35 protein-coding genes (2 of these 35 cut by a window edge) are annotated in these 57,671 nt (G+C 53.5%); 21 read left to right on the top strand and 14 right to left on the bottom strand.

Going from position 1 to position 57,671, the window contains the following annotated elements:
- Window positions 1-540, top strand: partial view of a sensor domain-containing protein gene (locus tag RFN81_RS13215; protein WP_264496270.1) — the end only. Its footprint begins 981 nt before the window's first position; only the last 540 of its 1,521 coding nucleotides appear in the window; its start codon lies beyond the left edge, outside the window; it ends in the stop codon at window positions 538-540.
- A 31-nt stretch (window positions 541-571) separates the two neighbouring features.
- On the opposite strand, the gene RFN81_RS13210 is transcribed toward RFN81_RS13215, so the two are convergent.
- The 3 genes from RFN81_RS13210 to RFN81_RS13200 all read right to left on the bottom strand — a co-directional run bounded on the left by RFN81_RS13210 (window position 572) and on the right by RFN81_RS13200 (window position 5,618).
- Window positions 572-1,936: an HlyD family type I secretion periplasmic adaptor subunit gene (locus RFN81_RS13210; RefSeq protein ID WP_264496269.1), complete on the bottom strand. Its 1,365-nt coding sequence runs from the start codon at window positions 1,934-1,936 to the stop codon at window positions 572-574.
- Window positions 1,923-4,127, bottom strand: a complete 2,205-nt coding sequence (locus RFN81_RS13205; protein ID WP_264496268.1) for a type I secretion system permease/ATPase — start codon at window positions 4,125-4,127, stop codon at window positions 1,923-1,925. Before RFN81_RS13205 ends, RFN81_RS13210 begins: the two co-directional genes overlap by 14 nt.
- 132 nt (window positions 4,128-4,259) lie before the next feature.
- Window positions 4,260-5,618 (bottom strand): TolC family outer membrane protein, encoded by a 1,359-nt coding sequence (locus tag RFN81_RS13200; RefSeq protein ID WP_264496267.1) that lies wholly within the window; start codon window positions 5,616-5,618, stop codon window positions 4,260-4,262.
- A gap of 412 nt (window positions 5,619-6,030) precedes the next feature.
- Here RFN81_RS13200 and RFN81_RS13195 point away from each other — a divergent pair, with 412 nt between their 5' ends.
- Window positions 6,031-21,072 (top strand): immunoglobulin-like domain-containing protein, encoded by a 15,042-nt coding sequence (locus tag RFN81_RS13195; protein ID WP_264496266.1) that lies wholly within the window; start codon window positions 6,031-6,033, stop codon window positions 21,070-21,072.
- A 130-nt stretch (window positions 21,073-21,202) separates the two neighbouring features.
- On the top strand, window positions 21,203-21,526 hold the full coding sequence (locus RFN81_RS13190) for a tryptophan synthase subunit beta (protein ID WP_264496265.1): 324 nt from the start codon (window positions 21,203-21,205) through the stop codon (window positions 21,524-21,526).
- Between the two features lie 120 nt (window positions 21,527-21,646).
- On the opposite strand, the gene lapD is transcribed toward RFN81_RS13190, so the two are convergent.
- Together lapD and lapG are read right to left on the bottom strand one after the other, a co-directional pair.
- The gene (gene lapD / locus RFN81_RS13185) at window positions 21,647-23,599 is read right to left on the bottom strand and encodes a cyclic di-GMP receptor LapD (protein ID WP_264496264.1); all 1,953 of its coding nucleotides are present in this window, start codon (window positions 23,597-23,599) and stop codon (window positions 21,647-21,649) included.
- 10 nt (window positions 23,600-23,609) lie between these two features.
- A complete protein-coding gene (gene lapG, locus RFN81_RS13180) occupies window positions 23,610-24,299 on the bottom strand; it encodes a cysteine protease LapG (protein ID WP_264496263.1) in 690 nt (229 codons plus the stop codon).
- 180 nt (window positions 24,300-24,479) lie between these two features.
- On the opposite strand from lapG, the gene murQ reads away from it, so the two are divergent.
- Genes murQ through tadA form a run of 3 tightly spaced genes read left to right on the top strand, consistent with a single transcriptional unit; the run spans window position 24,480 to window position 26,612 of the window.
- Window positions 24,480-25,376 carry an N-acetylmuramic acid 6-phosphate etherase gene (gene murQ, locus RFN81_RS13175; RefSeq protein ID WP_264498975.1) on the top strand — a complete coding sequence of 299 codons (897 nt, stop codon included), beginning with the start codon at window positions 24,480-24,482 and terminating at the stop codon, window positions 25,374-25,376.
- A gap of 31 nt (window positions 25,377-25,407) precedes the next feature.
- Complete coding sequence (yfhb, locus tag RFN81_RS13170; protein ID WP_264496262.1) at window positions 25,408-26,046, top strand: phosphatidylglycerophosphatase C; 639 nt, start codon at window positions 25,408-25,410, stop codon at window positions 26,044-26,046.
- A gap of 44 nt (window positions 26,047-26,090) precedes the next feature.
- Window positions 26,091-26,612 carry a tRNA adenosine(34) deaminase TadA gene (gene tadA, locus RFN81_RS13165; protein ID WP_264496261.1) on the top strand — a complete coding sequence of 174 codons (522 nt, stop codon included), beginning with the start codon at window positions 26,091-26,093 and terminating at the stop codon, window positions 26,610-26,612.
- A gap of 44 nt (window positions 26,613-26,656) precedes the next feature.
- Here tadA and mltF read toward each other — a convergent pair whose 3' ends face one another.
- Window positions 26,657-28,102 (bottom strand): membrane-bound lytic murein transglycosylase MltF, encoded by a 1,446-nt coding sequence (gene mltF, locus RFN81_RS13160; protein WP_264496260.1) that lies wholly within the window; start codon window positions 28,100-28,102, stop codon window positions 26,657-26,659.
- A gap of 279 nt (window positions 28,103-28,381) precedes the next feature.
- Here mltF and purL point away from each other — a divergent pair, with 279 nt between their 5' ends.
- The 5 genes from purL to glnB all read left to right on the top strand — a co-directional run bounded on the left by purL (window position 28,382) and on the right by glnB (window position 37,099).
- Window positions 28,382-32,266: a phosphoribosylformylglycinamidine synthase gene (purL, locus tag RFN81_RS13155; protein WP_264496259.1), complete on the top strand. Its 3,885-nt coding sequence runs from the start codon at window positions 28,382-28,384 to the stop codon at window positions 32,264-32,266.
- Between the two features lie 735 nt (window positions 32,267-33,001).
- Window positions 33,002-34,459, top strand: a complete 1,458-nt coding sequence (locus RFN81_RS13150; RefSeq protein ID WP_264498974.1) for a sensor histidine kinase — start codon at window positions 33,002-33,004, stop codon at window positions 34,457-34,459.
- The gene (gene qseG / locus RFN81_RS13145; protein ID WP_264496258.1) at window positions 34,459-35,298 is read left to right on the top strand and encodes a two-component system QseEF-associated lipoprotein QseG; all 840 of its coding nucleotides are present in this window, start codon (window positions 34,459-34,461) and stop codon (window positions 35,296-35,298) included. Before RFN81_RS13150 ends, qseG begins: the two co-directional genes overlap by 1 nt.
- Window positions 35,295-36,632 carry a two-component system response regulator GlrR gene (gene glrR / locus RFN81_RS13140; protein WP_264496257.1) on the top strand — a complete coding sequence of 446 codons (1,338 nt, stop codon included), beginning with the start codon at window positions 35,295-35,297 and terminating at the stop codon, window positions 36,630-36,632. The genes qseG and glrR overlap by 4 nt, the downstream gene beginning before the upstream one ends.
- A gap of 128 nt (window positions 36,633-36,760) precedes the next feature.
- Window positions 36,761-37,099 carry a nitrogen regulatory protein P-II gene (gene glnB, locus RFN81_RS13135; protein ID WP_005970202.1) on the top strand — a complete coding sequence of 113 codons (339 nt, stop codon included), beginning with the start codon at window positions 36,761-36,763 and terminating at the stop codon, window positions 37,097-37,099.
- Window positions 37,100-37,335: 236 nt separating this feature from the next.
- Here glnB and RFN81_RS13130 read toward each other — a convergent pair whose 3' ends face one another.
- From RFN81_RS13130 to hmpA, 3 genes are all read right to left on the bottom strand, one after another.
- Window positions 37,336-38,439, bottom strand: coding sequence for a pectinesterase family protein (locus RFN81_RS13130; RefSeq protein ID WP_378928552.1), 1,104 nt, complete (start codon window positions 38,437-38,439; stop codon window positions 37,336-37,338).
- A gap of 94 nt (window positions 38,440-38,533) precedes the next feature.
- Window positions 38,534-40,192, bottom strand: a complete 1,659-nt coding sequence (gene paeY, locus RFN81_RS13125) for a pectin acetylesterase PaeY (RefSeq protein ID WP_264496256.1) — start codon at window positions 40,190-40,192, stop codon at window positions 38,534-38,536.
- Window positions 40,193-40,563: 371 nt separating this feature from the next.
- A complete protein-coding gene (gene hmpA, locus RFN81_RS13120; RefSeq protein WP_264496255.1) occupies window positions 40,564-41,754 on the bottom strand; it encodes an NO-inducible flavohemoprotein in 1,191 nt (396 codons plus the stop codon).
- Between the two features lie 361 nt (window positions 41,755-42,115).
- Here hmpA and glyA point away from each other — a divergent pair, with 361 nt between their 5' ends.
- From glyA to RFN81_RS13105, 3 genes are all read left to right on the top strand, one after another.
- Window positions 42,116-43,369, top strand: a complete 1,254-nt coding sequence (glyA, locus tag RFN81_RS13115) for a serine hydroxymethyltransferase (RefSeq protein ID WP_264496254.1) — start codon at window positions 42,116-42,118, stop codon at window positions 43,367-43,369.
- 149 nt (window positions 43,370-43,518) lie between these two features.
- Window positions 43,519-44,178: a DUF1007 family protein gene (locus RFN81_RS13110; RefSeq protein ID WP_378928549.1), complete on the top strand. Its 660-nt coding sequence runs from the start codon at window positions 43,519-43,521 to the stop codon at window positions 44,176-44,178.
- The gene (locus RFN81_RS13105) at window positions 44,169-45,254 is read left to right on the top strand and encodes a nickel/cobalt transporter (protein ID WP_264496253.1); all 1,086 of its coding nucleotides are present in this window, start codon (window positions 44,169-44,171) and stop codon (window positions 45,252-45,254) included. Before RFN81_RS13110 ends, RFN81_RS13105 begins: the two co-directional genes overlap by 10 nt.
- 75 nt (window positions 45,255-45,329) lie before the next feature.
- On the opposite strand, the gene RFN81_RS13100 is transcribed toward RFN81_RS13105, so the two are convergent.
- From RFN81_RS13100 to suhB, 4 genes are all read right to left on the bottom strand, one after another.
- Window positions 45,330-46,130 (bottom strand): ABC transporter ATP-binding protein, encoded by an 801-nt coding sequence (locus RFN81_RS13100; protein ID WP_264496252.1) that lies wholly within the window; start codon window positions 46,128-46,130, stop codon window positions 45,330-45,332.
- A complete protein-coding gene (locus RFN81_RS13095) occupies window positions 46,127-47,155 on the bottom strand; it encodes a FecCD family ABC transporter permease (RefSeq protein WP_264498971.1) in 1,029 nt (342 codons plus the stop codon). The genes RFN81_RS13100 and RFN81_RS13095 overlap by 4 nt, the downstream gene beginning before the upstream one ends.
- A 60-nt stretch (window positions 47,156-47,215) precedes the next feature.
- Window positions 47,216-48,334, bottom strand: coding sequence for an ABC transporter substrate-binding protein (locus RFN81_RS13090; protein ID WP_264496251.1), 1,119 nt, complete (start codon window positions 48,332-48,334; stop codon window positions 47,216-47,218).
- Between the two features lie 157 nt (window positions 48,335-48,491).
- Window positions 48,492-49,295, bottom strand: coding sequence for an inositol-1-monophosphatase (gene suhB / locus RFN81_RS13085; RefSeq protein ID WP_264496250.1), 804 nt, complete (start codon window positions 49,293-49,295; stop codon window positions 48,492-48,494).
- A gap of 142 nt (window positions 49,296-49,437) precedes the next feature.
- On the opposite strand from suhB, the gene trmJ reads away from it, so the two are divergent.
- From trmJ to sseB, 5 genes are all read left to right on the top strand, one after another.
- Window positions 49,438-50,163, top strand: coding sequence for a tRNA (cytosine(32)/uridine(32)-2'-O)-methyltransferase TrmJ (gene trmJ / locus RFN81_RS13080; protein ID WP_264496249.1), 726 nt, complete (start codon window positions 49,438-49,440; stop codon window positions 50,161-50,163).
- A gap of 119 nt (window positions 50,164-50,282) precedes the next feature.
- Window positions 50,283-50,777, top strand: a complete 495-nt coding sequence (gene iscR / locus RFN81_RS13075; protein ID WP_264496248.1) for a Fe-S cluster assembly transcriptional regulator IscR — start codon at window positions 50,283-50,285, stop codon at window positions 50,775-50,777.
- 264 nt (window positions 50,778-51,041) lie between these two features.
- Window positions 51,042-52,193, top strand: coding sequence for an IscS subfamily cysteine desulfurase (locus RFN81_RS13070; RefSeq protein ID WP_319800181.1), 1,152 nt, complete (start codon window positions 51,042-51,044; stop codon window positions 52,191-52,193).
- Window positions 52,194-52,420: 227 nt separating this feature from the next.
- Window positions 52,421-53,731, top strand: a complete 1,311-nt coding sequence (gene pepB, locus RFN81_RS13065) for an aminopeptidase PepB (protein ID WP_264496247.1) — start codon at window positions 52,421-52,423, stop codon at window positions 53,729-53,731.
- A gap of 141 nt (window positions 53,732-53,872) precedes the next feature.
- Complete coding sequence (gene sseB, locus RFN81_RS13060) at window positions 53,873-54,664, top strand: enhanced serine sensitivity protein SseB (protein ID WP_264496246.1); 792 nt, start codon at window positions 53,873-53,875, stop codon at window positions 54,662-54,664.
- 135 nt (window positions 54,665-54,799) lie between these two features.
- On the opposite strand, the gene sseA is transcribed toward sseB, so the two are convergent.
- Window positions 54,800-55,663, bottom strand: coding sequence for a 3-mercaptopyruvate sulfurtransferase (gene sseA, locus RFN81_RS13055; protein ID WP_264496245.1), 864 nt, complete (start codon window positions 55,661-55,663; stop codon window positions 54,800-54,802).
- Window positions 55,664-55,994: 331 nt separating this feature from the next.
- Here sseA and ndk point away from each other — a divergent pair, with 331 nt between their 5' ends.
- Both ndk and RFN81_RS13045 read left to right on the top strand, forming a co-directional pair.
- Entirely contained in the window at window positions 55,995-56,423 is a 429-nt protein-coding gene (gene ndk, locus RFN81_RS13050) for a nucleoside-diphosphate kinase (RefSeq protein ID WP_264496244.1), read from the top strand.
- 313 nt (window positions 56,424-56,736) lie between these two features.
- On the top strand, window positions 56,737-57,671 hold the 5' portion of the coding sequence (locus RFN81_RS13045; protein WP_264496243.1) for a bifunctional tRNA (adenosine(37)-C2)-methyltransferase TrmG/ribosomal RNA large subunit methyltransferase RlmN. It continues 247 nt past the right edge of the window; only the first 935 of its 1,182 coding nucleotides appear in the window; the start codon lies at window positions 56,737-56,739; its stop codon lies beyond the right edge, outside the window.

Below are 57,671 nucleotides of genomic sequence, written 5' to 3'. Positions count from 1 at the left end.
CGTAGCGAAGAGCACTACCGGCAGTTGGCGCACTATGATTCATTAACATCATTGGCAAATGGTTTGACGTTTGCTGAACAGATGGAACAGGCGATCCAATCATCCAAACAAACCGGTAGAAAGATTGCGCTAATGTTTCTTGATCTTGACAAGTTTAAACAGATAAATGATTCATTTGGCCATGCCGTTGGTGATTTACTTCTCAAAGAGGCGGCGGCGCGTATGCGCGGTGCCGTTCGGGATACCGATACCGTCTATCGCCGTAGTGGGGATGAATTTATTATATTGCTTCAGGGCATTAAAGAAGTTAGCAATACCCTCTATGTCGCGGAGAAGATCCACAAAGCTATGACCAAACCTTTTGAAATCGACGGCAAAACGTTGGACATCTCTTGCAGTATCGGCATTGCGCTGTATCCGGAACATGGCACCGATTCTCTGACATTGGCCATTAATGCCGATTTTGCCATGTACCAGGCTAAAGCTGCTGGTCGAAGTCAGACAAAAATTTATCACAACCTGGACATCGCTGATATGTGAAACGGTAGCACCCTAATGAGCGCCTGGTTGTCTACCGTTCCCGCAGCGCTTCTGCTTTTGCTCGAATAATTGGCTTTAACAAATAGCTGAGAATCGTTTTCTTCCCCGTGATGATATCAACGGAGGCCACCATTCCCGGAATAATAAGTAGCGGTTTTTCGGCAGTGCCTAAATAATTCTTATCAGTGCGTAAGCGAATAATATAAAAGCTGTTGCCTTCCTTATCGGTGACGGTATCCGGGCTAATTTGTACCAACTGGCCTTTAAGGCCACCGTAAATAGTGTAGTCATAGGCGGTTAATTTTATGATGGCATTCTGGCCTGGGTGTAAAAAGGCGATATCTTTAGGCCGAATCTTGGCTTCAACCAAAAGTTTGTCATCCAGCGGAACAATCTCGACCAGATCGCTACCCGGCTGGATCACGCCGCCGATGGTGTTCACCAGAACCTGCTGCACAATACCGCGAACCGGTGAAACCACTAACGTTCGGTTCACCCGGTCTTCCAATGCCTTACCCGTTGCTTCAATTTTATTCAGGTTAGTCTGTGCTTCACTCAGTTGGGCTAACGCCTCGCTTTTGTAACGGCTACGGGTTTCCTCAATCTTATTCTCGATCTCTTTAATGGCAGATTCTGCTCGGGGAATTGAGAGCTTAATAGAATCAAGTTGGCCGCGTGTTTCGACCTCAGCACGGCGCAAGCGTAAAACTTCTACTTTAGAAATGGCGCCTTCGGCAATCAACGGTTCAGACATTCTGATTTCTTGCTGGAGCAACCCCAGACTATTACGGAATTGAATTTCCTTCGCGTTGAAATCTCTTAATTCCTGACGGCGCTGAATCAACTGTTCTTCCAGGCCGGATATCTCATTATGAAGTTGCTGGCGACGGCTGTTAAAAAGTTCTTTCTCTCCTAAGGCGATTTTCGGCGCTTTTGAGGTAATTTCTTCCGAGAGCACCAGATCCCGATCGTTAATTTCAGCGTTCAGGCGTTCAATACGTGACAATAATGAAAGTCGATCGGCTTCCGTTTCCCCTACATTTGAGGCAAAGCGAGTATCATCAAGGCGCATTAAAGGATCGCCAGCATTGACGACTTGTCCCTCATGAATAAAGACTTCCGTGATAATCCCCCCCTCTAGGTTTTGAACTTTCTGCAACCGGGAAGAGGGGATAGCCTTACCCTCGCCGTGAGTGACTTCATCAATATTGGCAAACGCCGCCCACAGAAAGAAAAACAGAAAGAATGCGCCAATAGCCCACAGCGTGATACGAACAATTTTGGGGGAATCCTCGATCATCGCACGGCTGACTTCGGGCATCGTTTGCAGACTATCGCGCGAATCATCCCCGACAAAATAGCGTTGGATGCGTTTAACAATGTTAGCGAGACGCATTGATTTGCCCCTTCTTCAAGGCATCCATCACGATGGCTTTTGGCCCATCGGCAATAATCCGGCCTTTATCAAAAATAACCAAACGATCGACTAACGCCAGCATGGATACCCGATGGGTCACCAATAACAGGGTTTTATTGGCGATGACGGGCGCTAAGGTACGTTTGAGAAGGTCCTCACTGGTGTTATCCATGGAACTGGTGGGTTCATCAAATACGAGAATTGGAGGGTCGAGCAATAGTGCTCTGGCGAGTGCCACCGCCTGACGCTGACCGCCGGAAAGTTGCTGACCGCGTTCACCGACTTGGAGATTATAACCATCCGGGTGGAGGCGGGCGAATTCATTTACTCCGGCAATCTCTGCTGCCCGCAACATGGCTTCATCTTCGACGTAGCGTGCGCCGCTGATGAGATTATCGCGCAATGTCCCGCTGAACAATTGAATATCTTGTGGCACGTAGCCGATGCTGTGGCGTAAATCACTAACGTCCAACTGCCGCGCATCGACGCCATCAATCAACAGATTGCCGGTTGAAGGCTGGTATAGGTTAACGATCAACTTTTGCAGCGAACTTTTGCCCGAACCGCTGCGGCCGATAATGCCAATTTTCTCGCCGGGAGCGATCGTGAGATTGATACCTCGCAGCGAGCTGTTTTTCTGATCGGGATAGTTGAAGGTCACATCACGAAACTCAATGCTGCCACGGATACTTTCACGTTTAAGCGGGCGTTCATTATCGCTGCGCTCTTGCGGCAATTGCATCATGTGTTCGGTGGTATCCATCGTCAGACGCGCCTGCTGGTAACGGTTTACCAGCCCCGACAATTGACCTAATGGCATCAGCGCCCGGCCATTTAACATATAGCAGGCGATCAATCCGCCCATACTAAGCTCACCGTTAATCAACAGATAAACGCCGGCGACGATCATGGCGACTCCGGCAAATTGCTGAAGCCATAATGTCAGGTTGACGGCTAAAGAGGACAGCGCCTTGACGCGCAATTCTAAGCGGCTCAGGCTACCAATTGTCTGTTCCCACAGATGCTGGCGTTCGCTTTCCGCGTTGTTTACTTTTATTGCATCCAAACCGCTAAGCGTTTCAATCAATGTTGCCTGGCGTTCGCTGGCAAGGTGCATCGTTTTTTCAATGGTGGCAGAGAGCGGTTTCTGCAAGGCCCAACTGGCTAATAACGCGATAGGGTAGGCGAGTATGGAAATCCACACTAACGGGCCGCCGATGATCCCGATGACTAATAAAAGTAATAGCGTGAAAGGAATATCGATTAGCGTGGCCAGCGTTAAGGAAGAAAGGAAGTCTCTGAGCGATTGGAATTCATGAATATTTTGTGCAAAGCTGCCGACACGAGCGGGCCTGGCTTTCATCGACATGCCGGTAATCCGCTCAAATAAGGTCGCGGAAATAATCAGGTCCGTTTTTTTCCCCGCCATATCCAAACAGAGGCCACGCAGGGATTTCAGTATCAGATCAAAGATGAACGCTCCAGTGATACCAATGGCCAGCACCCATAATGTTGCCGTGGCCTGATTAGGCACGACACGGTCATATACGTTCATGACAAATAACGGTGTCGCCAGCGCAATGATATTAATCAGCAAACTGGCGAGCACGGCATCAAGATATAAAAAGCGTGAGAGCTTTAGTGTATCTTTAAACCAGGATTTAGTTCTGGGAATCAACGAGTTATGTTGAATGTCAAACTGATGACGGGGCTGGGCAAACATCACCAGCCCGAGATAATGCTGCTGTAATGTATTGTATTCGACGGTAATTTCCCCGCCTTCCGTCTCGCTAGGCATAATACGAGCACTGCCATCGTCATTCCAGCCTAGTAAAATAGCCGCTCTCCCTTCACGTAATAACAGCATTGCGGGCAGCGATAGCGTTGGAATTTTATTCAGTGGGCGCCTTAGCACGCGGCCTTGTAAACCGGCGCGAGCCGCTGCTCTGGGCAGCAACTTCACTGGAAGGCGTTGATTGGCGAGCGGGAGCCCAGCGGTTAACGTGGTGCGACTGGCGGGTTTACCCTGTAATGTACAAAGAATGAGGAGACTATCTAATAATGGATCGTCATGGCGACTGCGGGGATCGCTGTTTTCAGGGATAATAGGATCGCTTTCTACGGCTTCGCCAGGACGACGCGTCTCATCCTGCACAGAATGTAACTTCATTTAGCTAGACTTTCCCTTACGCCAGAGAATGAACGCCGCCATTCTCTGACGATATCAATGAACAACAGCGTACTTTAAGATAACGCTTATCAATGAAGAAACACGTTATTCGTCGTTCTTTATGTATCACCATCAATTTAATGACGGTAATTCTGCCTTCGTTGTAACATTATCAAGACTTTGTGCCGCAGCGGGGTTTTGAATCGCGAGGCTACGCAGCAAATCCCCAATTCGCGCCATGATTCTGTATTTGCTAAAGCGTTCAATAAATTGAATTTCAACCAGACGGCGTTGCGCCGTCAACAATTCATTCTCACTATCTAACACATCAAGTAGCGTTCTTTCACCGATGCTGAATTGCTTCTGGTATGCGGTGCGGACTTTCATACTGCGATCGGCATATTCAGCCGCAATAGGGATCTGTTTACGCGCATTATTCAGAGCCGACCAGGCCAGGCCCAGTTCTTCATTTAACTGCCGTAATGCATTATTACGCACTTCCTGTGCTTCTTTAATCTGATAGGCTTTCGCTTCGGCATTCGCCTTGTTGCTACCACCTTCATATAAGTTATAGCGCATTCTGACCATCGCCTGCCATTCATTATTATGACCGCGCGCGGCATCCAGATTATTGCCCATGCTACGTGCTAACTCTACATCTACTCTGGGGTAAAAAGTGGACTTCGCTGCCTGATACTGGTGTTCTGTCGCGTTGATATCCGCCTCAGCAGATTTCAACGCGGGGTTATTCGCCAGCATAATACGCCGCGCTTCTTTTTGTGATGCAGGCAGTGCCAATATAGAAGTATCTGGTAAGGACAGATTCTCAGGTTCGGTACCGGTGACACTAAAATAATTCGTTCTGGCATCATCAAGGTTGGTTTGCTCGGTGAGCAGATTATTGCGTGCCTGAGCCAGACGAGCTTCCGCCTGTTCTAAATCGGCGAGACGCCCAACGCCTTGCGCGCTACGGAGTTTGATCTGGTCATAAATACGTTCATGATTAGCGAGATTGCTCTCAGCCAGTTTGACGAATTCCTGCCGTTGCAACACATCCAAATAGACCTGAACCGTCTCCAAGGCGACGGCCTCAGCCGTGTTAAGTACTTTGAAGGCGCGTGAATTAACGGTCGCACGCTGCCGTCCTACTTCACTGGACGTCGCAAACCCATCAAACACCATTTGCTGTAAGTTAATACTGGATTCACTACGGTGTAGCCCCACTTTATGGTTACCACTGGCGCGCGTTGAAGGGCTATCCGTTTGTTCATGCCCCGTGCCTGCATTTAATGTCACGGAAGGCAAATAGCCGCCTTTGGCCGCGCGTAAATCGTAATCGGCGGATAAACGGCTATTTACTGCGGCATTCACTTCAGGGTGTGTCGTAATGGAATGCTTAATGGTGTCTTCTAATGTTGCCGCCGTGACAATAGCGTTAGGAGCGATGAAAAATCCCAAAGGGATAAGAATGGAACGATATACGGGGGTCATAATGTTAATTTCCTTTACGATACGCCAGTGGTTTCTGTGAATATTCTTAATCATAGATATATTTCTGTGATTATTCTTAATTTATTTTTTTATCAATTAACGCTGTGTTGCCTTCGAAAACAAAATAAAAGTTTTTATAAATCATATTATTACTTATTTTTGTTGTGATGATTTACTCAATGGCAATATTTGTTCTGGTTTTATAATATTCTTTATGGCAAGAATAGTCCGAATTCTTTATTATATTCCTCAGCGAGTCAAGCGATTGGCGTTTAGATACGGTGATTTTTGGCTGCATACCTATCCGTTTCCAACGGACACATAATTGAAACCTTATTCATCAGGATGATGAACGTTCCTCCCATAGCGCTTTTAATGAATAAAAAACAAACAGATATCAAGGGGCAGTTACATGAATAACGTGGTCGGTATCATCAAATTTGTTATCGGACAGGTCTTCGTTATATCTCTGGACGGTGTGCAGCGATTGTTAATGGTCGGCGATAAAATTTATCGCGGAGAAGAGATTGTCACCGGAGGAGATGGTGCGGTAACCATCACATTACCGGATGGTCGTTCGTTGGATGTGGGGAGAAACAGCCAATGGAGCGACAACGGAGACATCACGCCGCAGGAAACGCCTCAAGGCGCAGATGAAGTGGCTGCCTTGCAAGAAGCGATCTTACAAGGTGCTGACCCGACCCAAATACTGGAAGCCACGGCGGCGGGCAATACTGATGTCGGTGAAGCCGGCGACGGTGGCGGAAGCCATGCGGCGGTTGTACTGGATTTGACCGGGCAAATCGTGGATCCAACCGTTGGTTACCCCACGGCGGGGATTGGTTTCGCGACGGATAACCTGGTGGAAACGGACGGTTTTGATACACAGTCGTTGGCCTTCCCGCTGCCAGCAGAAAACAATGACACCATTACGTTAAGTTCGGATGATCGCGTCACTGAAGGCGGCAAAATTACCGTGACGGCAACGGTAAATAATCCGGTGACAGGCAGCGATCTGGTCATTGGGCTGACGGATGGTTCAATGATTACTATTCCGGTGGGCGAAACCACCGGACAAGTTGAGATTGGCACTCGTCCCGATGATGCCTATCGGCAGGATGACGAAGTCGTTCAAATTGGCATAGGCGGCACGCAGGGCGGCAGTTATACCAATCTGGACACATCGAGCAGCACCAGCACGACGGTAGTGGACGACAGTGATGCGACAAAGATCACGCTGACGGCGCCGGAGACGGTGACTGAAGGCGGCACCTATCAGGTAACGGCTACGGTCGACAATCCGGTCACGCAGTCAGATCTGGTGATCACACTGACCAACGGCGCGACCGTCACCATTCCGGTGGGCGCGACGAGCGGCACCAGCGAGCCGATCGCGACGCGGCCGGATGACGCCTACCAGCAGGGCGACGAGCCGCTGAACATCGGCATCGACACCACCACGGGGGGCAACTTCGAGGCGCTGAATAAAGACGCCACGACGACCGTCAAGGTGGTGGACGACAGTGACGCGGTCAATGTCACCATCGAGGCCAACGGCGACGTAACCGAAGCGGAAGACGCGGTGTTCACCATCAGGGTCGATACCCAACTGCCGGACGATCTGCTGGTGACGCTGAAGAATGGCGACCAGATCACCATCAAAGCGGGCGAGCAAAGCGCGGAATACCGCGTACCGGCACAGGGCGATGACGTCTATATCGACGCGGGCGACGTCACTGCAGGGATTAGCTCGGCGGTCGTTGAGGGCAAAACCTTTGAAAACCTGGTCATTGGTGGCGATGCCACGGCTCAGATCAGCGACACGATTGACAAGGTGACGGCAGAGTTGAGCGTGAACCCGAACCCGGTGGTTGAGGGTAACGAGGTCGAATACACCATCACGCTGAAAGGCCCGGAAGGTACGAACCTGGACCTGAGCAAGCACGATGGCCTGACGATCACGCTGGACAACGGCAAGACGATCACGATTGCGGCGGGCGAGACCAGCGGTTCGGTGAAGGAAACCATTGCGGACGACGTGTTCGTGGGCGGCAAGACGCAGACGGTTGGCATCGAGTCCATCACGGAAAAGGCCACGGAAGGCAGCGGCAAGCAGTTCGAGAGCCTGGTCAAGGGCGAGGATGTGACGCTGGCGATCACCGACGAACCGGGTACGCCGGGCAATCCGGGCGAGCCGGGCACGCCGAATGCCGGGGATGCGATCACGGTGAGCATCACGGCGGACAAGGCATCGTTTGCGGAAAACGAGGAACAGACCTTCACGGTGAGCCTGGACAAGGCGGTGGATCGCGACGTGGTGGTCACGCTGGATGGCGGCAAGACGGTCACGATAGCCAAAGGCACGACATCGGTAGCCTATCAGCGTCCAGAACAAGGCGAAGACGTCTACAAGGATAGCGAAACCATCAGTGTGGCGCTGGAAGACGCGAAGGCGGCGGATGGTGCTACGTTCGAAAACCTGACGCTGGGCGATGCGGCGACGATCCAGGTGGTCGATACCGAAAGCCCGGTGACGGCGACCCTGACGGCCAATGCGACGAGCGTGGCCGAAGGCGGGGAGATCACCTACACGGTGACGCTGACCGGGCCGGCGTTTGCGGACTTCACGAAGCACGATGGGGTGAAATTCGAGCTGGCCAATGGCGAGGTGGTCGAGATTGCGGCCGGCCAGACCAGCGGGTCGGTGACGATCACCGCGCCGGACGATGTATTTGTGGGCGGCCAGCCGGCGATCGAGAATCACATCAAGGGCGTGCTGGACAACAGCGACAGCGAATTCGAGCAGCTGAATACCACGGGGACGACGCGGGTCGCGGTGACGGACGAACCCGGCACGCCGGGCAATCCGGGCGAGCCGGGCACGCCGAATGCCGGGGATGCGATCACGGTAAGCATCACGGCGGACAAGGCATCGTTTGCGGAAAACGAGGAACAGACCTTTACGGTCAGCCTGGACAAGGCGGTGGATCGCGACGTGGTGGTCACACTGGATGGTGGCAAGACGGTCACGATCGCCAAAGGCACGACATCGGTAGCCTATCAGCGTCCAGAACAAGGCGAAGACGTCTACAAGGATAGCGAAACCATCAGTGTGGCGCTGGAAGGCGCGAAGGCGGCGGATGGTACTGCGTTCGAGAACCTGACGCTGGGCGATGCGGCGACGATCCAGGTGGTCGATACCGAAAGCCCGGTGACGGCGACCCTGACGGCCAATGCGACGAGCGTGGCCGAAGGCGGGGAGATCACCTACACGGTGACGCTGACCGGGCCGGCGTTTGCGGACTTCACGAAGCACGATGGGGTGAAATTCGAGCTGGCCAATGGCGAGGTGGTCGAGATTGCGGCCGGCCAGACCAGCGGGTCGGTGACGATCACCGCGCCGGACGATGTATTTGTGGGCGGCCAGCCGGCGATCGAGAACCACATCAAGGGCGTGCTGGACAACAGCGACAGCGAATTCGAGCAGCTGAATACCACGGGGACGACGCGGGTCGCGGTGACGGACGAGCCGGGCACGCCGGGCAATCCGGGCGAGCCGGGCACGCCGAATGCCGGGGATGCGATCACGGTGAGCATCACGGCGGACAAGGCATCGTTTGCGGAGAACGAAGCACAGACGTTTACGGTGAGTCTGGACAAGGCGGTGGATCGCGACGTGGTGGTCACGCTGGATGGCGGCAAGACGGTTACGATAGCCAAAGGCACGACATCGGTAGCCTATCAGCGTCCAGAACAAGGCGAAGACGTCTACAAGGATGGAGAAACTATCCGTGTGGCGCTGGAAGGCGCGAAGGGCGCAGATAACGCAGTCTTCGAGAACCTGACGCTGGGCGATGCGGCGACGATCCAGGTGGTCGATACCGAAAGCCCGGTGACGGCGACGCTGACGGCCAATGCGACGAGCGTGGCCGAAGGCGGGGAGATCACCTACACGGTGACGCTGACCGGGCCGGCGTTTGCGGACTTCACGAAGCACGATGGCGTGAAATTCGAGCTGGCCAATGGCGAGGTGGTCGAGATTGCGGCCGGCCAGACCAGCGGGTCGGTGACGATCACCGCGCCGGACGATGTATTTGTGGGCGGCCAGCCGGCGATCGAGAATCACATCAAGGGCGTGCTGGACAACAGCGACAGCGAATTCGAGCAGCTGAATACCACGGGGACGACGCGGGTCGCGGTGACGGACGAACCCGGCACGCCGGGCAATCCGGGCGAGCCGGGCACGCCGAATGCCGGGGATGCGATCACGGTGAGCATCACGGCGGACAAGGCATCGTTTGCGGAAAACGAGGAACAGACCTTTACGGTCAGCCTGGACAAGGCGGTGGATCGCGACGTGGTGGTCACACTGGATGGTGGCAAGACGGTCACGATCGCCAAAGGCACGACATCGGTAGCCTATCAGCGTCCAGAACAAGGCGAAGACGTCTACAAGGATAGCGAAACCATCAGTGTGGCGCTGGAAGGCGCGAAGGCGGCGGATGGTACTGCGTTCGAGAACCTGACGCTGGGCGATGCGGCGACGATCCAGGTGGTCGATACCGAAAGCCCGGTGACGGCGACCCTGACGGCCAATGCGACGAGCGTGGCCGAAGGCGGGGAGATCACCTACACGGTGACGCTGACCGGGCCGGCGTTTGCGGACTTCACGAAGCACGATGGCGTGAAATTCGAGCTGGCCAATGGCGAGGTGGTCGAGATTGCGGCCGGCCAGACCAGCGGGTCGGTGACGATCACCGCGCCGGACGATGTATTTGTGGGCGGCCAGCCGGCGATCGAGAATCACATCAAGGGCGTGCTGGACAACAGCGACAGCGAATTCGAGCAGCTGAATACCACGGGGACGACGCGGGTCGCGGTGACGGACGAACCCGGCACGCCGGGCAATCCGGGCGAGCCGGGCACGCCGAATGCCGGGGATGCGATCACGGTAAGCATCACGGCGGACAAGGCATCGTTTGCGGAAAACGAGGAACAGACCTTTACGGTCAGCCTGGACAAGGCGGTGGATCGCGACGTGGTGGTCACACTGGATGGTGGCAAGACGGTCACGATCGCCAAAGGCACGACATCGGTAGCCTATCAGCGTCCAGAACAAGGCGAAGACGTCTACAAGGATAGCGAAACCATCAGTGTGGCGCTGGAAGGCGCGAAGGCGGCGGATGGTACTGCGTTCGAGAACCTGACGCTGGGCGATGCGGCGACGATCCAGGTGGTCGATACCGAAAGCCCGGTGACGGCGACCCTGACGGCCAATGCGACGAGCGTGGCCGAAGGCGGGGAGATCACCTACACGGTGACGCTGACCGGGCCGGCGTTTGCGGACTTCACGAAGCACGATGGGGTGAAATTCGAGCTGGCCAATGGCGAGGTGGTCGAGATTGCGGCCGGCCAGACCAGCGGGTCGGTGACGATCACCGCGCCGGACGATGTATTTGTGGGCGGCCAGCCGGCGATCGAGAACCACATCAAGGGCGTGCTGGACAACAGCGACAGCGAATTCGAGCAGCTGAATACCACGGGGACGACGCGGGTCGCGGTGACGGACGAACCCGGCACGCCGGGCAATCCGGGCGAGCCGGGCACGCCGAATGCCGGGGATGCGATCACGGTGAGCATCACGGCGGACAAGGCATCGTTTGCGGAAAACGAGGAACAGACCTTTACGGTGAGCCTGGACAAGGCGGTGGATCGCGACGTGGTGGTGACGCTCGACGGTGGCGAGACGGTCACGATCGCCAAAGGCACGACGGAAGTCGCTTATGCGCGCCCCGCACAGGGCGAAGACGTTTACAAGGATAGCGAAACCATCAATGTGGCGCTGGAAGACGCGAAGGCGGCGGATGGTGCTGCGTTCGAAAACCTGACGCTGGGCGATGCGGCGACGATCCAGGTGGTCGATACCGAAAGCCCGGTGACGGCGACGCTGACGGCCAATGCGACGAGCGTGGCCGAAGGCGGGGAGATCACCTACACGGTGACGCTGACCGGGCCGGCGTTTGCGGACTTCACGAAGCACGATGGGGTGAAATTCGAGCTGGCCAATGGCGAGGTGGTCGAGATTGCGGCCGGCCAGACCAGCGGGTCGGTGACGATCACCGCGCCGGACGATGTATTTGTGGGCGGCCAGCCGGCGATCGAGAATCACATCAAGGGCGTGCTGGACAACAGCGACAGCGAATTCGAGCAGCTGAATACCACGGGGACGACGCGGGTCGCGGTGACGGACGAACCCGGCACGCCGGGCAATCCGGGCGAGCCGGGCACGCCGAATGCCGGGGATGCGATCACGGTGAGCATCACGGCGGACAAGGCATCGTTTGCGGAAAACGAGGAACAGACCTTTACGGTGAGCCTGGACAAGGCGGTGGATCGCGACGTGGTGGTGACGCTCGACGGTGGCGAGACGGTCACGATCGCCAAAGGCACGACGGAAGTCGCTTATGCGCGCCCCGCACAGGGCGAAGACGTTTACAAGGATAGCGAAACCATCAATGTGGCGCTGGAAGACGCGAAGGCGGCGGATGGTGCTGCGTTCGAAAACCTGACGCTGGGCGATGCGGCGACGATCCAGGTGGTCGATACCGAAAGCCCGGTGACGGCGACGCTGACGGCCAATGCGACGAGCGTGGCCGAAGGCGGGGAGATCACCTACACGGTGACGCTGACCGGGCCGGCGTTTGCGGACTTCACGAAGCACGATGGGGTGAAATTCGAGCTGGCCAATGGCGAGGTGGTCGAGATTGCGGCCGGCCAGACCAGCGGGTCGGTGACGATCACCGCGCCGGACGATGTATTTGTGGGCGGCCAGCCGGCGATCGAGAATCACATCAAGGGCGTGCTGGACAACAGCGACAGCGAATTCGAGCAGCTGAATACCACGGGGACGACGCGGGTCGCGGTGACGGACGAACCCGGCACGCCGGGCAATCCGGGCGAGCCGGGCACGCCGAATGCCGGGGATGCGATCACGGTGAGCATCACGGCGGACAAGGCATCGTTTGCGGAAAACGAGGAACAGACCTTCACGGTGAGCCTGGACAAGGCGGTGGATCGCGACGTGGTGGTCACGCTGGATGGTGGCAAGACGGTCACGATAGCCAAAGGCACGACATCGGTAGCCTATCAGCGTCCAGAACAAGGCGAAGACGTCTACAAGGATAGCGAAACCATCAATGTGGCGCTGGAAGACGCGAAGGCGGCGGATGGTGCTGCGTTCGAAAACCTGACGCTGGGCGATGCGGCGACGATCCAGGTGGTCGATACCGAAAGCCCGGTGACGGCGACGCTGACGGCCAATGCGACGAGCGTGGCCGAAGGCGGGGAGATCACCTACACGGTGACGCTGACCGGGCCGGCGTTTGCGGACTTCAGCCAGCACGATGGGGTGAAATTCGAGCTGGCCAATGGCGAGGTGGTCGAGATTGCGGCCGGCCAGACCAGCGGGTCGGTGACGATCACCGCGCCGGACGATGTATTTGTGGGCGGCCAGCCGGCGATCGAGAATCACATCAAGGGCGTGCTGGACAACAGCGACAGCGAATTCGAGCAGCTGAATACCACGGGGACGACGCGGGTCGCGGTGACGGACGAACCCGGCACGCCGGGCAATCCGGGCGAGCCGGGCACGCCGAATGCCGGGGATGCGATCACGGTGAGCATCACGGCGGACAAGGCATCGTTTGCGGAAAACGAGGAACAGACCTTCACGGTGAGCCTGGACAAGGCGGTGGATCGCGACGTGGTGGTCACGCTGGATGGTGGCAAGACGGTCACGATAGCCAAAGGCACGACATCGGTAGCCTATCAGCGTCCAGAACAAGGCGAAGACGTCTACAAGGATAGCGAAACCATCAATGTGGCGCTGGAAGACGCGAAGGCGGCGGATGGTGCTGCGTTCGAAAACCTGACGCTGGGCGATGCGGCGACGATCCAGGTGGTCGATACCGAAAGCCCGGTGACGGCGACGCTGACGGCCAATGCGACGAGCGTGGCCGAAGGCGGGGAGATCACCTACACGGTGACGCTGACCGGGCCGGCGTTTGCGGACTTCAGCCAGCACGATGGGGTGAAATTCGAGCTGGCCAATGGCGAGGTGGTCGAGATTGCGGCCGGCCAGACCAGCGGGTCGGTGACGATCACCGCGCCGGACGATGTATTTGTGGGCGGCCAGCCGGCGATCGAGAATCACATCAAGGGCGTGCTGGACAACAGCGACAGCGAATTCGAGCAGCTGAATACCACGGGGACGACGCGGGTCGCGGTGACGGACGAACCCGGCACGCCGGGCAATCCGGGCGAGCCGGGCACGCCGAATGCCGGGGATGCGATCACGGTGAGCATCACGGCGGACAAGGCATCGTTTGCGGAAAACGAGGAACAGACCTTTACGGTCAGCCTGGACAAGGCGGTGGATCGCGACGTGGTGGTCACACTGGATGGTGGCAAGACGGTCACGATCGCCAAAGGCACGACATCGGTAGCCTATCAGCGTCCAGAACAAGGCGAAGACGTCTACAAGGATAGCGAAACCATCAGTGTGGCGCTGGAAGGCGCGAAGGCGGCGGATGGTACTGCGTTCGAGAACCTGACGCTGGGCGATGCGGCGACGATCCAGGTGGTCGATACCGAAAGCCCGGTGACGGCGACCCTGACGGCCAATGCGACGAGCGTGGCCGAAGGCGGGGAGATCACCTACACGGTGACGCTGACCGGGCCGGCGTTTGCGGACTTCACGAAGCACGATGGGGTGAAATTCGAGCTGGCCAATGGCGAGGTGGTCGAGATTGCGGCCGGCCAGACCAGCGGGTCGGTGACGATCACCGCGCCGGACGATGTATTTGTGGGCGGCCAGCCGGCGATCGAGAACCACATCAAGGGCGTGCTGGACAACAGCGACAGCGAATTCGAGCAGCTGAATACCACGGGGACGACGCGGGTCGCGGTGACGGACGAACCCGGTACGCCGGGCAATCCGGGCGAGCCGGGCACGCCGAATGCCGGGGATGCGATCACGGTGAGCATCACGGCGGACAAGGCATCGTTTGCGGAAAACGAGGAACAGACCTTTACGGTGAGCCTGGACAAGGCGGTGGATCGCGACGTGGTGGTGACGCTCGACGGTGGCGAGACGGTCACGATCGCCAAAGGCACGACGGAAGTCGCTTATGCGCGCCCCGCACAGGGCGAAGACGTTTACAAGGATAGCGAAACCATCAATGTGGCGCTGGAAGACGCGAAGGCGGCGGATGGTGCTGCGTTCGAAAACCTGACGCTGGGCGATGCGGCGACGATCCAGGTGGTCGATACCGAAAGCCCGGTGACGGCGACGCTGACGGCCAATGCGACGAGCGTGGCCGAAGGCGGGGAGATCACCTACACGGTGACGCTGACCGGGCCGGCGTTTGCGGACTTCAGCCAGCACGATGGGGTGAAATTCGAGCTGGCCAATGGCGAGGTGGTCGAGATTGCGGCCGGCCAGACCAGCGGGTCGGTGACGATCACCGCGCCGGACGATGTATTTGTGGGCGGCCAGCCGGCGATCGAGAATCACATCAAGGGCGTGCTGGACAACAGCGACAGCGAATTCGAGCAGCTGAATACCACGGGGACGACGCGGGTCGCGGTGACGGACGAACCCGGCACGCCGGGCAATCCGGGCGAGCCGGGCACGCCGAATGCCGGGGATGCGATCACGGTGAGCATCACGGCGGACAAGGCATCGTTTGCGGAAAACGAGGAACAGACCTTCACGGTGAGCCTGGACAAGGCGGTGGATCGCGACGTGGTGGTCACGCTGGATGGCGGCAAGACGGTCACGATAGCCAAAGGCACGACATCGGTAGCCTATCAGCGTCCAGAACAAGGCGAAGACGTCTACAAGGATAGCGAAACCATCAGTGTGGCGCTGGAAGACGCGAAGGCGGCGGATGGTGCTACGTTCGAAAACCTGACGCTGGGCGATGCGGCGACGATCCAGGTGGTCGATACCGAAAGCCCGGTGACGGCGACCCTGACGGCCAATGCGACGAGCGTGGCCGAAGGCGGGGAGATCACCTACACGGTGACGCTGACCGGGCCGGCGTTTGCGGACTTCACGAAGCACGATGGGGTGAAATTCGAGCTGGCCAATGGCGAGGTGGTCGAGATTGCGGCCGGCCAGACCAGCGGGTCGGTGACGATCACCGCGCCGGACGATGTATTTGTGGGCGGCCAGCCGGCGATCGAGAACCACATCAAGGGCGTGCTGGACAACAGCGACAGCGAATTCGAGCAGCTGAATACCACGGGGACGACGCGGGTCGCGGTGACGGACGAACCCGGTACGCCGGGCAATCCGGGCGAGCCGGGCACGCCGAATGCAGGCGACAAGGTGACGCTGACGCTGGATGACGTGACTGTCAATGAAGGCACGGGACAAACCACGATCGCCGGCAGTCTGGATCATGCGCCGCAAACGGCGTTGACGGTGACGCTGAGCAACGGGGCGACAATCACGTTCGGTCCGGATTATGTGGCGGGCACGAAGGTCAGCTCCACGCCGTTTGACATCAACAACGGCGAGGACGTGTACAAGGACGCCAGCAGTTTCGAGCTGTCGGTGACCGACGCGACCGGGGGCAACTTCGAGAACCTGGATACCAGCGACAAGGCGGTGGTGACGGTTGCAGACACCATTAATGAGGTAACGGCGGAACTGAGCGTCTCGCCGAACCCGGTGGTGGAAGGCAACGAGGTGGAATACACCATCACGCTGAAAGGCCCGGAAGGGGCAGACCTGAGCAAGCACGATGGCCTGACGATCACGCTGGACAACGGCAAGACGATCACGATTGCGGCGGGCGAGACCAGTGGTTCGGTGAAGGAAACCATTGCCGACGACGTGTTCGTGGGCGGCAAGTCGCAGGATGTCAGCATCCAGACCATCACGGAGCGCGCCACGGTCGACAGCGGCAAACAGTTTGAAAGCCTGGTTGCGGGTGAGAAGGTCACGCTGGCGATCACCGACGAGCCGGGTACGCCGGGCAATCCGGGCGAGCCGGGCACGCCGAATGCAGGCGACAAGGTGACGCTGACGCTGGATGACGTGACCGTCAATGAAGGCACGGGACAAACCACGATCGCCGGCAGTCTGGATCATGCGCCGCAAACGGCGTTGACGGTGACGCTGAGCAACGGGGCGACAATCACGTTCGGTCCGGATTATGTGGCGGGCACGAAGGTCAGCTCCACGCCGTTTGACATCAACAACGGCGAGGACGTGTACAAGGACGCCAGCAGTTTCGAGCTGTCGGTGACCGACGCGAGCGGGGGCAACTTCGAGAACCTAGATACCAGCGACAAGGCGGTGGTGACGGTTGCGGACACCATTAATGAGGTAACGGCGGAACTGAGCGTCTCGCCGAACCCGGTGGTGGAAGGCAACGAGGTGGAATACACCGTCACGCTGACGGGCCCGGAAGGGGCAGACCTGAGCAAGCACGACGGCCTGACAATCGCACTGAGCAACGGCAAGACGATAGAGATTGCGGCGGGCCAGACAACGGGTTCGGTGAAGGAAACGATCGCCGACGACGCGTTCGTGGGCGGCAAGTCGCAGGATGTCAGCATCCAGACCATCACGGAGCGCGCCACGGTCGACAGCGGCAAACAGTTTGAAAGCCTGGTTGCGGGTGAGAAGGTCACGCTGGCGATCACCGACGAGCCGGGTACGCCGGGCAATCCGGGCGAGCCGGGCACGCCGAATGCAGGCGACAAGGTGACGCTGACGCTGGATGACGTGACTGTCAATGAAGGCACGGGACAAACCACGATCGCCGGCAGTCTGGATCATGCGCCGCAAACGGCGTTGACGGTGACGCTGAGCAACGGGGCGACAATCACGTTCGGTCCGGATTATGTGGCGGGCACGAAGGTCAGCTCCACGCCGTTTGACATCAACAACGGCGAGGACGTGTACAAGGACGCCAGCAGTTTCGAGCTGTCGGTGACCGACGCGACCGGGGGCAACTTCGAGAACCTAGATACCAGCGACAAGGCGGTGGTGACGGTTGCAGACACCATTAATGAGGTAACGGCCACTCTTTCTGCAATTGGACAACCTAAACTTGGCGGTACAATTACCTATCAAGTCGAATTGAGCAACAAGGATAACTTGCCGATCGACCGTCATGGAGAGATTACCGTGACGCTGGAAAGCGGCAAGACCATCACTATTGAAGCCGGTAAGACGCTGGGTGAAATCACTGTCACACTGGAGCAAAGTGGTCAAGTAGTTGACAAGATTGTGTCGATTACTGTTGACGGCGATACACAATTCGAAGCCGAATTGATCAAGGCAGGTGAAATCAACCTGAGTGTCACCAATATTGCTCCTGTGGTAGGTACTGGGACGGCAGTGGTTTCCGAAGAAGGCTTGTCGGGAGGCATCAAGGATGACAAGGGCACTTCGGATACGACAGACTCGGCCAGCGCATCAGGCAAACTGGATATCCATGATCCGGACAGCAGCAGCTTGACCGTCAGCCTGGTGGCTCCGCAAGATGGTGCGCTCCAGTCCGGCGGTATCGATGTGAAATGGACAGTGGCTGACGATGGCAAGGCCCTGACCGGTAAAGCAGGCGATGTCGAAGTCATGCGGGTCAAGATCGATGATGCAGGCGAATACACCGTCGATCTCAAGGCTCCGGTGGATCACCCAGTCAAGGGTGTCGAGGATACGCTGAGCTTTGATATCGGTGTGCAGGTGTCGGATGAGAGTTCGACGGTCAATTCGAAGATTGCAGTCGTGGTTGAGGATGATTCCCCTGAAGCACAAGATACAGAGCAGGTTCTAAATGTGCCAGTCAGTGACATTGTCCTCACCGATCTACAAGGCGGGTTTGCCAATGTAAATTATGCACGGGGTGCCAACGGCGATTCACGCAACACCGACAGTGATCCTTATTATGAGACTTTACGTTGGGGAGGGGATACAGGGTATGGTCGATCGGGATACGATTATTATGACAACGAAGCGTACCGGGAGAATACGGATAATCTGCTGGGCTCAACCTTCAAGCTGGGTTCTTTCTCGCACATCAATTTCCCAGTGACGGGTGCGACATTGGATACCACGGATTTGGTGGTCAAGTTCAATGTGACGATCGATGGGGTATCGCATGAAATCGAACATACGATCAAGTTGAAGCACACCGAAACACCTAACTCAGAGAGTGTCTGGGTACCCGGTAATTGGTGGTCCCCTGGACATTGGGTGACGCGACCTCTTCCTTTGGAAGATCAGCGCGACATTGTCGAAATCGATCAGGCGACATTGACGAAAACCTTCACCGTGGGCGATCGTACTTTTGAATTCACAATCGATGGGTTCAAAAATAACGAGTATGGTGATCCTGTGTCGAAGGTGTACACCTGGGAAGATGCTGTTAATAAATTCGATCTCTACGCCACGATTTCGGCTGTGGATGATATGCCAAGAATCGAAGGGAAACTAGACGGCGATCTCTATGGTTTTGGTGCCGATGGTGCCGGTGACGAAAAAGGCATTGTTTGGGAAAATGCTGAAAAGCAACCCGATGGCAGCTACAAGATTGTCAATGAATACGGCACATTTATTGGCAAGGCGGATGGTTCATACACATTTGAGATGAGCCGTGAAGCACGTGACAATATGACCGTGAATGAGCAGGACGATATTCGGTTTACTTATTCAGTGATTGACGCTGATGGCGATGGTGCATCGGCTGATTTGGTTCTGGTCTTGAAGGGCACACCTAATAATATGCCTGAGCAGAAGGCACCAGAGGTCGAGTTGACGCTGACGGCGGAAACGGAAGAAATCACTTTGCCCGGCGGCGGCTTTGATGGCGATGACCAAAATCCATTGGGCGGGGCTTGGAAGGTTGTGCAAGGCCCGGTAAGCACGAATGATGCAGACAAAGGTCTATTGACAGTTGATGACAATAATATCTCTCGAGATAAACCAGTGCGTGTCGAATCAACAGCAACCGTAGATATAGGCAAGCTTCCTGACAATACAACAGTTGAATTAGATATTGGTTGGAATAACGGTATTACAGGTGATAGTGGGCCAAATGGTGCTCCAATGCAGGCTATTATCTATTTTAATGGAGTAGCTTTGCTGCAGATAACGACACCCGATGAGGTTCCCTATGATTGGCAAGCACCAGGAAATTACGAAGATGAGAATGGGGATTGGATTGCACCTTTTCCTGAGGGAGCTCGTAATGCTGCCGTTGAAGTGCTTCGGCCAGGTACCTCATTTGTGTTAAATGGTGTTGAATACTCATATGGGGAACAGGCTGATTTGTTGACTTGGGCGAAAAACTATCTAGAAACTGGCCGTCGGAACGATCCTGATTATTTGGATGATAAGCTTAGTCATATATCAATTAAGCTCCCAGACGATGCGCTGACAAAAGATGGAGATGGGAAGCTCGCAGTGGAGTACTGGACACCAAAAACGACTGGAGTGGCCGACGACATCCAAATCGGCTCCTTCAAGCTGGTGGTGCCGGACAATAGCGGCGATCAGCCCGGCGAAGGTGTTAAGACCACCTTCAAGGCGGCCGTGGTGATTACCGACGATGATTCGACCATGCTAAGTCATGCAGAAATCAAAGTTAACGGTTTCACCAAAGATGATGTGTTGAAGCTGTACGGTGATAACACGTTCCATGTCGATCGCGGTGACAATGGCACGCTGATGGTGAGCGCCGATAAACCACAACATATTGATGCCTGGAATAAATTCCTTTCGCATCTGGAGTTTACGACCACGGATACTGCGGGCAAGGCGATCAGCATCACGGTGACGGATGCCGAAGGCAACGCGAGCAAGCCGGCGACGGAGTCGTTATCTGCCGAGCCTGCGGCGGCATTGGCCGCCCAGCGTTTCAGCGCCGTGGAACATGTGGATGATAGTACGTTGGATGCGTCGCAGCCTCATGATGATCTGGCCGCTGCGCACCGCGTTTCAACGTTGCTTGATGAACATGGCAGCGCGTCTTCTACTGAAGGGGCGGTTAGGTCGCTCATTGGCGGTGATGGCGATGATATCCTGATCGCGGGAAGTGGCGATACGATACTGACTGGCGGTAAAGGGGCGGATACCTTTACGTGGCAGAAAGGGGATTTTGGGCATGATATCGTCAAGGATTTCAATCCGGACGAAGGCGATAAGCTCGATCTGAGTGGTTTACTGAATGAACTGAATGGTACGGCGGATATCGCCAGCTATATTCGTACCAACATGGTTGACGGATCTCAGGTGATTGAGGTGAGTACCAAAGGGGACTTCACTGGTGAGCAGGCGGCGAAAGGAGGAACCGTCGATGTGTCTATCACGCTGGAAGGTTATACCGGCGATGTGATGGACCATCTGATCGCTAAGCCTGAAAACCACGTGTAAAAACCACCGCTCTGACTGGCGACTGGGAAGGCATTTGCATCCCAGCGCCAGTTTTTTTATAGAATAAGTACCCTATCGATAGCCTCGTGGGTTAAAAACCCTTTTGGCGCCTTTTTTGGAGGTTTGAGCGATGTTGTACATTCAACGTAACAGCGAGGGTCGTTTGATTCGGGCGGAAGAAACGCCTTTTCCTGAGATGACCGAAGAGCTGCCGCTGGATTCTCCAGAAGCAATAGCATGGCAACAAGGGCTTCAGCAACTACGCCAGAGCGATCTGGAGATGGTTCGCGTCCTTGAGGATTTGATTCAGGTACTGATGCACAAAGGCTTGATTACGATCACTGATTTCCCGCCCGCGGCGCAACTCAAACTGATGGGGCGTGCTCAGGCGCGTGAGGCGCTAAATGGGGGGTTAAATAAGCTGATTGGCGATGATGAAGAGACGATGCTGTAACGGCAGCTATTTTTGCCCATGGTCTTGGTGACCCATGCGGTACTTTTCTGCTATGCCGCGACGGCCAATGAGGCAGCCGCGACAGCCAAGCTAAACATGTTGCTTGATGGTGGCTACGCTTCAGGCGCGTGTCGCCGGTTGCGGTTCGCCTAGCAACCGACCCATGGCACCCTGTAACCCCATCTCCTGTAGTACTGTCAATTCCCCTTCGGTTTCAACGCGTTCGGCAATGAGCGGCAGAGCGATGCTGTTCGTAGCACGATATAGCGCTTCGATAAACATCTTTTTATCGTCTTCACGATCGATATTACGGATGTAACTACCATCGACTTTCAGGTACGCCAGCCCCCATTGAGACAGGTTGCCGATGAGGCTAAAGCGTCCGCCGAAATGTTGAATCCCCAGCGCACAGCCATGCGCATTTAATAGCTTGACTAGCGCATCCAGTTGGGTGCTCTCCGGCAATTGATTCTCGTCCAGCTCCAGAATCAGACGGTTGGCAATCTCGGGCTGTGATTTTAGCGGCGCCAGAAGATCGGCCAGTTGCTGTAGATCCTGAACGGTCGCGCCAGACAAGCTCAGTGCCAGCTTGCCCTCGTGCTGACGCAGATAGGTGAGTACCTCATGCAGCATGGCTTGATCCAGCCGCGTGTCCCAGCCAAAGCGTTGAATCCACGGCAGGAAGCGACCCGCGGCGATAAGGTTCCCTTGTTCATCCTGAATACGCGCCAGGACTTTATGATGCAGTATGTGATGGGGAGCGCTACATGCTACGACGGGTTGTAAGAAAAGCAGCAAGCGCCGTTGTTCAAGTAATGGATCGAGCAGGCTAAACCAGCGGTGACGGTCGTTGTCGCGCGATTCGTCATGATCAGGCGACGGGGCGAAAGGCGCGGCGGTATCGCTATGGCTTTCGGCTTGTGTCAGCGCCTGATCGCCCTGACTAAACAGAGATTGCGCGCTATCGCCGGGGTGGAAAGGCACCATTCCCAACTGCGCAACCGGAGAAACGTCGGTTTCTCCGGTCAGGTGTAACGTTTCGAGGTTACGCCGCAGTTCGTTCGCCAGCGCGTTGGCTTCTTTATCAACCAGCCCAGGGCAGAAGAGGGCAAATTCCCCGCCGCGAATACGTGCCAGCAGGCTTTTCGCATCGGTATGTTGGGTTTGCGCTTTACGCAGGATATGCCCGACGGCGGCTAACAGCGCGTCGGTACGTTGACCGCCCAGACGCTGGTTCATACCGGCCAGATCCTGTACACGGATCAGGATGAGGAAGCCGGGCGCGGTTTCTTCATCGGCTAATTTATCGCTGAGCTGCATATCGAACGCGCGACGGTTGAGCAAACCGGTTTGCGGATCCTGATAGGCATCCTGGCGTAAACGTTCACTGCGTTCCGCCTCTTCTGCGAACAGCGTCTTAAGCTGGCTGACCATCAGATTCATGGCCTGCACCACGCGGCGGAATTCCGGTGTGGCGGGAAGGGCGGGCTGGCTAAGGAACTCACGTCGGGTAATCGCTAATGATTGTTCGACAATATAATCGAGCGGGCGTAGTTGGCGGCGCAGGAGCCACGCGCCGATGATCACGCCCAGCGCGCCGCAGCCCAGTAGCCAGAGGAACGTCGCCGTACTGCTGCGCCAAAGTCGGGTTATCGCAAACATCGGATGGCTGACGACATCGACTCTGGCGGCCTGTTCCCAACCGCGCATGACGATGGCTTCGCCTGCGCCGGGTTGTAGCTTAACCAGCCGGACAAACCAGCCCGGTACGTCAGGAATATCCGGCGACGCGGTGCGTTCCAGCAGCACGTTGCCGGTGCTGATATCCCGCACGCGAATGCTGGAATAATAGCCGCTGTCGAAAATCGAACTGACCATCAGTTCCACCATCGCCGGATCGTCAATATTTGGCGTTAGGGAGAGCCCCAGCGCGGTGGCGGCATCCTGCGCATGGGCGTGAAGCTGGTTATTATACTGTTCGCGCGAATTCTCCAGACTGACGACAAAACTTCCGGTGAAAATAATCAGCACAAACACGCAGATGGCTATCAGTAATTGCTTATAGAGAGACATAGCCTAACCTTTACTCCTCAATGGCGAACCCTTCGGCTCGCATTTTGATTAAGACATCCTGCCAGCGTGAAAGCCGTTTACTGTCACTCACGCGTTTGTTGCCGCCGCTGGCGCCAGGCAACCAAAGTCCACCGCCATTAAACGCGTAGACCGGCACCAGATCTTTCCGCGCCGTCGCGGGTTGGATCTTGTCAGTCAAATTATCCAGCACCAGCGGAATAGCGGTCGGCGTAGAATAATAGGTCAGCACCATATGCGCTTTGTTGAGTCGCAGCGCTTTAACATAGGTAATACGTAATTTATCCGCAGGCACGCCTAAATGACGCAGCGTGAAATACTTGGCGAGCGCGTAGTCTTCACAGTCTCCGGCTCCTTTGCGCAGTGATTCAATTGGCGTTGCCCAATAATCTTCCTGATTCCACACGATGATATCATCGCGAAACGCCATACGGTCATTGAAAAACTGGTTCACGCTGCGTAGTTGCGTCTTCTCCTGCTGCTGACGGGAACGGCTTAATAGCGTCTGCCATTCCGCTATCCGACGATGTGCTTCCGGCGTGGCCGGGCCATAAAGCCGATCGCTGCGTTGATTGATGGTAATAAAATCCCATTCCGCGTGCAGAGAAGCCGTCAGCAGTAACAGCAGACAGCTAACGATGACGATCCTATAACGGGAGAGGCTCAACCCGACGCGTTGCACTGAGTTTTCTCTGTTGGCTCTGCTAAGCAGGTGATGCGTGAATATGATGCAGAATAGCTTACTTTCATGGTGCCCAAAAGCAGTATAGTAGTGAAAAAGCGGTTTATCGGCGGCGCGTCGACGCGTTAGCACCGAGCATGGGGTAGCACAATGAATACCGACGAGACGAATAAAGATACCTTGAATTTATGGAAACTGGTTTCCGAAAAAAGAAATCCGGCAACGATGACATTGGATCAGTTGACTACACTGGAAATGATGCAGGTCTTTAATCGAGAAGATCGGAAAGTGCCTGAAGCAATCGCGCAGGTTTTACCCGCGATTGCTGAGGCGGTCGACGTAGCGACGGCGGCGATGAAAGCGGGCGGGCGGCTTATTTATGTCGGCGCGGGGACCAGCGGTCGCCTGGGCGTGCTGGACGCCTCAGAGTGTCCGCCGACGTTTGGTGTGCCGCACGGGTTGATCATCGGCCTGATTGCCGGTGGGCCGGGCGCGTTGCTGAAGGCCGTTGAGGGGGCGGAAGATGATCCCGCGTTGGGCGCGTCTGATTTGCACGCGCTGGGGTTAACGGCGGCGGATATGGTGATTGGTCTGGCGGCCTCAGGTCGGACGCCGTATGTGATCGGCGCATTGCGCTACGCGCGTGATATCGGGTGCCGCACGGCGGCAATTTCCTGCAACCCGGATTCACCTATCGCTCAGGTGGCGCAGGTGGCGATTTCTCCCGTGGTCGGCCCCGAAGCGTTAACCGGTTCGACGCGGCTGAAGTCGGGGACGGCGCAAAAACTTGTCCTGAATATGATCTCTACCGGCGTCATGGTGAAGTTGGGCAAGGTGTACCAGAATCTCATGGTGGATGTGAAGGCGACCAATGTGAAGCTGCTGGATCGTGCGTGTCGTATCGTTGTTGAAGCGACGGGGGTTGCGCGTGACAGGGCGGAATGGGCGCTGGCGCAGGCGGATAATGATGTAAAGTCGGCAATTCTGATGCTGTTGGCTAATATTGACGCAGCGACGGCGCGTGAACGCCTGCAACAGCACCACGGCTACCTGCGAGAGGCGCTGATTAGCGGTTAAATTTGTCCATGTCTACGGCGGGAGAAACGTTTTGGGTGACAAGCGAGAACGGCGCATTGTTTTTTTTGATTTAGATGGCACGTTGCATCGACAAGACCTGTTTGGCAGTTTTTTACGGTTTTTATTGCGACGATTACCGCTAAACGTTGTTCTTGTTATCCCGCTATTGCCGGTGATTGGACTCGGATTATTGCTGCGCGGTCGAGCTGCCCGCGCGCCGATGAGTTGGCTGCTGTGGGCGATCACTTTCGGGCACGACGAAGACAAGCTGGTTCAGCTAGAAAAACAGTTCGTTGACGCATTTCGCCACGCTGTCATTCCGTTCCCGCAGGTTCAGCAGCGGCTGGCAACCTATTTGGCTGATAGCGATACGCAGGTCTGGCTGGTGACAGGTTCGCCGCAGCGTCTGGTGGAACAGGTTTACCATGATTCGTCTTTTCTGCCATGTGTGCGTTTGATGGGGAGCCAAATCACACGCCGCTATGGCGGTTGGGTATTGACGCTACGCTGTCTGGGGCGTGAAAAAGTCGTACAGATGGAACAACGTCTGGGCACGCCGCTTAAACTCTACAGCGGGTATAGCGACAGCAAACAGGACAACCCACTGCTCTATTTCTGCCAACACCGCTGGCGAGTAACCCCCGAAGGCCGCTTGCAACAACTGGAGTGATTGCGCCATCGCGGTATAATGCGCCGCCAAATAAAACAGCGATAATGAAGCGAGGGTGTGTGAGTAGCCTGCATAACGATGAATACTGGATGCGCTATGCATTGGCGCTGGCTCGGCGTGCCCAAGATGAAGGCGAAGTGCCGGTTGGCGCGGTGTTGGTGCTGGGGGATGAGGTTATTGGTGAGGGGTGGAACCGGCCAATAGGCCATCACGATCCAACCGCACATGCTGAGATTATGGCGCTACGACAAGGGGGGGCGGTGCTACAAAATTACCGTCTGCTGGAGACGACGCTGTATGTCACGCTGGAACCGTGCATTATGTGCGCAGGCGCAATGATACATAGTCGTATCAGCCGTCTGGTATACGGCGCGTCGGATGAGAAAACGGGCGCGGCGGGTTCGTTGGTAGACATCTTACGCCATCCCGGTATGAATCATCAGGTTGCGATTGAATCCGGCATTCTGGCGGGGGAATGCGCTGAGATGTTGAGCACGTTTTTTCGTCTGCGCCGAGAACAGCATAAAGCGCGTCGCGCGGCTGAGAAAGAAGCAGCACGGCGATAGCGTTAGCCACTGAGGTTGACGGCGAGAGCGTAAAGCGAAGCGGTTTATTCTGGCAGATCGGGGAACGGGACGGCCGGATAGCCTTGCGCAATGTGGTTCTGCTGTTGTGCTTTGGCGTCTTTTTCTTTCAGATAACCTTCCAGACTCACCCAATAACGTCGGATGTTTTCCACATAATCATAAGCTTCGTGTCCGCGCGCGTAGCCATAAGTGGTTTGGGTGTAATAACGCTTTTGGCTTAGCATGGGCAGCCGCATTTTGACATCCGCCCAACTGTCGGGGTTCCCTTTTTGTTTTTCGGTCAATTTACGCGCATCAAGCAGATGCGCGTACCCCATATTATAGGACGCCAACGCAAACCAAATTTTCTCATCATCCGGGATGGTGTCCGGCATCTTTTGCATCATATGCATGAGGTATTGCGCCCCGCCGCGAATGCTTTGCTCCGGGTCGATGCGATCGGTCACATTCAGACTTTCAGCGGTATTGCGGGTGAGCATCATGAGTCCACGCACGCCGGTCGGTGAGGTCGCTAACGGGTTCCAGTGTGATTCCTGATAAGAGATGGCGGCCAGCAACTTCCAGTCGATGTCGATGGCGTATTTTTTAAACAATGGGCGCAGATCCGGCAGCGTTTCATCAATGGCTTTCAGGAACGTCGTGGTATCGACATAGTCAAATTCACCGACGTGGCCGAGATATTTCTCCTCCAAGCGCGCAAGCGTACCGTCTTCGACAATTTGGCTGAAGAAATCTAACAGCGCCGCTGATAAGCTGTCATCGTGTGAACGACGCATATACCAGGTCACCGGTTCTTCATCACTAAGATCGAAGGCGACGGCAAGCTGCGGATGAATACGCTGCATCAAGCCAATGGTGACCGAATCGCCCAGCGTGTAATCCAGTTTGCCATCGGCAACGTGTTTCAGTAGTTCCTGCGTGCTCTGATCGGAGGCCGATTCCCACATTAATTGCGGATATTTCTTGGCTTTAAGATCGCGCAAGGTCGCCGCATGAGCGGAACCTGAAGTGACAACGAGTCGACCTTGCAGGTTATCCAGCGTTTTCGGGCGCGGCGCGCCGAGGCGGTAGACTATCTGTTGCGAAATGGAATAGTAGGTCGGGCCAGCGCGGAAGCGCCCCATACGCTCATGATTATAAATCAATCCGGCGGCGAGCAAGTCTGCCTCGTCGCTATCCAGATCGTCGAACAATTCGTCAAGATTTTTACGCGACGACACCACCAGCTTGACGCCGAGATAATCAGCGAAACGTTTAGCCAGTTCATAATCCAGTCCGGTCGGGGACCCATTACTTATTGTGTACGTTAGCGGTGAGTTTACCGTGCTGATACGCAACTCACCGCGTGAGAGGATCTGCCTGAGGTGGACATCCTGATTGCTGCGCCAGGGAATATTAGGCCATAGCGCCAACGCCAGTAGTAACGTGATAATCCCGATGAAAAAATAATTTAATTTTAAAGGTTTCAAATAGTTATCTCTCGGTGGCCGGGCGGCCAGGCTGTCTGTAACGGCAGTTTTTTATGTATCATTTCCCAGAGTTGAGGCATTTTGCTTAACAAACCGCCAGTGTGCAACTTTTATTGATTTGCTCACCGATTCACCATCCACCGCATGCGAAATGAAATTAACGCCGCGCAAACGGTTTCGTCCGTGGGAAGGATTCTCTATAATGTGCGCGTTCCCACCCCTGTTGCGCCCTATGGCTGTATCGCAGCTACTGTATCGAAGACGAGAGAACTTGAAATTATGGAAATACTGCGTGGTTCACCTGCTTTATCGGCATTCCGTATTAATAAACTGCTGGCCCGCTGTAAAGAGCATGTTTTGCCCGTCAGCGATATCTATGCTGAATACGTCCATTTCGCCGATGTTAGCGCCCCGCTGACCAATGATGAACAGGCGAAACTGACGCGTTTATTGAAGTATGGCCCCTCTCTCGTTGAACACGAACCGCAAGGGCGTCTGATATTGGTCACGCCGCGTCCCGGTACGATTTCTCCGTGGTCTTCCAAAGCCACCGATATTGCCCATAACTGTGGATTAAGCAAAGTGCTGCGTCTGGAGCGCGGTCTGGCTTTCTATATTCATGCGCCAACGCTATGTGAAGAACAGTGGCAGCAGCTAGGGGCACTGCTGCATGACCGCATGATGGAAAGCGTATTTAGTGAGATGAGTCAGGCTGAGGCGCTGTTCTCTCAGCATCAACCCACGCCACTTACCTGCATCGACATTCTGCAGCAGGGCCGTCAGGCGCTGGAAGAGGCCAACCTGCGTCTCGGGCTGGCACTGGCGGATGATGAAATTGATTATCTGCTCGACGCTTTCACCAAACTGGGGCGTAATCCCAACGATATCGAACTGTATATGTTCGCACAGGCGAATTCTGAGCACTGTCGCCACAAAATTTTTAATGCGGATTGGGTGATTGATGGCGTAACGCAGCCAAAATCGCTGTTTAAAATGATCAAGAATACGTTTGAACATACGCCCGATCACGTTCTCTCTGCGTATAAAGACAATGCGGCGGTGATGGAAGGTTCCACCGTGGGGCGTTTTTATACCAATGCCGATGGGCACTATGCCTACCATCAGGAAGACGCGCATATTCTGATGAAGGTTGAAACGCATAACCATCCAACCGCTATTTCGCCGTGGCCGGGTGCGGCAACGGGATCCGGTGGTGAAATTCGTGATGAAGGCGCGACGGGGCGTGGCTCTAAACCGAAAGCCGGTTTGGTGGGCTTTTCTGTATCGAACCTGCGCATTCCTGGCTTTATTCAGCCATGGGAAGAAGAATTCGGTAAACCCGATCGGATTGTCTCTGCGCTGGATATCATGACTGATGGTCCACTGGGCGGCGCGGCGTTCAACAACGAATTTGGCCGTCCCGCACTGACCGGCTATTTTCGGACTTATGAAGAGCGTGTCGATAGCCACAATGGTATAGAACTGCGTGGCTACCATAAGCCGATCATGCTGGCGGGCGGCATCGGTAATATTCGTGCCGATCACGTCAAAAAAGGTGAAATCAGCGTTGGGGCGAAACTGATTGTGTTGGGCGGCCCGTCGATGAATATCGGATTAGGCGGCGGCGCAGCTTCGTCTATGGCATCCGGTCAGTCCGATGCGGATCTGGATTTTGCCTCGGTACAGCGCGATAACCCGGAAATGGAGCGACGTTGTCAGGAAGTGATTGACCGTTGTTGGCAGTTGGGTGAAGCCAACCCGATTTTGTTTATTCACGATGTCGGCGCGGGCGGTTTGTCGAATGCCATGCCGGAACTGGTGAGCGACGGTGGCCGCGGTGGGCGTTTTGAACTACGCGACATTCTGAATGACGAACCGGGCATGAGCCCGCTCGAGGTCTGGTGTAACGAATCGCAGGAACGTTACGTTCTGGCCGTGGCGCCAGAACAACTGGCTCTGTTTGATGACATTTGCCGCCGTGAACGCGCGCCTTACGCGGTGATTGGGGAAGCGACGGAAGAACTGCATCTGACGATGAACGATCGCCACTTCAACAATAAGCCCATCGATCTACCGCTGGATGTGCTGCTGGGTAAAACGCCGAAGATGCTGCGTGACGTTGAACGTAAGCAGGTTGAGGGGACGCCGTTACAACGCGACGATATCTATCTGGCAGAGGCAGTCGAGCGCGTGCTGCACCTGCCTGTGGTCGCCGAAAAAACCTTCCTGATCACGATTGGCGACCGTTCGGTTACCGGCATGGTGGCGCGCGATCAAATGGTTGGGCCGTGGCAGGTGCCGGTGGCCGACTGCGCGGTGACCACCGCTAGCCTCGACAGCTATTACGGCGAGGCGATGTCTATCGGCGAACGTGCGCCAGTCGCATTGCGTAATTTTGCGGCCTCCGCCCGGCTGGCCGTGGGCGAGGCGCTGACGAATATTGCCGCGACGCACATTGGTCCGCTAACTCGCGTGAAGCTGTCAGCGAACTGGATGGCGGCGGCCGGGCACCCAGGTGAAGATGCCGGGCTGTACGATGCGGTGAAAGCGGTGGGCGAGGAGTTGTGTCCGGCGCTGGGTTTGACGATCCCGGTAGGGAAAGACTCCATGTCGATGAAAACCCGTTGGCAGGAAGACGGCGAAGATCGCAGTGTCACCTCGCCGCTGTCGTTGGTGATTTCTGCCTTTGCCCGGGTGGAAGATGTGCGTAACACGGTCACACCGCAATTGCGTACCGGGCAAGATAATGCGCTGCTATTGATCGACCTGGGCGCGGGAAATAAAGCGCTGGGTGCAACGGCGCTGGCGCAGGTCTATCGTCAATTAGGGCGCAAGACGGCAGATGTGCGTAGCCCAGAACAGTTGGCGGGGTTCTTTAATGCGATGCAGGAGTTGGTCGCCGCCAAGGCGCTTCTGGCCTACCATGACCGTTCAGACGGCGGCCTGCTGGTCACGCTGGCAGAAATGGCTTTTGCCGGCCATTGCGGCGTTACCGTCGATATCGCATCTCAAGGTGAAGATACGCTGGCGACGCTGTTTAATGAAGAGCTGGGTGCCGTGATCCAGATTACGGCTGAGCGCCGTGCCGAAGTGGAAGCGATTCTGGCGCTGCATGGTTTAGCAGACTGTGTACATTATCTCGGTTACGCTGAAGAAGGTTCGCGTTTCACTATCAACAAAGGGGCTGAAGCCGTCTATCAGGAAAGCCGGTCAACGCTACGTCGTTGGTGGGGGGAAACCAGCTGGCAGATGCAGCGTCTGCGTGATAACCCGCAGTGTGCCGATCAGGAACATATCGCCAGACAGGATGATAATGACCCCGGCCTGAACGTATCGCTGACCTTCGATCCACAGGAAGATGTTGCCGCGCCTTATATAGCCAAAAATAGTCGGCCAAAAGTGGCCGTCCTGCGTGAGCAGGGCGTTAACTCCCACGTAGAAATGGCGGCGGCATTCCACCGTGCGGGCTTTGACGCCATTGATATTCACATGAGTGATCTGCTGGAAAACCGCCGTAACTTGCAGGATTTCCAGGCGCTAGTGGCCTGTGGCGGCTTCTCTTATGGTGATGTGCTCGGTGCGGGTGAAGGATGGGCTAAATCCATTCTGTTTAATGCCCGCGTACGAGATGAATTTGCTGAATTCTTCCTGCGTCCTCAGACGTTGGCATTAGGGGTATGTAACGGTTGCCAGATGATGTCGAATTTGCGTGAGCTGATACCGGGCGCCGATCTCTGGCCGCGTTTCGTGCGTAACAAATCCGATCGTTTTGAGGCGCGTTTCAGTTTGGTCGAAGTGGAGAAAAGCCCGTCATTGTTTATGAACGATATGGCGGGGTCGCACATGCCTATCGTGGTTTCGCATGGCGAGGGCCGGGTTGAGGTCCGCGATGATGCGCATTTAGCTGCGCTTGAAGAACAGGGGTTGGTCGCACTTCGTTATATCAGCCACTATGGTCAGATAACCGAAAACTATCCGGCGAATCCAAATGGATCGCCAAACGGGATTACGGCCGTCACCAGCACCAACGGGCGTGTGACGATTATGATGCCGCATCCTGAGCGCGTATTTCGTACCGTGAGCCATTCCTGGCATCCTGAAGAATGGGGTGAAGATGGCCCATGGATGCGTATGTTCCGCAATGCGCGTCGACAACTGGGTTGAGTTAAGGTGCATTACAAAAAGGAGCTTCGGCTCCTTTTTTTGGGGCATTTTTCAATTTGTCGTTTTTTCGCGACGTAGTGGGTTTTTAATGTCTCCAATAAGAGACACTTAACATATTGATTTTACTTAATGATGTTCCATTCTCGTAAAGCTGTCTGCTTTTAGCGACAAAAGTCCTCTCTTTTTCGCGTATAGCCGTGGCTAATCCTGTTGAAGAGAGATTACGCGGTAAGAACATGACTAAAATTTCTTAATAATCATGTGATTATTTTATTTCTTAAAAGTTGGCATAATAAATGCTTAATATTGGGCGTTGCTCATTCAACTGGTTATGATTGCATTGCTTATTAGCAAATATTTTCGCTCATAACACCTGGAATGACGCCGAAAGAAAGGGTGCCTACCGTCCACCAGATAGATAACAGTACACGCAAGTGGCTTTATCAAGCATCGGGCGACACGTTGAGTGAGGCACCGCCTATTCAGTTACGCGGCCAGAGAGAACAAGGCTTTTGGCCGCGTAGCGTTTTAGCCTATTGATAATCCCCTTTTGTGATAATTCTCCGCTTCATGCTTTTTACGCCTCGTCATTTTCCAACCGAACCCATCTGAATGCAGAGATTGGCATGACTCGCCATTGCTGCCAAATTGCGAAGCGTTGCGCAGGTTGCAAGGGAAAACGTTGAACTTTTACCAGACTCGGTTAGCATCAATACGGATTCGATTGGCGATGAGATAATTTCTTTGAAACGATGGCGTTTATTTCCGCGTTCCTTACGGCAATTAGTCATTATGGCGTTTTTGTTGGTGCTATTGCCGTTGTTAGTGCTCGCCTATCAGGCCTATCAAAGCCTGAATATGTTGAGCGACCAGGCCGCGGAGATCAACCGCACCACGCTGACGGATGCCCGCCGTAGTGAGGCGATGACCAGCGTTGCGCTGGCGATGGAGCGTAGCTATCGGCAATACTGCGTATTAGACGATCGCACGCTGGCGACGCTTTATCAGAACCAACGTAAACAGTATACGCAAATGCTGGACGCTCATGCGCAGGTGCTGCCCGATCCTCATTATTATCAAACTCTGCGACAATACCTGACGCAGCTAAGCGAAATACGCTGTCATAACAGCAACCCGGAACAAACGGCCGATGACCAGTTGAAAGGTTTTTCACGGGCGAACGAGCAACTGGTACAAGTGACACGCGATGTCGTTTTTTCCCGTGGACAACAGCTACAGCAGGCTATTTCCGAACGTGGCCAGTTCTTTGGCTGGCAGGCGTTACTGCTATTTTTGGTGAGTGTGCTGTTGGTGATGCTCTTTACACGGATGATCATTGGTCCGGTTAATGGCGTCGAGCGAATGATTAATCGTCTTGGCGAAGGCCGCTCTCTGGGCAATATCAGTACGTTTAAAGGGCCGCGAGAGATCCGGACGCTGGCGCAGCGCATTATCTGGCTGAGTGAACGACTGTCATGGCTGGAGTCGCAGCGACATGAGTTCTTGCGCCATATTTCCCATGAGTTAAAAACGCCGTTGGCGAGTTTGCGAGAAGGAACTGAACTGCTGGCGGATGAGGTCGTGGGGCCGCTGACCGCTGACCAGAAGGAAGTCGTTGGCATCCTCGATAGCAGTAGCCGCCATCTGTTGCAGTTGATCGATCAACTGCTGGAGTATAATCGTAAGCTGGCCGATACGCCTATAGAACGGGAACGTGTTGAAATAGAAGACGTCGTCGACATTGTCGTGTCGTCTCATAGCCTGCCAGCCCGCGCCAAAAAGATGCATACCGATGTGTTATTGGCCGCTGACCACTGTTGGGCCGAAACCACGCTGCTGATGCGTGTGATTGATAATCTCTATTCCAATGCGGTGCACTACGGCAAGGAATCCGGTAACATTTGGATTTACAGTCGTCTGAGTGGTAACCGCGTTCAGATCGATGTCGCCAACACTGGTACGCCCATCCCCGATGCTGAACGAATCCTGATCTTTGAGCCCTTTTATCAGGGCAGCCATCAGCGCCGTGGGGCGGTGAAAGGGAGTGGATTAGGGTTGAGCATAGCGCGTGATTGTATTCGTCGTCTACGCGGTGAGCTGAGTCTGATTCGTGTGGACTATGCTGATGTTTGTTTCCGCATTGAGTTGCCGTTACTTTCTGAAAATGAAGAAACGTTGAGAATCAACAGATAATGAATGCAGGATTATTAAAGGGATGGCTTGCCAATAGCGTTTTTCCTCGCGTTTTGACTGCGGTGCTAGTCTCGTCGCCATTTATTTTGGCGGCATGTCATAGTCATGCGCAATACGGTACTACGCTGTCGGGGACAGGCGCTGCCGCGCCACAAGAGCAGGTCGCTGATTTTCGTATCGCGCCATGCGACCATCTGTGGCAGATAGACGATAGTGAATCGATGAACAACGCACTTTACTGGCTGCGTGCGATGGCGTGTGCAGGGCGGCTCACGCCATTCCATGCCCGCGAGCAAGCGCGTCAGGTCGCAGGCAATGGCTGGGAACATGTGTTTAAGCAAGGCATCCTGCTGGATAATGCAGGAATTACGCAGGCCGAACGGCATCAAGTTTTGGAACAGATTAATGTATACCGTCATGCCTTTCCCGCAGCGTTGCGCCCGCTGGTGGATACCTGGAGCGATAGACAAACGCTATTTCTCGCGCTATCGGATGAACGACTGCGCTATAAACGTTTACAAGAGTCCAGCGACAAACAGCTAGAGGCGTTACGTATTCAGCAAGATCATTTGCAAGACCAATTGGAAAAGACCACGCGGAAACTGGAAAATCTGACGGATATTGAACGTCAACTGTCGTCGCGTAAATCCATGTCAGGAGAATTGCCGGAGGATGCTAATGAACGTCACACTGGTGCTAATACGCCGGGCGCCGACGTGAAGAGAAGCGATCCAGGTGGTTCAGCGACAAGTTCAAGCAACATCCCCGTAGATGCGGAAAGTGTCACTCTCCCTGAGCCGGATAAATCGGCGACGAAGAAGGAATCGACAAGACCATGACGGCCCGAAAAACGGCGAGTTTGTTGCTCGTGGATGACGACCCCAGCCTGCTAAAACTCTTGGGTATGCGGTTGACCAGCGAAGGGTTTAGCGTTAACACGGCGCAAAGTGGTCAGGAGGCGCTACGGCTGTTAACGCGCGAGACGTTCGATCTGGTGATCAGCGATCTTCGGATGGATGAAATGGATGGCATGGCGCTGTTTGCCGAAATTCAACGCTATCAACCGGGGATGCCAGTGATCATTTTAACCGCACACGGTTCTATCCCCGATGCTGTCGCCGCGACACAGCAAGGCGTATTCAGCTTTCTGACAAAGCCCGTTGACCGCGATGCGCTTTACAAGGCGATAGATGACGCGTTGGCATTGTCCGCACCGACGAGTGATGAAACATGGCGCGAAGCCATCGTCACACGCAGCCCTATCATGTTGCGTCTGTTGGAACAGGCCAGAATGGTCGCACAATCGGACGTCAGCGTACTGATTAATGGTCAGAGCGGAACCGGGAAAGAGGTGTTAGCTCGGGCAATTCATGCAGCGAGTCCGCGAGCGAAAAACGCCTTTATCGCTATTAACTGTGGCGCACTGCCGGAACCACTATTGGAGTCGGAGTTGTTTGGTCACGCGAAAGGCGCTTTTACCGGGGCGGTCAGTAGTCGCGAGGGGCTCTTTCAGGCTGCGGAAGGCGGTACGCTATTTTTAGATGAAATTGGCGATATGCCGCTGTCGTTGCAGGTTAAGCTGCTGCGTGTTTTGCAGGAACGAAAAGTTCGCCCGCTGGGTAGCAACCGCGATCTGGACATTGATGTCAGGATAATCTCTGCCACGCACCGTGATTTGCCGAAGGCGATGGCGCGCAATGAATTTCGCGAGGATCTGTATTATCGGCTCAATGTGGTAAATATAAAGTTGCCGGCGCTGCATGAACGCGCCGAAGATATTCCACTGTTGGCGAATCATTTGCTGCGTGAATCGGCCAATCGCCATAAGCCTTTTGTCCGCGCCTTTTCAACCGATGCGCTAAAACGCTTGATGACGGCAAGCTGGCCGGGTAACGTGCGTCAACTGGTCAATGTCATCGAACAGTGTGTGGCATTGACCAGCGCGCCGGTGATTAGCGATGCGCTGGTTGAACAAGCGCTCGAAGGTGAAAATACCGCGTTGCCGACCTTTGTCGAGGCTCGCCATCAGTTTGAACTTAACTATTTGCGAAAATTATTGCAGATCGCTAAAGGTAATGTCACGCAGGCGGCCCGAATGGCCGGGCGTAATCGAACTGAATTTTATAAACTGTTGGGGCGTCATGAATTGGACGCCAACGATTTTAAAGATTAGCGCGGCGGAATTGGCGACTACCCGCTATGTAGTTCGCGGAGTGTAGATTGTCTGGTCGCGTTCTGACATGCTATTCATTTGCTAATGCTCGGCTTTGGCCGCAAACATTGATAACACGAAGGTTCCTCATGAAGAAAATTGATGCGATTATTAAGCCGTTCAAACTGGATGATGTACGTGAAGCGTTAGCTGAAGTGGGCATTACAGGGATGACGGTAACGGAAGTGAAGGGCTTTGGTCGTCAGAAAGGCCATACTGAGTTGTATCGCGGCGCAGAATATATGGTCGATTTTCTGCCGAAAGTGAAAATCGAAATTGTTGTATCTGATGATATCGTTGACACCTGCGTGGAAACTATCACGCAAACCGCGCAGACGGGTAAAATTGGTGATGGTAAAATCTTTGTCTTTGATGTGGCGCGCGTTGTTCGTATCCGTACCGGTGAAGAAGATGAGGAAGCGATTTAATCGTTCCGCCTGGCGTTGTTCCTTTTTAGAAGCCAGCCTGATGAGGGCTGGCTTCCGCACATCTACATCTACATCTACATCTACATCTACTTCTACTTCTACTTCTACTTCTACTTCTACTTCTACTTCTACTTCTACTTCTACTTCTACTTCTACTTCTACTTCTACTTCTACTTCTACTTCTACTTCTACTTCTACTTCTACTTCTACTTCTACTTCTACTTCTACTTCTACTTCTACTTCACTTTAGGCGCCGTCGGCACCCAACCCGCCAACACATTTTCTGCCGTGTATTCTGCGGCTTCCGCATCGCTTAACTGACGGCGTTGATCGGTTTTTTCCGCGCCTGGCCCGCTGGATTTATATTCAAAAAAGCGTGAATCCTGCGGATAGAACCAGATTTTCTCGGCTTGTTTATCTTTGCCTGACATTTTGTCCCAGCCATAGATATGATCGTCCATAAAGGTGTTCAGGAAAACCGCCTGACCGATCGCATTTGGGTTGGCATAGCGTCCATCCTCAAAGGTGGTCGTTGGGTGCCAGGGGCGGCCAAGCGCATAACTTTTAGCGGGGACGCCTTCCTCCTTAATCACGCGACTGTGGGTGAAAACCAAACCGTATTTTTGCGTAATGTCGGTGCTCGGGGCGGTGAGATAGCCGAGTGGTTGACCTTTCACGTCGGTGCGGTTACGTGCAACGATATCGCAATGGTCGAAAAGCGCCGTACCATTACCAAAGATAAAATCAACCGTGCCGCTGATCCGACACTGTGAGAAGAAGCTGCGCCCGCCTTTGACATATAATGTGTCCTGGTAGCCGGTTAGGCTGACATTGTGAAACCAGGCTCGATCGCTCTTCTCGGCCACCAGCAACGCCACAGCCTGAGAATCTTTTATTCTGGTTGGATCATCGCTGGCTTTAGCCTGATTGGCTGGATAATCAAAATCATTGCTGATGGTTAACGAACGGGCGCTGAAATCTGGAGCACTAACATTTACCGTGCTGCTACCGTAGGTTCCCCACTTTTTTCCATCGGGTTTGAGCATGCCAGCGGCAGTTGTTGCCGTAATAATGGTTCCGTCACGGCTCTCGCCCTGCAGATGAATGTTTGGACGCGTAATTGTCAGGCGCTCATGATAGACGCCATTCTTTATATAGATAACAAATGGAGATCCGTCAGCCGGAGCACTGGCGATAGCTTCAGCGATAGATTTGTAGGCGTTGCCATTCGCGTTACTGGAAACCAGTGCATTGTAGTTGGCGGCCAGTGCTAACGAGCAGGGAGAAGAGACTAACATGGCCAAGGCCAGCGTTTTACAGAAGGTTGAGGTAGTTATCATGCCCAAAGTCCTTTCATTTTGGTAAGGAAAAGTTTGTCCCGCGCACGACGTCATGCCTGCGCGGTTTAGTTTTATGGTGTTGTCTGACTCATTTTTACTTGTGTTTGCGGATCAATTTTTTTGCCAACGGGGCTAATGCAGGTTCCTGTCGAATGGCATCGGCGACAATCTCCGCGACGGCAATCGCCCCTTTTTTCTGAAAATGCGTCGTATCCGGTTTGCTTAGGCTACCGGGTTGATTACGATAAAAAGGGTATTTCTTCGGATCGACCACCAGCCAGTATTGTTTCCAGTGATTGCGGTTGCCCTGATTGGCCAGTGCGATAGTGGCAGGCTCAATGTCCAGTAAAATCGTCTGATTATCTGCTGCCGTGTTTTTAATGGTCTGACTGTAATCGCCAATAAATGCGTAGCCATTTTCAGCATTTTGTTTGGTGAAGTGGGTGTGTACCGCTGGCGTACCGTCTTTCCCTTCAGCCGTCTTCACGCGGGTGGTCGGCGTAAGCAGCACCGGTGTGAGCTTGTGTTGGCGGGCAAACGTAATATAGCGCTCCAATGATGTCTGGAATGACATATCGTCTTTTCCCTGCGGCGCCTGCTTTTTCCCGGTAGCGTCGTTGGGATAAGTACAAAGGTTTGCTACATCGGCGGGGCCGCGTACCGCTTTTGCGCTGTTGCAATTTTGATCGTTATGGCCCATCTGAATGAACAAGAAATCGCCTTCTTTCATCAGCGGCCGCATCTGGCGGAACCAGCCTTCGTAAAAATAGTCGCGTGAACTGCGGCCTGCGCGTGCGCCATTCACCACCTTGATGCCGCTCTTTTTGCTGAACTGTTGTTCAAAAACCTGTCCCCATCCCATACGGGGAAAGCGCCCTTTTTCATAGTTCGCCGCCGTTGAATCACCGACGATGAAGATACGCGTTTGCGCATTCTTAATCGCATCCAGATTCTGGCGGGCAGAACGATAATCCAAGGGTTCATAACGACCTTGATTATTCAGGCCGACAATGGGATGAAATGCGCTATCAGTCAGCACCGTATGACCGGAGTAGCCAGTATTGTTGTGGTAATTACGATTGTGATTAATGACGTCGACGATTTTAGTCACGGTTTCCTGCTGGCCCGCAGGATAAGTCAGAGGATCGAAGTGTGCGGGTGCCTTGATGCCCGCCTGTTTCAAGGCGTTATTAAAACCAACGTGAAAATTAGCATAGGCTCTTTTCCATGCGGCGGAATCCAGCTTTGGCGAGGCTGTGTCGTCGGTAAATTGCTGAGGGCCTATATAACCTGCCGCGACTGCGACATCTGAGGTAATACGGTCAGTCAATGGGTTGATATTAGCAATATTCTCTTTGCCGCTATGTAATGACGGGGCCACAGCGGATAGGCAAATGGCGCGGGGGATGTTATTCAGTAAACAGTTATTGCCGCCGGACTCAATAGCTAAAAGACGCAGTGGTGGGGTAAGGCCTGAAATATCAAGATGATATTTTCCTTGCTCGTCGGTTTGTGTCTGCCGCTTCTTGCCACGCTGATCTCTGATAATGATGGTGGCGGGAAAGTGGATATCCCGTACGGTGACCGCACCAGATAACCCTGTTTTTTCATCTAGCACGGCACCCGACAGTTGTTGCGTTTTATCCTGAGCAATCGTTTGAGGCGTCGTAGCGGGATGCTTAGCGTAAACCAGCGTTAAAGGTGCGAAAAGCATCAATGTTAAAGCGACACTACCTGAAAAACATTTTGCCATGGTCAGACATATCCCTTGTTAATTAATGAGAGACGGTGGGTTATTGCGTCCTGTGTTATCCAAGAAAGGCCCCCGATTTCTTGTCATACTTGTCGCGGCATTTCACGATAACGTGAACGCTTTTATTGTGCGCGCAATGTAGCTCAAGGGCGATGCCTAAACGCCAATTTCACTGATGAAACATGTATTTATTAAAAATGAAATGTTATTTCAAAGCGTCGGTTTTTTTTGTGACTTACGTCTTTTTTAGCGGATGATTACGGGGACAAGATAGCAATTTGTGATCGACAAAGTATTTTATGGACAGTGGTATATGAGGGTAAAAAGGCCGCAAAGCGCGGCCCAAGTGTTCGGTTCATAATCAGCGAGGGTTAGACAATTTTATGCGGACCAAAACATTCGTAATGCAACTGCTCAGTAGAGACCCCCATAGCCAGCAGTTGCTGGGCGACAAATTGCATGAAAACAACAGGGCCACACAAGTAATAGTGCATGCCCGGCGTCGTTAATGCCGTTTTTAACGCGTCTAGCTGCATCAGTCCGCGATGATGGTAATCCTCGCCTGGGCGATCGGCCTGAAGCGGTTCTCGATACCAGATGTGCTGCTGGAACTGTGGCAGCGACAGCCCTGTTTGTTTAATTTCATCCGCAAACGCATGCGTCGCGCCGTTTTCTGCCGCATGCAGCCAGATGACCTGCGCCTGGTGGTCCTGCTGTTTGAGCGCGTGCAACATGCTCAACATCGGCGTTTGCCCCACGCCGCCGGAAATTAGGGCAACCGGCGTGTCGGTTGAAATATCAAGAAAGAAATCACCGTGCGGCGCAGCGAGATAAATGACATCGCCTTCGCGGGCAATGTCATGTAAGTAGCCGGAAACCGTGCCCAGATCTTCGCGTTTGACCGCAATTCGATAGCATTTTCCGTTTGGCGCGTGAGTCAGCGAGTACTGGCGAATTTCCTGATTGGCGAACCCATCATGTCTGATATACACCGCCAAATATTGGCCCGGTTGAAAATCAGCAATAGGCTGGCCGTCGATAGGTTCCAACGTGAAACTGGTAATCACGGTGCTTTGCGGTTGCTTACTTACTATGCGGAAAGGCCGTACGCCGCGCCAGCCGCCCTCTTTCGCTTCAGTGCTACGGTAGATATCGCTCTCGCGTTGGGTGAAGACGTTGGCCAGTACGCCATAGGCTTTACCCCAGGCATCCAGCACCTCCTGTCCAGGACTAAACATTTCGTCCAGCGTAGCCAGCAAATGGCGGCCTACGATCTGATATTGGTCGGCTTGAATATTAAAGCTGGCGTGCTTCTGGGCGATGCGTTCAACCGCAGGCAGCAGCGCGGGCAGGTTTTCTATATTCGTCGCATAAGCGCAGATGGCATCGAACAGCGCTTCCCGCTGATCGCCATTGCGCTGGTTGCTCATGTTAAAAATATCTTTTAGTTCGGGATTATGGGTAAACATGCGATCGTAAAAATGCGCGGTCAGTTTAGGGCCGGTCTCCGCTAACAAGGGGATGGTAGATTTGACGATGGCGATAGTTTGGCTATCCAGCATGGTGGCTCCTTATTATTGGTGTGATTTATAAGATGTATTTAATATGAATCTTATTGGGTTTGCCTGTCGCTGTAAATAACCTTTTAGGCCTTAGGGATGTTTAGTCGGAGGTAATGGAAAGTGACATGAAGAATTAACAAGTGACGAATGAACAAAAATCCGGTTGTTGTGGGGCAACCTATTCTTGCTAAAGCCTTGTGCTGCCTGGAGCTAATCGTTTGCGTAAAAACCTCTGCCAAGAGCTATCTTCGCGAGGGAAAAACGGTTTACACTATATACTATTCCTCTAAAGGGTAGCCCGATTTCTATATGGGTCATTAATGCCCAGTCTATATTATGTTAGCTGAGTCAGGAGATGCGGATGTTAAAGCGTGAAATGAACATTGCCGATTATGATGCCGACCTGTGGCAGGCAATGCAGCAAGAAGTGGTGCGTCAGGAAGAGCACATTGAGCTGATTGCGTCAGAAAATTACACCAGCCCACGCGTAATGCAGGCTCAAGGGTCTCAGTTAACCAACAAGTATGCCGAAGGTTATCCTGGCAAACGTTACTACGGCGGCTGTGAGTATGTTGACGTGGTTGAGCAACTGGCGATCGATCGAGCGAAGGCCTTGTTCGGCGCTGATTATGCCAATGTGCAGCCGCATTCTGGCTCGCAGGCTAACTTTGCTGTGTATACCGCGTTGCTGCAACCGGGAGACACCATTCTGGGTATGAATCTGGCGCACGGTGGTCACCTGACGCACGGTTCCCCTGTTAACCTGTCGGGCAAACTGTATAACGTCATTCCTTACGGTATCGACGAAAGTGGCAAAATTGACTACGACGAAATGGCTGAACTGGCGCGCAAACACCAGCCAAAGATGATCGTTGGCGGTTTCTCTGCTTATTCTGGCGTGGTTGACTGGGCGAAAATGCGTGAAATCGCAGATAGCATCGGCGCCTACCTGTTTGTTGATATGGCGCACGTGGCGGGTCTGGTCGCCGCAGAGGTTTATCCAAACCCAGTTCCTCATGCTCACATCGTAACCACAACGACGCATAAAACGTTGGCTGGCCCGCGCGGTGGCCTGATTTTGGCGAAGGGCGGCGATGAAGATCTCTACAAAAAGCTGAATTCGGCGGTTTTCCCTGGCGGTCAGGGCGGCCCGTTGATGCATGTTATTGCAGGCAAAGCGGTTGCACTGAAAGAAGCGATGGAGCCGGAATTCAAAGTTTATCAGCAGCAGGTGGCAAAAAATGCCAAAGCGATGGTGGAGGTCTTTCTGGCGCGTGGCTTCAACGTGGTTTCCGGCGCCACCAGCAATCACCTGTTCCTGTTAGATCTGGTGAGTAAGAATCTGACGGGGAAAGAAGCCGATGCCGCGTTGGGTCGTGCCAACATCACCGTGAACAAAAACAGCGTGCCCAACGATCCGAAGAGCCCGTTTGTCACGTCCGGTATTCGTATCGGTACGCCCGCCGCAACCCGCCGCGGTTTTAAAGAAGCGGAAGTGCGCGAGTTGGCCGGGTGGATCTGTGATGTGTTAGACAACATCAACGACGAAGCCACCATTGAACGCGTAAAACAGAAAGTGCTGGATCTTTGCGCCCGCTTCCCGGTTTACGCTTAATTAGGCTTTTTCACTGAAATTGCGTTCAGACGCCTATCCAAACGCCAGCTTTTACGCTGGCGTTTTTTGTGTCTGGCATCTCGGTGCCAGCATCGCGATTATTCGGTAGTAAAACAGAGAATGTGGTGTAACCCAAGGTGGTAAAACAAATGTTACATTATAACGTTTTCAAATGGGGTGGGGGACGGCTAAAGTGGCTACTATTAGGTCTGACATTTTGCCAGCCGGTTTTCGCTCACCCACACAGTTTTATTGATATGCAAACGACGATTGAGAGTCACAACGATCACATCACCGGTTTACGCATGCAGTGGACGATGGATCCCATTACGTCCGCCGATTTGTTATACGATGCCGGAAAGGCAAAGCCGGATTCTGAAGTCTGGAAAAAGCTGGCGGCAGAAGTCATGGCTAATGTGTTGGGGCAACACTATTTCACCGATATTTACCGTGATGACCAGCCTGTTAAATATGCGCCGGTGCCAACCGAATACCATCTTTCGCGCAAAGGTAATCAAGTTGTTCTGGCATTCGTATTGCCGTTGGCGCATCCACAACCGATAGCGGGAAAACCTTTTCTGATTTCTACTTATGACCCGACCTATTTTGTCGATATGTCTTATCAAAACGATAAAGCGATAACACTTTCGTCGGCATTGGCGCCACGTTGTAACACGACGCTCTTTACGCCGAAACCCAACGCCGAACTGCAATCGTATGCGTTGTCATTGGATAAAAATACGGCGCCGGATGAAGATATCGCGCTAGGAAAACAGTTTGCTCAACGGGTGACGTTACAATGCCAGTAAACTTCATCGCACGACCACGCCGACGGTCAACGCTGCGTAGACTGCGCGACCTATGGCCGTTGTGGCTTTTTTTGACGTTACTGGTTTCGACATTGTATTACGTTGTGGCGTACTGGCCGCAAATCGTACTGCAAAGTGCAATTTGGCAGAAAGCACTGCACCAGCAAATGTCGCATCTGCTGCAAATGGTCGAGCGGCAACCACATCAGGCAGGATTAAGCCTACTGTTATTCAGTCTGGCCTATGGCGTGCTCCACGCGGTAGGGCCGGGACATGGTAAGGTCGTTATCATGACTTATTTGGCCACACATCCATCGAAGTTGAAGAGCAGCCTGAAGTTAACACTGGCTGCCTCACTGGTTCAGGGAATGGTGGCTGTGGCGCTAGTGAGTGTTGTCTTGGGGATCTTGCAGTTGTCGAGTCGAACGCTACATCACAGCAGCTTCTGGATGGAAAAGGGCAGCTTTGTGTTGGTGGCGGGACTGGGCGCGTTACTCTCTTTGCGGGCGCTGAAACAACTCTATGTCACTCTCATAAGGCAACCTGCCCCGGTGACCATTATGCGCATTGTCCCATTGCAGAATGCGCGACTGAGCGCACTCGCAGATAGGCGTATGCCTTTGCGCCCGCATTTAACATCACATCACTTTTCTCATCAGCATGACGGTTGTGGTTGTGGGCACCGCCACCTTCCTAACGCGGAGGAACTTGAAGGGGATAACCACTGGCGAACGCGACTAATGATCGTGCTGGCGATGGGAATGCGCCCCTGTTCAGGCGCAATTCTGGTGCTACTCTTCGCTAAAGTCATCGGGGTTTATGCCTGGGGAGTGGCTGCCGCACTGGTGATGGCGGCCGGAACGGCTATGACGATCTCCGCCCTGGCCGCACTGGTTTTTTTCTGCCGCCGCACCGTAGAGCGTCTGAGCACGCATCGTGCGCCGCCGGTGTGGCAGCGGGCAATGTTTTCCCTTTTGGCTTTTTCGGGGGGAGTGATTTTGATGGTTTCCGGCATGTTACTGTATGTTAGCGCGCAGCCCGCACTAATGGGGGGAATTAGGCCCTTCTCCGGCTGATGCAGTCTTTCTCATTATAAACAGTCACTGTCTGGTAAAACGCACCGAAGCTGATAGGGGTCGCCCCCGGAATCTCTAAAGCGTCGGTGCGCTGACCAGCCCGTCAATAATCACCTGTGGCACACCCTGTGAACAGCGTTCGATGCGACCGCGCACGCCGTAAACCGTAGCCAAACTCTCTGGGCTTATGACTTCTGCCGGTGCGCCATTTGCGATCAGATTACCGTCTTTTAGCATGAGAACATGGTCGCCGTGACGAAGTGCGATATTGATGTCATGTACCACGACGACGGTAATCATATTACGTTTGCGCGTTTCTTTACGCACCACATCCATGACGTGGAACTGATAGTTTAAGTCTAGCGCACTGAGTGGTTCATCCAGAAGCAGCAAAGCAGGCTGGCGGATTAGCGATTGTGCTAAGCCAACCAACTGTTTTTGCCCACCAGAGAGCTGGTCAAGATAACTTAACGCCAGGTGCTCAATACCCAACTGACGTAATAGTGCTATTACTTCATCCTGTTTTTCAGCACTGTGCCTGCCTCCCGACGCCCGCTGCGCAACGATGATCGATTCCAGCACATGTAAATGAATGCCTGCGGGTAAAGATTGCGGCAGATATACGACGCTTTCTGCCCGCTGTGCGAATGACTGCGCTATCAGATTAGTGTCATTCAGCCACAACTCGCCTTCTGCTGCATTTAGGCCCGCCATGGCGCGTAGCAAGGTCGACTTGCCGCAGCCATTGGGGCCGAGCAGCACGGTAATTTTACCGCACGGCAACAAGGGGACGGACAGATCGCTAATTACCTGGCGTTTGGGATAACCGGCGCGAAAGTGGGAAAGCCGTAACCCGGAAGAGGCTTGATGATTCATACATTCCCTCTGTGACGCAGGATGATACTCAGGAAGAAGGGGACGCCAACCAGTGATGTGACAATGCCGACCGGAATGATGACGCCAGGGATCAGGTTCTTCGAGGCGACGGATGCCATCGACAGCACTAATGCCCCGATCAATGCGCTGGCTGGCAGGTAGAAGCGATGATCTTCACCGAAAATCATCCGGGCGATATGCGGCGCCACCAGACCGATAAAGCCGATGGGGCCGACAAACGCGACTGAAATGGCGGACAATATACTAATACGCAGCAGCGTTGCCAGACGCAAATGGCGAACGTTGATACCGAAACTGATTGCGCGATCTTCTCCCAATCGCAGCGCAGTCAATTTCCACGAACTCAGCAGCGAGATTGGCATCACGATGATAAGCACCAGAAACAGGATAGCCAATTTTTCCCATGAAGCGCGCGCCAAACTGCCCATCGTCCAGAACACCAAACCTTGCAGTGTATCTTCATTAGCGATGAACTGAAGCATAGAAACCAGCGCATTAAAGGTGAACACCAGCGCGATGCCAAAAAGAACCACGCCAGAGGTGGCGACCTGTGTCCAACGGGTAATGCCGTCGAGTAGCAGAACCGCCAGCAGCGCAAAAATAAAGGCGTTTGCTGAGATAAACCACTGAGCCGGAATGCCGGGAATACCAACGCCGAGGACGATCGCCAGCGCCGCACCGAATGCGGCGGCAGCGGAAACACCGAGCGTAAATGGGCTGGCAAGCGGGTTGTTTAGGATGGTCTGCATCTCTGCGCCAGCCAGACCCAGCGACAACCCGACAATGATAGCCATCAGCGCGTAGGGCAAACGGATATCCCAGACGATCACGCGTATTCCTGCATCCACACTGTCTGGGGTAGTTAGCGTCTGCCATAACACATCGGGCGTCAGCCCCGAAGGCCCCATCATAAAATCCAATAACAATGAGCCGATAATCATCAATAGCAATATTGCCATGATACCTATGCGGCGCCGTAGGATGCCGCGATAGTTGTTCATAATGATGTCGGTGTCAGCGGCCGCGTTACGTATACCCCATTCAGTGGATGTACTCATAAAAAACTACTCACCTTGTTTCCAGGCAAAAATAAAGTCACGGTCAGGCAATGAGGTGAATTTTTGAATGATCTGATGATAAGTATCGTCGGGGTTCAGGCTGGCGAATGCCTGGGGATAAATGTCTTTCGCCAGATATTCCATCCCGACAATGTTATAAGGATGATTGTAGAAATGGTGGTAAACGCCATAAACGTGTTTAGCCTGAACAGCGGGAATTTGGCTAATACCGGTACGATTAAGCAACGTCTGAGCCTGATTACGCACATCGGCTATGTTAGCGCCATAACCGAGTGGCAACACCTGGCTATTACCACGTTTAGAACCCGTCATGATGTACGCATCGGGTTTCATGCTGATAATTTTTTCTAACGAAACAAAGCCTGACGCGCCGGGGAGCAGATCCGAACCAATATTTTTTGCTCCAATCGCTTCGATCAGCCCGCCCCAGCCGTTTTTACCGTGCGTGAAGCAGCAGGAGTCAGAGTTGCCAGCGATTGGCTCAATAAAGACCTTGGGTTTCGGGGTGATTGCTGACGTTTTTTGCTGGATAGCAGCAAAATGGTCGCGATAAAAATCGGTATACGCTTTGGCGTTATCTTCGCGATTTAGCACTTTTCCCAATAGGTCGATGCTGGGAGCCGTGTCTTTAGCCGGATTCACTTCATAATCGACAAACAATACGGGAATATTGAGCGCGCTAAGTTTGTCGATGACGCCGCTTTCCTTTAATGCTGGCCTGGCGCGTAGCTGCGCGATCATCAGGTCCGGCTGTTTTGACAATACGCTTTCTAAGTCGACATTGCCTTTATCGCTGAACCCCATATCCAGAATACCGACGGATTGGGGCCATTTTTCTTTCAGCATATTCCAGGTGGCGATATCCTGCTTTTTCGCCAGATTATTCCAGGCAACCAAACGCTTGAAGGGGTTATCGCGGTCAAGCAGCGCCATCGTCATAATATCGCGCCCATCTTGTAAAATGATGCGCTGCGGCTCTTGTTTAATTGTAACGCTTCTGCCGCCGAAATCGGTGACGGTCAGGGGATATTGGGTGGCATAGCTAAAAAGTGGTGTCGCGAGCAGTGTGGTCAGAAAAAACGTTCTTGCAGATTTTGTTAACATGATAGCGATCCTGGTTCACAATTTATTATCGTAACGAGTTTGATAATTATTATCGTATAAGGATAAATAATGCGTATACAGGATTCAAATGTAAGGAAAAATAACGACTCCGACTCGGTTACATTTTTATATGGTCGAGCCGGAATCTGAAGCGTAATTAGTGTTTTAGCGCATCACTCAATTCTTCGCGGATGGTGCCAAGAATGGCTTTTACCACGCGGGGATTACCTGCAACCAGATTGCCGGACGTCAGGTAATTATGGCCGCCAACGAAGTCTGTCACGATTCCACCTGCTTCACGAACCAGAAGCTCGCCACCCGCAAAGTCCCACGGTTTTAGACCGATTTCAAAGAAACCGTCAACGCGACCCGCGGCAACATAGGCCAGATCCAGTGCGGCAGAGCCCGTGCGGCGGAAATCGGCACAGTGAGTGAACAATGCGCCAATGACGTTAATATAACTTTTGCTGTGTTGTTTTAATTTGAAGGGAAAGCCGGTTGCCAGTATCGTCCCGTCCAGGTCGCGGGCATTACTGCTGCGCAGACGATAGCCGTTTACTTGAGCGCCTTGACCCCGGGTCGCAGTAAACAATTCATTACGCATCGGATCGTACACGACCGCAACTTCAGTACGGCCCTTAATACGGACGGCGATAGAAACAGCAAAGTGGGGTAAACGTTTAATGAAATTAGTGGTGCCATCCAGAGGATCGATAACCCATTGTACTGCCGGATCATCACCTGCCAATTCTCCACACTCTTCACCAATAATGGTGTGCTGTGGGTAAGACTTGCGGATGACTTCAATGATCAGACGTTCTGCATCCCGATCAACGTTGGTAACAAAATCATTGTTGCCCTTCTGACTGGCTTCGACAGCGTCAGGCGTTTCATAGTTTTTAGCAATTAAATTACCGGCTTTACGCGCCGCGCGTATAGCGATATTGAGCATCGGATGCATGGTATCGGTCCACTGGAATGTTAAAGAACGGAAAGCGGCGCAGAGTATAGCAGTAGAAAAGTAAAATAGCTAAGTTTGTGTTAAGGTATGGCGGCTTCCTTTTCGCATAATTTCCTTTCATCTATCGCACAATAGAGTTCATATGTTAGACAATATTCGCATTGTTCTGGTCGAAACATCGCACACTGGCAATATGGGGTCAGTGGCCAGAGCGATGAAAACGATGGGATTAACCAAACTTTTTCTGGTCAACCCTTTGGTAAAACCTGATTCGCAGGCGATTGCACTGGCTGCGGGCGCCAGCGATGTTATTGGTAATGCGGTCATCGTAGCATCCCTCGATGAGGCGCTTGAGGGATGTAGCCTGGTTGTCGGCACCAGCGCGCGTTCTCGTACGTTGCCTTGGCCGATGCTGGAACCACGAGAGTGCGGCGTGCGTAGCGTGCAGGAGGCGGAGCAGGCGCCTGTGGCGCTAGTGTTTGGGCGCGAACGCGTGGGGCTGACGAACGAGGAGCTTCAAAAATGCCATTACCATGTGGCGATCCCCGCGAACCCCGAATATAGCTCGCTCAACCTGGCGATGGCGGTGCAGATTATCGCCTATGAAGTGCGCATCGCCTATTTGGATCAATCCGCGGCGGGACAGCAGGAGCATGAAGCTTCGCCGTATCCGTTGGTCGACGATCTGGAACGTTTTTACCAGCATCTTGAGCAGACCTTGCTGCAAACAGGATTTATCCGACCCGCGCATCAAGGGCAAGTGATGAATAAATTGCGTCGCCTTTTTACCCGTGCCAGGCCGGAAAATCAGGAACTTAATATCCTGCGCGGCATATTGAGTTCGGTGCAAAAAAACCTCAATGAATAATACTTGAGTAGATTGCTTGGTTAAATAGTTGACTAAAACACTCGGGAATGCCAGACTCGCGTTATGTTTCGCCAATACATGTTTTGATAACACATGTTTTACCTACAGGTAGCACTATCATGAGACTGACATCTAAAGGCCGTTACGCCGTTACCGCCATGCTTGATGTGGCTCTGCATTCCCAGGAAGGACCCGTTCCACTGGCCGATATTTCCGAACGCCAGGGTATTTCCTTGTCTTATCTGGAACAGCTTTTTTCACGCTTACGTAAAAATGGGCTGGTTGCCAGTGTCCGTGGCCCTGGCGGCGGCTACCTGCTAGGCAAACATGCGAATGAAATTGCTGTCGGTATGGTCATTTCAGCCGTTGATGAGTCTGTCGATGCGACGCGCTGTCAGGGGCGTGAAAGTTGTCAGGGAGGCGACCGTTGCCTGACTCATACGTTATGGCGCGATTTAAGCGACCGTATTACGGATTTCCTGAATAACATCACATTAGATGAATTGGTTAACAATAAGGAAGTGCTGAACGTAGCGGATCGTCAAGACGCTGACACGCGCCGTGCCGCTAGCGGACGTATTCAGGAAACGATCAACGTTAACCTGCGCGCCTGATAACCTCTCCAACGCGACGAGCTGTTCTGACTCGTCGCGCATTATCGTTCCCATCGTCGTGTCATCAATTACGATATTAATCAACATGGTGTGGGTATAACTGCCACCGTTGCGGCGCTATCTTGTCCATAAAATTGTTTCGCTAATAAAATTGTTTCGACGCTAGAATACAATGCGTTGCGCTGGTCGAAAGGTTACGATCATGAACAGCCAGTTAAAAAAACGCATTGTACGTTTTGCTGTGGTGTACGGAGTTTATAAGCAATGAAGTTACCTATCTATCTCGATTATTCAGCCACCACGCCCGTTGACCCGCGCGTCGCTGAAAAGATGATGCAGTGTTTAACGTTGGACGGCACATTCGGTAATCCGGCCTCCCGTTCTCACCGTTATGGCTGGCAAGCGGAAGAGGCCGTTGATATCGCCCGTAACCACGTTGCCGAACTGGTTGGTGCCGATCCGCGAGAGATTGTTTTCACATCAGGGGCGACCGAGGCCGATAACCTTGCGATTAAAGGCGCCGCCAACTTCTACCAGAATAATGGTAAGCATATCATCACCAGTAAGACGGAACACAAAGCCGTGCTGGACTCCTGCCATTACCTTGAACAACAGGGTTTTGACGTCACGTATCTAACGCCACAGCGTAACGGGATTATCGATCTCGTCGAACTACAAGACGCGATACGTGGAGACACTATTTTGGTTTCCATAATGCACGTTAATAACGAAATCGGTGTGGTACAGGACATCGCCGCGATAGGAGAAATTTGCCGTAGCCGTGGCATCCTTTTTCATGTCGATGCAACACAAAGCGTAGGCAAAATCCCTATCGATCTTACTCAGATCGGCGTCGATCTGATGTCCTTCTCAGGCCATAAAATTTATGGGCCGAAAGGGATCGGTGCGCTGTATGTTCGGCGTAAACCGCGTATTCGCCTGGAAGCACAGATGCATGGTGGCGGCCATGAACGTGGGATGCGTTCCGGCACCTTGCCGGTGCACCAGATTGTTGGCATGGGAGAAGCCTATCGCATTGCGAAAGAAGAGATGGCGGCAGAAGTGGCACGCCTGAGCACATTGCGCGATCGACTGTGGAACGGTATTAATACTATAGAAGGCGTTTATCTGAATGGTGATATTGAACAGCGTGTGTCCACTATCCTGAACGTCAGTTTCGACGGCGTTGATGGCGAATCTCTCATTATGGCGCTTAAGGATTTGGCGGTATCATCCGGTTCAGCTTGCACCTCTGCCAGCCTAGAACCCTCATACGTATTACGAGCGTTAGGTCTGAGTGATGAGCTGGCCCATAGCGCGATCCGTTTTTCGTTGGGGCGTTATACCACTGAAGAGGAGATCGACTATGCCATCGCGTTGGTGCGTAAAGTCATTGATCGTCTGCGCATTAAATGAAGACGATTACGATCGCCCCTGAGTAAGAAATTCTGGAAGCGATGCTACCAGTCTGGTTAGATAAAATTAAATTGCACTATCACCGGGCTGCCTTGCGTGGCCCATTTTATTTTCGTGCCAAAATTCGTCACATTATCATGTCATGATGCACGGTTTATGCATCTGTAAAGATGAAAACACCTGCAAATATGAGAAGTGGCAGGAATATCCATTACCGGAGAAGCACTATGACGAACAATACCATGCTGATTTCACTCTCCACACTGCCTGCTGATTTGCGCTGGGGAGAAAAAGCGATACTGAGTATTAATGAGCAGGGTTTTACTATTCACGTTGGTACAGAGCCGCTGAGCGGCACGACGGCATTGTCAATCATTCAACGTGCAGCGCGAAAGATTGACGGGCAGGGGATTCACCACGTGAAGCTCGCGGGTCAAGGTTGGGATTTGGCTAACTCTTGGGCATTTTGGCAGGGATATCGTGGGCCAAAAGGGCAGAGAACGGTTGAGTGGGCGGAATTGAACGACGCCGATCAGAAAGAGCTTAACGATCGCCTGAAGATCGTTGACTGGGTGCGTGACACTATCAACTTGCCTGCTGAGGATTTGGCGCCAGAGCAGTTGGCGACCCGGGCCATCGACCTACTATGTGATGTGGCTTGTGATGCTATCAGCTACCGTATCACCAAAGGTGAGGATCTGCGTGAGCAGAATTATGCCGGTTTGTATACGGTCGGTCGAGGTTCCGATCGTCAGCCAGTGCTGCTGGCGTTGGATTATAACCCGACGGGCAATCCAGAGGCTCCAGTGTTTGCCTGTTTGGTCGGCAAAGGGATTACGTTTGATACCGGCGGCTATAGTCTGAAGCCGAGTGGAGCGATGGATTCGATGAAATCAGACATGGGCGGAGCCGCGACGCTGACTGGCGCACTGGCGCTGGCGGCATCGCGCGGTCTACGCCAGCGCGTAAAACTTTATCTGTGCTGTGCAGACAATATGGTGAGCGGCAATGCTTTTCGTCTCGGCGACATCATTCGCTACCGCAACGGCAAAACGGTTGAGGTAATGAATACAGATGCAGAAGGTCGTCTGGTATTGGCCGATGGTCTGATCGATGCGTCCGAACAGAATCCGCAGTGGATTATTGACTGCGCGACGCTGACGGGAGCGGCGAAAATGGCGTTGGGCAACGATTACCATGCGCTGTTCAGCTTTGATGATGAACTGGTGGCGGCATTGCAGGAAAGCGCGAAAAAAGAAAATGAGCCATTTTGGCGCTTGCCGCTGGAGGAGTTCCATCGCAGCCATTTGCCGTCCAACTTTGCCGATCTGAACAACATCGCCAGTGGCGCTCATACTGCGGGTGCCAGTACAGCCGCCGCGTTCTTATCGCACTTTGTGAAAAATTACCAGCGGGGCTGGTTGCACATCGACTGCTCTGCAACCTACCGTAAAGGGGCGGTAGAACAGTGGGCGGCGGGCGCGACGGGGCTCGGTGTACGCACGTTGGCAAATCTTTTGCTGAGCAACACTAAATAGTCGGTTCTGATTGGCTGTGGTTTATCGTATGGGTTGAGAATGAAAGCCGCGCCGAGATGCCCTGACTGTTGATGGTCGCTGCCATTTATTTTATTCAGGACACACCGCGCTGGTTTTTAACATGAGCATATCGAGGAAAGTATGGAATTTGCGCCACGTAATAAACTGGAGGAGGTCCTCATTCTCGCTGCCTCGGAGCCTGCGCATCGCCCCGAATTTTTCAGCGAGCTAATGAACGCCACAGTGTTCGTGCTTGGCAATAGCGATGATGATGGATTCGGCGAGAAGGTGTTGCATGCCGGTAGCAGTGTGGACCTTCAGCATTGGGAAAAAGACGATGGCTCATCCGTAATCCCTTTTTTCTCCTCTCTGGAGGTATTGCAAAGTGTGGTAACGGAAGAAGCTTCTTTTCTGGCGCTCCCTGTGCGTTCGCTGTTCGAGATGACAAGGGGAGCCACGCTGTTTCTTAATCCTAAGCTGCCTTATGGCAAAGCGTTTTTGCCGCAGGAAATTGAACACATCTTGTCTGGCGAAGGCAACGGCTTCGTGCAACAGCGCGTTGTCGAAGAAGATATGCAGGTGGTACTGACTCAGCCTGATGAAATGCCTGCTCAGATGGTAGATTCTCTGACGCAACTTTTTACCAAGCATCGTCATGTCAAGAGAGCGTTTCTGGCACAGATTCAGGACCCCGGAGAACAACAACCGCACTTGCTGATTGGCATCGATGCCGATCGGGATGAGGAAACCATCATTCGAGAAGCGGGTAGCGTCGCTAGCGATACGTTACCAGATGAACGTCCTGTCGATCTATGTCTGGTGAAGGAGGGGGAACCGGGCATCAGCCACTATATGATCAAACACACTACGCCATTCTACGAGCGTAAGTGGGGAAGTTTTCTGAGAGAATTTAAAGCCACTGGCAACGCCTAAATCAGAGAACCTTGGTAAGGGCAACTGCGCGTAACAAGTTATCTTATCGCAGTTGCCTCTGTGAGCAGCAATTCCTACCGGCCCTTGGTGACTAGCGGCGAGTTATTGGTTTTGTTGCACGCCATTAATACCAACTTATGCCATCGGAACGTCATCGCGGCTCCCCCAGTCACTCCATGAACCGTCGTACAGCGTCACGTTCGGAATATTCAATTGCGTCAGCGCCAATACCACGACAGATGCTGTTACGCCAGATCCGCAACTGGCGACAATCGGACGGGTGAAATCTACACCGTGCTTATGCAGAATGGTGGCTAATTCAGCATTGGGCTTCAGCGCACCGTTATTCACTAAGTCGGTCCACGGCACATTGATACTACCGGGGATGTGGCCACGGCGCAGACCGGGGCGCGGCTCGTCGACTTCAGCATTGAAGCGCGGCGCTGGACGGGCATCGACAATCTGCTCTGATTTATCCCGACAGATGGAAATTACGTCATCGCGAGAACGAATCACGGTGGAATCAAAGGTTGCGTGAAACGTGACGGGCTTACGCGTTACATGACCCTGTTCCAGCGGCAGGTTCAACGCTTTCCAGCCAGTTAGTCCGCCACTTAAGATGGAAATAGTGGATGCCCCAAAAGTATGTAGCATCCACCAGGCGCGAGGTGCCGAGAAGAGATCGCCTTCATCGTAAATTACCAGATGTTGCTGGTCAGCAATCCCCAACGCTCCCATATCCCGCGCGAAATCTTCGCAAGTCGGCATCATATGCGGCAGATCGGTATTGTGATCGGAGAGCGCTTCAATATCAAAAAAGACGGCGCCAGGCAGATGACCAGCACGGTATTCAGCGTTAATGTCACGAGTAGTATTGCCCGGAGGTAGCATACGGGCGTCAATGAGCGTGATGCTATTGTCATTCAAGTGGTCGGCAAGCCAGCTTGCACAGACGAACCGCTCAGGAGAAACGGGAAAATCAGAAGATGATGCTGACATAGATCCTCCATATTGGGACCAACAAGCTCTCAGCCCCGAATCTATTACGAGTGTGCGAGATTAAGGTCATTGTCAGCGATTTTCATCCATCAGACAAGTTGAGGATACTTAACCACGCTATCCTTGTATGTCCCGATTCGCTTCTGACAAACTCCTTTACCATGCACCTATTCGTTAACAAAAGGGAAATGAGTCGTAATATTTTTTTAATAAAACGCTATTCCACCGGTGGGCAACAACGCGCGCAGCCCTTATAATTTTTGTCGCTTTCACTGGCCGGATAAACAATTCTTATAATTCGGCCGTATTATGACGAGTTAATGAGGTCAATATGACGATAGAACGTACCTTCTCCATCGTAAAACCCAATGCGGTTGCCAAGAATGTCATTGGGGCAATTTACGCTCGCTTCGAAAGCGCCGGTTTCACCATCGTTGCGGCGAAAATGCTGCGTCTAAGCCGCGAGCAGGCGGAAGGTTTTTATGCAGAGCACCAAGGTAAGGCATTCTTTGAGGGGTTGGTCGACTTCATGACATCTGGTCCGATTATGGTGCAGGTGCTGGAAGGCGAAAATGCCATTCAACGTAATCGTGACATTATGGGGGCAACAAACCCGGCAAATGCCTTGGCAGGGACGCTACGTGCTGATTACGCGGACAGCCTAACGGCGAATGCGGTACACGGTTCGGATTCTCCCGAATCCGCTGAGCGTGAAATCGCCTATTTCTTTAGCGATGATGAGATCTGTCCACGTTCCTAATGTCGAGCGAGCAACTCGGCGTTCGTCGTGTCTGTTTGTGTGCGAAGGCCAATGCCGCCGCATTTTTGTGGTTCTCTGATCTAAGCGCAGAGTTATGACAAGATAAAAAGCCATAGCACAAAAAGCACCGCCGCGGTTTGATATAGAAAAAAACGCTGAGGGTAGCTTAGCCGTTTTAAACTTTGTACAATGCTGCGCCCTGAATGATGTTGTGATGTTCGGGGCGTTTCCTTGGTCAATGACGTTTCGTCAATGCCAGCGAATTTACCCACTTTCTACTGCCATAACGTGTAACAACGAGGCCAGGATCTACATGTCTAAGCAAACCGTGTCTGATTTCTCTCCCGCGTCTACTGATGCCGCTCACCCGGTGAAAACCGATGTGGAAAAAATTAACCTATTAGATCTTAACCGTCAGCAAATGCGCGATCTGTTCATCTCGATGGGAGAGAAACCGTTCCGTGCCGATCAGGTCATGAAATGGATTTATCACTATTGCTGTGATGATTTCAATCAGATGACGGATATCAACAAAGCCTTTCGCTCGAAATTGCAAGCGGTGGCGGAAATTCGCGCCCCTGAAGTGGTGGACGAGCAGCGTTCTTCCGATGGCACGATTAAGTGGGCCATTCTGGTCGGCGGTCAGCGTGTCGAAACGGTCTATATTCCTGAGGAAGACCGCGCCACGCTCTGTGTGTCGTCTCAGGTCGGGTGCGCTCTGGAGTGTAAATTCTGTTCAACCGCACAGCAGGGCTTCAACCGTAACCTGCGGGTATCAGAAATTATCGGCCAGGTCTGGCGTGCCGCGAAGATCATCGGTGCCTTTAAAGTTACCGGCCAACGCCCCATCACAAACGTAGTAATGATGGGAATGGGAGAGCCGCTGCTGAATCTGACTAATGTGGTGCCCGCGATGGAGATCATGTTAGATGACTTTGGTTTTGGTCTGTCCAAGCGGCGCGTTACGCTGTCTACGTCTGGCGTGGTGCCAGCACTGGACAAGCTGGGCGACATGATCGATGTCGCGCTGGCGATATCTCTTCACGCGCCGACTGACGACATTCGCAACGAAATCATGCCGATCAACAAAAAGTATAATATAGAGATGTTCCTGAGCGCGGTACGTCGTTATTTGGAAAAATCCAATGCGAATCAGGGCCGAGTGACTGTCGAATATGTGATGCTGGATCATATCAATGATGGCACCGAGCATGCCCATCAACTGGCGGAGTGCCTGAAGGATACGCC

The sequence above is a fragment of the Pectobacterium cacticida genome, from assembly GCF_036885195.1.
Taxonomy (GTDB): Bacteria; Pseudomonadota; Gammaproteobacteria; order Enterobacterales; family Enterobacteriaceae; genus Pectobacterium; species Pectobacterium cacticida.
Note: the sequence above shows the minus strand (reverse complement) of the source record. Positions and strands in the feature narration are given on the sequence as shown.

Coding starts and splice junctions, on each gene's coding strand:
- RFN81_RS13210 (WP_264496269.1), bottom strand. CDS start 1,936: ATGCGTCTCGCTAACATTGTTAAACGCATCCAACGCTATTTTGTCGGG.
- RFN81_RS13205 (WP_264496268.1), bottom strand. CDS start 4,127: ATGAAGTTACATTCTGTGCAGGATGAGACGCGTCGTCCTGGCGAAGCC.
- RFN81_RS13200 (WP_264496267.1), bottom strand. CDS start 5,618: ATGACCCCCGTATATCGTTCCATTCTTATCCCTTTGGGATTTTTCATC.
- RFN81_RS13195 (WP_264496266.1), top strand. CDS start 6,031: ATGAATAACGTGGTCGGTATCATCAAATTTGTTATCGGACAGGTCTTC.
- RFN81_RS13190 (WP_264496265.1), top strand. CDS start 21,203: ATGTTGTACATTCAACGTAACAGCGAGGGTCGTTTGATTCGGGCGGAA.
- lapD (WP_264496264.1), bottom strand. CDS start 23,599: ATGTCTCTCTATAAGCAATTACTGATAGCCATCTGCGTGTTTGTGCTG.
- tadA (WP_264496261.1), top strand. CDS start 26,091: ATGAAGCGAGGGTGTGTGAGTAGCCTGCATAACGATGAATACTGGATG.
- purL (WP_264496259.1), top strand. CDS start 28,382: ATGGAAATACTGCGTGGTTCACCTGCTTTATCGGCATTCCGTATTAAT.
- qseG (WP_264496258.1), top strand. CDS start 34,459: ATGAATGCAGGATTATTAAAGGGATGGCTTGCCAATAGCGTTTTTCCT.
- glrR (WP_264496257.1), top strand. CDS start 35,295: ATGACGGCCCGAAAAACGGCGAGTTTGTTGCTCGTGGATGACGACCCC.
- glnB (WP_005970202.1), top strand. CDS start 36,761: ATGAAGAAAATTGATGCGATTATTAAGCCGTTCAAACTGGATGATGTA.
- RFN81_RS13130 (WP_378928552.1), bottom strand. CDS start 38,439: ATGATAACTACCTCAACCTTCTGTAAAACGCTGGCCTTGGCCATGTTA.
- paeY (WP_264496256.1), bottom strand. CDS start 40,192: ATGGCAAAATGTTTTTCAGGTAGTGTCGCTTTAACATTGATGCTTTTC.
- hmpA (WP_264496255.1), bottom strand. CDS start 41,754: ATGCTGGATAGCCAAACTATCGCCATCGTCAAATCTACCATCCCCTTG.
- glyA (WP_264496254.1), top strand. CDS start 42,116: ATGTTAAAGCGTGAAATGAACATTGCCGATTATGATGCCGACCTGTGG.
- RFN81_RS13110 (WP_378928549.1), top strand. CDS start 43,519: ATGTTACATTATAACGTTTTCAAATGGGGTGGGGGACGGCTAAAGTGG.
- RFN81_RS13105 (WP_264496253.1), top strand. CDS start 44,169: ATGCCAGTAAACTTCATCGCACGACCACGCCGACGGTCAACGCTGCGT.
- RFN81_RS13100 (WP_264496252.1), bottom strand. CDS start 46,130: ATGAATCATCAAGCCTCTTCCGGGTTACGGCTTTCCCACTTTCGCGCC.
- RFN81_RS13090 (WP_264496251.1), bottom strand. CDS start 48,334: ATGTTAACAAAATCTGCAAGAACGTTTTTTCTGACCACACTGCTCGCG.
- suhB (WP_264496250.1), bottom strand. CDS start 49,295: ATGCATCCGATGCTCAATATCGCTATACGCGCGGCGCGTAAAGCCGGT.
- trmJ (WP_264496249.1), top strand. CDS start 49,438: ATGTTAGACAATATTCGCATTGTTCTGGTCGAAACATCGCACACTGGC.
- iscR (WP_264496248.1), top strand. CDS start 50,283: ATGAGACTGACATCTAAAGGCCGTTACGCCGTTACCGCCATGCTTGAT.
- RFN81_RS13070 (WP_319800181.1), top strand. CDS start 51,042: ATGAAGTTACCTATCTATCTCGATTATTCAGCCACCACGCCCGTTGAC.
- pepB (WP_264496247.1), top strand. CDS start 52,421: ATGACGAACAATACCATGCTGATTTCACTCTCCACACTGCCTGCTGAT.
- sseB (WP_264496246.1), top strand. CDS start 53,873: ATGGAATTTGCGCCACGTAATAAACTGGAGGAGGTCCTCATTCTCGCT.
- sseA (WP_264496245.1), bottom strand. CDS start 55,663: ATGTCAGCATCATCTTCTGATTTTCCCGTTTCTCCTGAGCGGTTCGTC.
- ndk (WP_264496244.1), top strand. CDS start 55,995: ATGACGATAGAACGTACCTTCTCCATCGTAAAACCCAATGCGGTTGCC.